Annotated in this window: 50 protein-coding genes and 1 other RNA gene; 31 read left to right on the forward strand and 20 right to left on the reverse strand. The window is 42.3% G+C overall.

What is annotated here, in order from left to right; all coding sequences use genetic code 11:
- Positions 1-121: 121 nt before the first annotated feature.
- Positions 122-1,303, reverse strand: coding sequence for a family 16 glycosylhydrolase (locus L6773_RS16755; protein ID WP_237855609.1), 1,182 nt, complete (start codon positions 1,301-1,303; stop codon positions 122-124).
- An 87-nt stretch (positions 1,304-1,390) separates the two neighbouring features.
- Positions 1,391-2,653 (reverse strand): hypothetical protein, encoded by a 1,263-nt coding sequence (locus tag L6773_RS16760; protein WP_237855610.1) that lies wholly within the window; start codon positions 2,651-2,653, stop codon positions 1,391-1,393.
- A gap of 187 nt (positions 2,654-2,840) precedes the next feature.
- Here L6773_RS16760 and L6773_RS16765 point away from each other — a divergent pair, with 187 nt between their 5' ends.
- The 4 genes from L6773_RS16765 (at position 2,841) to smpB (ending at position 6,457) form a co-directional block, all read left to right on the forward strand.
- Positions 2,841-4,064 (forward strand): arginine deiminase, encoded by a 1,224-nt coding sequence (locus tag L6773_RS16765; protein ID WP_237855611.1) that lies wholly within the window; start codon positions 2,841-2,843, stop codon positions 4,062-4,064.
- 36 nt (positions 4,065-4,100) lie between these two features.
- Positions 4,101-5,309 carry a site-2 protease family protein gene (locus L6773_RS16770; protein ID WP_237855612.1) on the forward strand — a complete coding sequence of 403 codons (1,209 nt, stop codon included), beginning with the start codon at positions 4,101-4,103 and terminating at the stop codon, positions 5,307-5,309.
- A 151-nt stretch (positions 5,310-5,460) separates the two neighbouring features.
- The gene (locus L6773_RS16775; protein ID WP_237855614.1) at positions 5,461-5,895 is read left to right on the forward strand and encodes a hypothetical protein; all 435 of its coding nucleotides are present in this window, start codon (positions 5,461-5,463) and stop codon (positions 5,893-5,895) included.
- Positions 5,896-5,971: 76 nt separating this feature from the next.
- Positions 5,972-6,457, forward strand: coding sequence for an SsrA-binding protein SmpB (gene smpB, locus L6773_RS16780; RefSeq protein WP_237855615.1), 486 nt, complete (start codon positions 5,972-5,974; stop codon positions 6,455-6,457).
- A gap of 79 nt (positions 6,458-6,536) precedes the next feature.
- On the opposite strand, the gene L6773_RS16785 is transcribed toward smpB, so the two are convergent.
- The 6 genes from L6773_RS16785 to L6773_RS16810 all read right to left on the reverse strand — a co-directional run bounded on the left by L6773_RS16785 (position 6,537) and on the right by L6773_RS16810 (position 13,283).
- Positions 6,537-7,043, reverse strand: a complete 507-nt coding sequence (locus L6773_RS16785; RefSeq protein WP_237855616.1) for a DUF4168 domain-containing protein — start codon at positions 7,041-7,043, stop codon at positions 6,537-6,539.
- Between the two features lie 138 nt (positions 7,044-7,181).
- An RNA gene (rnpB, locus tag L6773_RS16790) (RNase P RNA component class A) lies at positions 7,182-7,590 on the reverse strand.
- A 149-nt stretch (positions 7,591-7,739) separates the two neighbouring features.
- Entirely contained in the window at positions 7,740-8,474 is a 735-nt protein-coding gene (locus L6773_RS16795; RefSeq protein WP_237855617.1) for a zinc ribbon domain-containing protein, read from the reverse strand.
- A 19-nt stretch (positions 8,475-8,493) separates the two neighbouring features.
- The gene (locus L6773_RS16800; RefSeq protein ID WP_255727777.1) at positions 8,494-9,546 is read right to left on the reverse strand and encodes a Nif3-like dinuclear metal center hexameric protein; all 1,053 of its coding nucleotides are present in this window, start codon (positions 9,544-9,546) and stop codon (positions 8,494-8,496) included.
- A 237-nt stretch (positions 9,547-9,783) separates the two neighbouring features.
- Positions 9,784-12,138, reverse strand: coding sequence for a TonB-dependent receptor domain-containing protein (locus tag L6773_RS16805; RefSeq protein ID WP_237855619.1), 2,355 nt, complete (start codon positions 12,136-12,138; stop codon positions 9,784-9,786).
- Positions 12,139-12,410: 272 nt separating this feature from the next.
- On the reverse strand, positions 12,411-13,283 hold the full coding sequence (locus tag L6773_RS16810) for a LytR/AlgR family response regulator transcription factor (RefSeq protein ID WP_237855620.1): 873 nt from the start codon (positions 13,281-13,283) through the stop codon (positions 12,411-12,413).
- A 240-nt stretch (positions 13,284-13,523) separates the two neighbouring features.
- On the opposite strand from L6773_RS16810, the gene L6773_RS16815 reads away from it, so the two are divergent.
- The 9 genes from L6773_RS16815 to L6773_RS16855 all read left to right on the forward strand — a co-directional run bounded on the left by L6773_RS16815 (position 13,524) and on the right by L6773_RS16855 (position 19,205).
- Positions 13,524-14,222 carry a YggS family pyridoxal phosphate-dependent enzyme gene (locus tag L6773_RS16815; RefSeq protein WP_237855621.1) on the forward strand — a complete coding sequence of 233 codons (699 nt, stop codon included), beginning with the start codon at positions 13,524-13,526 and terminating at the stop codon, positions 14,220-14,222.
- Positions 14,223-14,384: 162 nt separating this feature from the next.
- Positions 14,385-14,696, forward strand: a complete 312-nt coding sequence (locus L6773_RS16820; protein WP_237855622.1) for a hypothetical protein — start codon at positions 14,385-14,387, stop codon at positions 14,694-14,696.
- Positions 14,697-14,702: 6 nt separating this feature from the next.
- Positions 14,703-15,065 (forward strand): hypothetical protein, encoded by a 363-nt coding sequence (locus tag L6773_RS16825; protein ID WP_237855623.1) that lies wholly within the window; start codon positions 14,703-14,705, stop codon positions 15,063-15,065.
- A gap of 10 nt (positions 15,066-15,075) precedes the next feature.
- Positions 15,076-15,435, forward strand: coding sequence for a hypothetical protein (locus L6773_RS16830; protein WP_237855625.1), 360 nt, complete (start codon positions 15,076-15,078; stop codon positions 15,433-15,435).
- A gap of 12 nt (positions 15,436-15,447) precedes the next feature.
- Positions 15,448-15,810 carry a hypothetical protein gene (locus tag L6773_RS16835; protein WP_237855626.1) on the forward strand — a complete coding sequence of 121 codons (363 nt, stop codon included), beginning with the start codon at positions 15,448-15,450 and terminating at the stop codon, positions 15,808-15,810.
- 97 nt (positions 15,811-15,907) lie between these two features.
- Positions 15,908-16,513, forward strand: a complete 606-nt coding sequence (locus L6773_RS16840; protein ID WP_237855627.1) for a DivIVA domain-containing protein — start codon at positions 15,908-15,910, stop codon at positions 16,511-16,513.
- Positions 16,514-16,534: 21 nt separating this feature from the next.
- The gene (locus tag L6773_RS16845; RefSeq protein WP_237855628.1) at positions 16,535-17,371 is read left to right on the forward strand and encodes a purine-nucleoside phosphorylase; all 837 of its coding nucleotides are present in this window, start codon (positions 16,535-16,537) and stop codon (positions 17,369-17,371) included.
- A gap of 131 nt (positions 17,372-17,502) precedes the next feature.
- Positions 17,503-18,282, forward strand: a complete 780-nt coding sequence (locus tag L6773_RS16850; RefSeq protein WP_237855629.1) for a hypothetical protein — start codon at positions 17,503-17,505, stop codon at positions 18,280-18,282.
- Between the two features lie 200 nt (positions 18,283-18,482).
- On the forward strand, positions 18,483-19,205 hold the full coding sequence (locus L6773_RS16855) for an endonuclease/exonuclease/phosphatase family protein (RefSeq protein ID WP_237855630.1): 723 nt from the start codon (positions 18,483-18,485) through the stop codon (positions 19,203-19,205).
- A 323-nt stretch (positions 19,206-19,528) separates the two neighbouring features.
- Here L6773_RS16855 and L6773_RS16860 read toward each other — a convergent pair whose 3' ends face one another.
- Positions 19,529-21,022 (reverse strand): pyridoxal phosphate-dependent decarboxylase family protein, encoded by a 1,494-nt coding sequence (locus L6773_RS16860; RefSeq protein WP_237855632.1) that lies wholly within the window; start codon positions 21,020-21,022, stop codon positions 19,529-19,531.
- Positions 21,023-21,248: 226 nt separating this feature from the next.
- Here L6773_RS16860 and L6773_RS16865 point away from each other — a divergent pair, with 226 nt between their 5' ends.
- From L6773_RS16865 to L6773_RS16880, 5 genes are all read left to right on the forward strand, one after another.
- Entirely contained in the window at positions 21,249-22,388 is a 1,140-nt protein-coding gene (locus L6773_RS16865) for a glycoside hydrolase family 18 protein (protein ID WP_237855634.1), read from the forward strand.
- 9 nt (positions 22,389-22,397) lie between these two features.
- The gene (locus L6773_RS16870) at positions 22,398-23,531 is read left to right on the forward strand and encodes a mechanosensitive ion channel family protein (protein WP_237855636.1); all 1,134 of its coding nucleotides are present in this window, start codon (positions 22,398-22,400) and stop codon (positions 23,529-23,531) included.
- Between the two features lie 59 nt (positions 23,532-23,590).
- The gene (locus L6773_RS21970) at positions 23,591-23,710 is read left to right on the forward strand and encodes a T9SS type A sorting domain-containing protein (RefSeq protein ID WP_500809308.1); all 120 of its coding nucleotides are present in this window, start codon (positions 23,591-23,593) and stop codon (positions 23,708-23,710) included.
- Between the two features lie 777 nt (positions 23,711-24,487).
- Complete coding sequence (locus tag L6773_RS21795; protein ID WP_237855637.1) at positions 24,488-26,839, forward strand: T9SS type A sorting domain-containing protein; 2,352 nt, start codon at positions 24,488-24,490, stop codon at positions 26,837-26,839.
- A 70-nt stretch (positions 26,840-26,909) separates the two neighbouring features.
- Positions 26,910-27,110, forward strand: a complete 201-nt coding sequence (locus tag L6773_RS16880) for a PID-CTERM protein-sorting domain-containing protein (protein ID WP_237855638.1) — start codon at positions 26,910-26,912, stop codon at positions 27,108-27,110.
- Between the two features lie 54 nt (positions 27,111-27,164).
- On the opposite strand, the gene L6773_RS16885 is transcribed toward L6773_RS16880, so the two are convergent.
- From L6773_RS16885 to L6773_RS16910, 6 genes are all read right to left on the reverse strand, one after another.
- Complete coding sequence (locus L6773_RS16885) at positions 27,165-28,559, reverse strand: glycoside hydrolase (RefSeq protein WP_237855639.1); 1,395 nt, start codon at positions 28,557-28,559, stop codon at positions 27,165-27,167.
- Between the two features lie 198 nt (positions 28,560-28,757).
- On the reverse strand, positions 28,758-29,873 hold the full coding sequence (locus L6773_RS16890) for a hypothetical protein (RefSeq protein ID WP_237855640.1): 1,116 nt from the start codon (positions 29,871-29,873) through the stop codon (positions 28,758-28,760).
- Between the two features lie 626 nt (positions 29,874-30,499).
- Complete coding sequence (locus tag L6773_RS16895) at positions 30,500-32,239, reverse strand: Na/Pi cotransporter family protein (RefSeq protein ID WP_237855641.1); 1,740 nt, start codon at positions 32,237-32,239, stop codon at positions 30,500-30,502.
- A gap of 125 nt (positions 32,240-32,364) precedes the next feature.
- The gene (locus L6773_RS16900) at positions 32,365-33,363 is read right to left on the reverse strand and encodes an isoaspartyl peptidase/L-asparaginase family protein (RefSeq protein WP_237855642.1); all 999 of its coding nucleotides are present in this window, start codon (positions 33,361-33,363) and stop codon (positions 32,365-32,367) included.
- Positions 33,364-33,663: 300 nt separating this feature from the next.
- Complete coding sequence (locus tag L6773_RS16905; RefSeq protein ID WP_237855644.1) at positions 33,664-34,440, reverse strand: slipin family protein; 777 nt, start codon at positions 34,438-34,440, stop codon at positions 33,664-33,666.
- 33 nt (positions 34,441-34,473) lie between these two features.
- A complete protein-coding gene (locus tag L6773_RS16910) occupies positions 34,474-35,826 on the reverse strand; it encodes an NfeD family protein (protein WP_237855645.1) in 1,353 nt (450 codons plus the stop codon).
- 469 nt (positions 35,827-36,295) lie between these two features.
- On the opposite strand from L6773_RS16910, the gene argF reads away from it, so the two are divergent.
- From argF to L6773_RS16935, 5 genes are all read left to right on the forward strand, one after another.
- Entirely contained in the window at positions 36,296-37,282 is a 987-nt protein-coding gene (gene argF, locus L6773_RS16915) for an ornithine carbamoyltransferase (RefSeq protein WP_237855646.1), read from the forward strand.
- A gap of 90 nt (positions 37,283-37,372) precedes the next feature.
- On the forward strand, positions 37,373-38,644 hold the full coding sequence (locus tag L6773_RS16920) for an argininosuccinate synthase (RefSeq protein ID WP_237855647.1): 1,272 nt from the start codon (positions 37,373-37,375) through the stop codon (positions 38,642-38,644).
- 291 nt (positions 38,645-38,935) lie between these two features.
- Entirely contained in the window at positions 38,936-40,240 is a 1,305-nt protein-coding gene (argH, locus tag L6773_RS16925) for an argininosuccinate lyase (RefSeq protein WP_237855648.1), read from the forward strand.
- A gap of 233 nt (positions 40,241-40,473) precedes the next feature.
- Positions 40,474-41,361, forward strand: a complete 888-nt coding sequence (locus L6773_RS16930) for a serine hydrolase (protein WP_237855649.1) — start codon at positions 40,474-40,476, stop codon at positions 41,359-41,361.
- 83 nt (positions 41,362-41,444) lie between these two features.
- Positions 41,445-41,834: a TraR/DksA family transcriptional regulator gene (locus L6773_RS16935; protein ID WP_237855650.1), complete on the forward strand. Its 390-nt coding sequence runs from the start codon at positions 41,445-41,447 to the stop codon at positions 41,832-41,834.
- Between the two features lie 150 nt (positions 41,835-41,984).
- Here the strand turns inward: L6773_RS16935 and L6773_RS16940 are convergent, their stop codons facing one another.
- Complete coding sequence (locus L6773_RS16940) at positions 41,985-42,743, reverse strand: formylglycine-generating enzyme family protein (protein WP_500809309.1); 759 nt, start codon at positions 42,741-42,743, stop codon at positions 41,985-41,987.
- A 191-nt stretch (positions 42,744-42,934) separates the two neighbouring features.
- Here L6773_RS16940 and L6773_RS16945 point away from each other — a divergent pair, with 191 nt between their 5' ends.
- From L6773_RS16945 to L6773_RS16960, 4 genes are all read left to right on the forward strand, one after another.
- The gene (locus tag L6773_RS16945; protein ID WP_237855652.1) at positions 42,935-45,517 is read left to right on the forward strand and encodes a M14 family zinc carboxypeptidase; all 2,583 of its coding nucleotides are present in this window, start codon (positions 42,935-42,937) and stop codon (positions 45,515-45,517) included.
- A gap of 236 nt (positions 45,518-45,753) precedes the next feature.
- Positions 45,754-46,170, forward strand: coding sequence for a VOC family protein (locus L6773_RS16950; RefSeq protein ID WP_237855653.1), 417 nt, complete (start codon positions 45,754-45,756; stop codon positions 46,168-46,170).
- A gap of 572 nt (positions 46,171-46,742) precedes the next feature.
- Positions 46,743-47,150 (forward strand): VOC family protein, encoded by a 408-nt coding sequence (locus L6773_RS16955; protein WP_237855654.1) that lies wholly within the window; start codon positions 46,743-46,745, stop codon positions 47,148-47,150.
- A 107-nt stretch (positions 47,151-47,257) separates the two neighbouring features.
- On the forward strand, positions 47,258-48,031 hold the full coding sequence (locus L6773_RS16960; RefSeq protein WP_237855655.1) for a sulfotransferase: 774 nt from the start codon (positions 47,258-47,260) through the stop codon (positions 48,029-48,031).
- A gap of 52 nt (positions 48,032-48,083) precedes the next feature.
- Here the strand turns inward: L6773_RS16960 and L6773_RS16965 are convergent, their stop codons facing one another.
- Positions 48,084-48,482 (reverse strand): MarR family winged helix-turn-helix transcriptional regulator, encoded by a 399-nt coding sequence (locus L6773_RS16965; RefSeq protein ID WP_237855656.1) that lies wholly within the window; start codon positions 48,480-48,482, stop codon positions 48,084-48,086.
- 290 nt (positions 48,483-48,772) lie between these two features.
- Here L6773_RS16965 and L6773_RS16970 point away from each other — a divergent pair, with 290 nt between their 5' ends.
- Entirely contained in the window at positions 48,773-49,540 is a 768-nt protein-coding gene (locus tag L6773_RS16970; RefSeq protein WP_237855657.1) for a segregation and condensation protein A, read from the forward strand.
- Positions 49,537-51,222: a M20/M25/M40 family metallo-hydrolase gene (locus L6773_RS16975; RefSeq protein ID WP_237855659.1), complete on the forward strand. Its 1,686-nt coding sequence runs from the start codon at positions 49,537-49,539 to the stop codon at positions 51,220-51,222. Before L6773_RS16970 ends, L6773_RS16975 begins: the two co-directional genes overlap by 4 nt.
- A 9-nt stretch (positions 51,223-51,231) precedes the next feature.
- Here the strand turns inward: L6773_RS16975 and L6773_RS16980 are convergent, their stop codons facing one another.
- Positions 51,232-51,963, reverse strand: a complete 732-nt coding sequence (locus L6773_RS16980) for a hypothetical protein (protein ID WP_237855660.1) — start codon at positions 51,961-51,963, stop codon at positions 51,232-51,234.
- A gap of 311 nt (positions 51,964-52,274) precedes the next feature.
- Here L6773_RS16980 and L6773_RS16985 point away from each other — a divergent pair, with 311 nt between their 5' ends.
- Positions 52,275-53,132, forward strand: a complete 858-nt coding sequence (locus L6773_RS16985; protein ID WP_237855661.1) for a P-loop NTPase family protein — start codon at positions 52,275-52,277, stop codon at positions 53,130-53,132.
- On the forward strand, positions 53,129-53,902 hold the full coding sequence (locus L6773_RS16990) for a formyltransferase family protein (protein WP_237855662.1): 774 nt from the start codon (positions 53,129-53,131) through the stop codon (positions 53,900-53,902). The genes L6773_RS16985 and L6773_RS16990 overlap by 4 nt, the downstream gene beginning before the upstream one ends.
- Positions 53,903-54,213: 311 nt before the next feature.
- Here the strand turns inward: L6773_RS16990 and L6773_RS16995 are convergent, their stop codons facing one another.
- On the reverse strand, positions 54,214-55,434 hold the full coding sequence (locus L6773_RS16995) for a TolB family protein (RefSeq protein WP_237855663.1): 1,221 nt from the start codon (positions 55,432-55,434) through the stop codon (positions 54,214-54,216).
- Positions 55,435-55,674: 240 nt separating this feature from the next.
- Positions 55,675-56,115: a hypothetical protein gene (locus L6773_RS17000; RefSeq protein ID WP_237855664.1), complete on the reverse strand. Its 441-nt coding sequence runs from the start codon at positions 56,113-56,115 to the stop codon at positions 55,675-55,677.
- Positions 56,116-57,047 lie beyond the last annotated feature (932 nt).

Below are 57,047 nucleotides of genomic sequence, written 5' to 3' on the forward strand. Positions count from 1 at the left end.
CAGAGCAATTAGAGTCCCAGACTGGTTCAAGTTTGCAACTTGGACCATTTATGACCTGGACAATTCACACTCCAAAAAAATCCAAGCTTCAAAATATTGGTGATGAGCAAACAGAAGTACTCTACTCAAACACGCGAATGTAATCCACCACCATCTCTTGAGGGAATTCTGTGGTTTGATCCGGCGGGCCCGGCCAATTACCTCCCACAGCAACGTTCATGATAAAAAAGAAGGGGGCATTAAAAGGGTAGAAATTTACATCAGAAGTTGAAAAGGTTTTAAACCATTGGTTGTCCACATACCATCGTATTTCATCTTTTTCCCAAACCAATGTGTAGACATGAAACTGATCGGAATAAGTTCCTTCAGAAAGGCCCTTCATACTGCTTGAAGAATCATACCCGTCATCGTCATAATGAACGGTTCCATGAACAATACTTGGTTCATGCCCAACCAATTCCATGATATCTATTTCACCGCTCATAGGCCAGCCAACCTGGTCGATATTCGCCCCGAGCATCCAGATAGCCGGCCAGATTCCCTGACCTTTTGGAAGCTTGGCCCGAACGTCTATTCGGCCATATTGGATTTCCACTTTATTCTCCGTTTTAATTCGGGCCGATGTATAGTCGCCGCCCTCTTTCCTGGCAGTTATAGTGAGCATACCATTCTCCACACTTGAGTTCTCTTCACTATCGGTGTAATCTTCAAGTTCATTGTTTCCCCATCCGCAAATTCCCTGGTCGCAGCCATTACCCAGTTCATATGTCCATTCGCCGGTATTTAACTGATCGCCATTGAATTCATCACTCCATTTCAAACTCATGGATGGATATTCCTCCGGAGTATAAAATCCGTCTTCATCCGAGAGGATCTCTGCCATTTCATCATTATCGTTAATGGTAATCGTGAAGTTTGTCGGCTGACCGTTTGCAGTTAACCGAAGAGTGAATGATTCCGAGATTTCAAAATGCTCATCCCCGACTATCTCTACCGGCACCGAGGCTTCCAAATTATCAGGACTGAAGGTAAGCTCTCCACCCGTTGGGTTAAAATCATCGCCGATCGATGCCGTTCTCTCTTCAAATTCGAAGGGAACGGTAACATCTGATACCAGCGAACCCTCCAGGGTAACACGAATTTCTGCAATGGTATTTGAATCTCCCTCTGAAAAGGTTGCTGACTGAACTGTAAATCGATCAATTTCATTTTCTTTGTTGCTCTCTTCACCACAACCGGCGAAAATGAAGAATAGAAAAAACAGGAATAGGTATGGGTACTCTTTAGTGTTGAAGGGGCTCATAGCGCTCTGATCCGTCTAAATAATTCTTGTTTCAAATATCTGTTATATAATTTAACAAAATATGAACGATTGAATTGTATGCAAGTCTTAAAAAAGCTGAACACCGGCTGTAAATCCAACCCAAAAGTCGAAATTTTTATCCCACCTGTTTCCATCAAAAATGGAATACCAACTGTAATCTCGTTGATCCTCTTCATCTTGAACGAGAAGATTCAAGGTTGGGCCTGCATAAATACCAAAACCATTTGAAATTTCTTTACCCAGCAAATATCGAAAGCTATAAAGATTTGTTTCCCAAATGTCCTCCTCCTCTTCTTGAATACTCTGGATAGATATATCCTTCATTCTGAAATAACCGTCGAATCGGTCGTTATTCCAGGCCTCTTCAAGAGGTGTATGCGCACCGATAGTCCAGCCAAAACTCCAGAGTTCTTCAGTGTTCAGGGCAGAATTATACCCCAAAGAGATCATATTGTAGATATCCATTGTACCCAGTTTTAAGCCAACGTTTGTATACCCGCCATCACTCACCCAGAAATCAAAATTTTTACGCCCGTTTCCATAGAGGCTGATCAATCCCACCGGAACCCCTTCAAATTCATCCGCGATATTTACCAGTCCGACTTGAACGCCCCGGGCTTCATCAGCAATATTGGCAATTCCGGCCAGCTGAACTCCCTGCATGGTTTTGCCAACATTCAGGATACCTGCCATTGAAATTCCCTGTGTCTCCTCAGCCACGTTCAAAATACCCGACATCATGATTCCCTGGTTAAATCCTCCGTTGAAATTACCTATCCCTGCCATCATTATTCCCAGTACTTCTTCACTCGCGGCATTAAATATTCCGGCTGCTTGTATTCCCTGGATATCTTCCCCTGCAAGGTTTCCAATTCCTGCAAACTGAAGGCCCTGCATACCCCCTCCACTGATATTCAGAATTCCAGAAAATTGAAGCCCCTGCATAAATTCGCCAGACATATTTCCTATCCCTGCAAAATGCAATCCCTGCATCTCATCTCCCGCAAAGTTTACAAGGCTCGCCAGGCCTAAACCCATCATATGGCCACCGGTACCGTTCACAACACCGAGTTGTAAGCCTTCAGCATAATATCTGTTGATGTTCAAAATGCCGATTTCATATCCATCCAGGGCTCCGTGGTATCCGGCCAGTATATTCAGTGAATATTTTGCTGAATAGTTTGGAGCTTCAACGCCGTTTGTACTTAAACCGGGAAGCAGAGTCACACGAAAGGTTCTATATTTTAAGTCCGGATGCTGTTGAGCACTTGAAATTTGAATACCCGTAAATAAGGTTAGCAATAGCAGAATTGACAGGGTTTTTTTCATCACGTTGACTAGTCTAGTTGAGTTTATCGTCAACAAATCTATACGAATATTTGCTATTTTTGTTTTAGAAAAGAAAGCGTAAAACGAATTTCTCGGAAGCATTTCCCTGTAGATAAGCGGCCGATTCTTCTTAAAAAAGCTGCATGAAAAAACGTATCTTCATGCACAAATAAGAAGAATTATTTATATGAATATTAACATCTCATCAGAAATTGGAGTTTTAAAAGGGGTGATCGTTCACTCACCCGGGCGAGAGGTCTCTTTAGTGAATCCAAATATAAAAGAGGATCTGCTTTTTGATGATATTATTTTTGAAAATGATGCCCGCTTCGAGCATATCGATATGCTGAAAATATTCAGCGCTGCCATGCCGGATGATGGAGAAATTTTCGAAATCATGGATATGGCAGAAGAGGTTTTTCAATCCGAGGATGTCCGGGCTGAATTTATTGAAGTGATGATTAAAGAGCTTCCCTTCGAAAATATTCACATCATAGAAAAAGAACTGATCCGGCTTGAACCGAAAAAACTTGTTCGATTTGTAGCAGAAGGAACATTGGAGGACCAAATATTCAATCTCCACCCGGCTCCCAACCTGCTTTTTACGAGAGATCTGGCAGCCGTGGCCGGTGATAGTGTAATTTTATCTCGCGCCGCGAAAGAAGCTCGTGCAAGGGAATTTTTATTGATGAGAACCATTGTACATTATCATCCTCTTTTTGATTCTGTAAAGAAGAAAGCCATTACCGTTGGCGGACATCAAACCATCGAGGGCGGGGATGTGCTTGTTGTATCGGATGACATTGTATTGATCGGTATGAGTGAACGAACCTCTTTCAGCGGATTGATGGGCGTAGCCGAACAGCTTTTGAATCACGGAGTTGAGCATGTTGTGGCGGTTGACATTCCTAAACAGCGATCCTCCATGCACCTCGATACCATCTTCACCTTTGCGGATGAAAACGAATGCGTGGCATTTCCTCCCTCTATCGAAGAGAAAGAGAATAATGTAGTGGATCTTTTTAAAAATGGGGAGGGCGTTCAGTGCCGGCAATGCAAATCACTAAAACAAACCCTTGAGGAATTAACCGGGAAAGAATTTACGTTCATCAAATGCGGTGGAGAAAACAGAATCGATCAGTTCAGAGAACAGTGGACGGATGGAGCTAACCTCTTCGCCCTGGCTCCGGGGGTTGTTGTGGGATATGGCCGCAACACCAAAACATTTGAAGCGTTAGTGAGCCATGGTTACAAACATATGAATCAGTACGAGTTTATCGAAGAATTTGAAAATAAAGATCTTGATCCTCAAAAGGACCGAAAAATTGCAATCAGCTTTGAAGGCCACGAACTTTGCCGTGGCCGGGGCGGAGCACGCTGTATGACAATGCCCGTCTCAAGAATTGGATAACACAGCTTAATTGAAAACGACTTAACCTGAAGTAATTTGGCATTTCCAGAAGTAGAAACGCAGACGCAGGATTTCCCCAATATCGAAGAGCAACCCAAGAATCAGCCCGGTGCATGGACCATTATCAAACATTTGGCGTTGTTCATTGTCACATTTGCATCGGTAACATTCGTTGGAATGTTTTTTTGGGTCGGGCAGACAGCCGGAGTTGAATCATACTGGGAAATGTTGCCCGAGGGTTTAATTTTCGCATCGCTTCTGCTTGCATTCCTGGCCACCCATGAATTCGGGCATTATTTCGCCGCCGTTTATCATAACGTAAAAGTTACACTGCCTTACTTTATTCCTATTCCACTTGGCATTGGAACCATGGGAGCGGTTATAAAAATTGAAGAACGTATTCAGGATACCAGAAAGTTGTTCGATATTGGCATTGCAGGTCCCATTGCAGGATTTGTAGTCTCTTTAATCGTACTTCTATATGGATTCTCCACGCTACCGGATCCGTCATTTATTGAAAATTTTGCCGGTCACGAGGAAGTAATCAGTCATGTGCAGGAGACCGGGCAATACCCCGAAACGGCTCCCGAAATTGAGGATGCACCGGAAGGCTCAACCATAATGCTTGGCAATACGCTTTTGTATTCCATCTTGGCAAGTTTCTTTGAAAATGTACCACCCATGTACGAGATGTATCATTATCCATTCCTGTTTGCGGGATGGCTTGGGCTCTTCTTTACGGCGTTGAACCTCACTCCCATCGGTCAGCTGGATGGAGGCCATATTTTATATTCGCTGATTGGATACAAAAATCACCAGACTGTAGCCCGAGTCTGCTTTGGATTTATTGCGACTCTGGGCGGTATTGAGGCGATCCCATTTCTCTTTTTGAATATTGATGGATGGCTGCCCGGATACGGATTCTTATCCGTGATGCTTTGGGCAATGGTATTGCTATTTCTATTCAGAAAAGGATTTCACAGTGATCATACCTGGATGGCCCCGGTTTGGGCGGCATCACTGATTTCTGCCGTGGCGTACCTTTATGTTACATCTGGGTTTACTCAATCAGGTTCGCTGATTTGGGTTTTCTGGAGTTTCTTTCTTGTTTATTTTGTGAAGATAGAGCACCCGCCTGTTATCTTTGAGCGGCCACTGTCACTATGGAGAAAACGGCTCGGCTGGATCAGTATGGCAGTATTTATTCTCTGTATAAGCCCAACACCCATTTATTTTGCGAATTGATTTCTAAAAAAAATCTCCCCTTGAGGGCCCCGAAGCGTCGGGACAGATTTATCTGGTGAGGGGTATCATCCCCCGAGCTCCCACGACATTCGTCGTGCTCACATTCCCCCTTCCAAGGGGGATTTTCCTAAACTACATTAACAATTATTAAATGCGACTTCTATCAATTACTTCTCTTTTAACTCTATTTTTAATTATCTCATGCGGTGAGTCCCAACCGGACGTGGTTGATGAAAACGCACCGCTTCCGGAACAGATCGATCAACTGATCCAGGCCAATGAATATAAAACAGCTCTTTCCATGCTTGAAGAGGAAGATCAAACTGATCCAATTATTCAGCAGCTGTTTGAAAAAACGCACCTGAATTATGGGCTTTACAGTATGAACACATTTGACCAAACTGAGATGAGAACACGCATGAACCGGGCTCTCACTCAATTCACGGAGGTTTTACGTATCAACCCGGAAAACCAGGTTGCACGGACAAACATCAATCAAATTTTGTCGATCTATAAAACTATTCCCGAACGCGATCCTGAGCCTGAAGTTTTGGATGGATTGGAAAAAGTTGGGATTGAGTACTGAGCGTCTCTGTCTTGAGTTCATCAAAAATCTGCTTACCTTCAAAATAAGCTGAAATTATTCATTAGTCATTCAGGCTTTGGCAAAAAAAGATCAACAATCACATACTCCTCCTACTATTAAAAACCGCAAAGCGCGGCATGATTTCCACATCGATGAAACGTACGAGGCAGGGATTGCTCTCAAGGGCACTGAAGTAAAATCGATTCGAGATGGAAAAGCCAGCCTCAATGAAGCGTTTGCCTATTTGCGAAATGGTGAAGTGTGGCTGAAAAACATGTATATCAAGCCCTATAAGTTTGGTTCGTATGCCAATCATGATGAGAGAAGGGACCGAAAGCTATTGCTAAAACGAAGGGAGATTCGTGAAATTGACAAGCATATCAACCAGAAAGGTTACACGCTGGTACCTCTTAAACTCTATTTTAAAGGTGGATATGCCAAAGTGCTGATGGGATTAGCCCGTGGTAAAAAGCAGTATGATAAGAGAGAAGATATTAAAGAAAAAGATATACGTCGTGAACTGGATCGTAAGATTAAAGGGAACTACAGTGTGAATTTGTAACAAATAAAAAAGGCCTGATTCGGCTGAATCAAGCCTTTGTTATTGAAATTCGTATTCAATTCAATTATTGCTGACTGCCTTACTGTTGATTCAGCCCCAATTCTTCTTGCACTCGCGACATCAGTTCCTGGTCTTGTTGAGCACCCATAATAATCTGTTGATATCTCTGCATAGTTAAACCATTTTCCTGAACCGTTTCGCTCATCTGCTGACGTGCTTCCGTTTGAATCTGCATCAGTGTTGGTTGAAGAGCCTGGATTTTTGATTTCTCCTCATCTGTAATATTCACTTGCTGGGCCATTTGTGGGTTTTGCATGGCCATCATCATCTGCTGAAACCGCTGAAAACTTAAATCTTCCTCTTCAACAGCAGTTCTCACTTTCTCCTGTGTTTCCATCTGAATAGGCTCAAGTGCTTCAGCCGCGTCTCCAAGCTTTGTGAGTTCTTCATCGCTGACATCAGAAGAGGTCGGTAAATTCTGTTGCTGTGGTGGCATCTGTGGTTGCTGCTGGGCCTGTGCAAATAAAGAACCGGCAGCCAAGAATGAACATAAAAGTGTAAGTACTAATTTTTTTGAAATATGCATTATATAGAATTGATTCGTATTGATTTAGCAGTTTGCTAACTTCTGTGATATGATTTTATTATGATCTGTTTTAACGGTTCATCACTTTCGATGTTCCGACTATAAAAAAGGCTATTCCAAATAAAGAAATAGCCAAAATTTTATAGGTTTTCGATAAGCCGAATTCTGTATCCCGACCGCTGTCGGGATGGCAACCATTTATCTTGTCTTAATGTTGCCATTAAGATCTGTTGCGTTCTACCCGGTTGTATAGCGACGAGTGGCGCACAACCTGCGCGAACTTGCACCCTGTAAGGTTTGCCCTGCCCCCGAACGTCACCGTTGGGGCGGTGAGCTCTTACCTCACCGTTTCACCTTTACCCTCCGAATCCCGAAAGCGTTCGGTAGAAGAAGGTTTTACCCATCCATCCGAAAGGAAGTCTGTTTTCTGTGGCACTGGCTATCCCGTTTTTATCCGGAATCTTCCCGTTAGGAAGTACAGTACTCGTAGGTGTTCGGACTTTCCTTCCACCCGAGATTTCGGGAAGACGATTGCCTGAAAACCTAAGCTAAGATAATGATTCTAAGTTGATTTAAATAACGGTTGGAGCAGCTATTTAATTTCACAGCTTTGCAAATTGGCTCGCTGAGCCGATTTCGGCTATTGCAGCTTATTCACTACAAGACGGAGATCCGCCTTAAGTCAACTATACTTATTTAAATCTCAAGCTGCTTTTTGGCCTCTTCAAAAAAGGAGGGGTCAATGACAATACGGCCGCTGTTCTCGTCGATAATTACTTTGTTTTTGCGACGAACTTCAACCTGGGTTTGTGGTGGAAGCGCCATTCCCAATGCAGCACCTTTTTCCATTGCTACAACGGCAATTCCATTTGTCAGGCCGTTTCGAAGACGATTGTAGCTACGGACATATCGGTTGTCCAGTTCCTCTTCAAGTTCTTCCCGTTTTTCAAGAAGTTTTTCCTCTTCAGATTTTGTGCTTTCGATCACCTTATCGAGATTCTTTTTCTTCTCGTCATGAAGTTTTTTCGTCTCTTCCAGCTTCTCATTCTTTTCGGCTAACTCTTCGTCAAGCTCTTCCTGGCGTTTTTCAATCTCTTCAATCCTTGAAGTTGAATTTTCCACAAACTGTTTTTGAGCCTCAATCTCTTTAGTCAGGGCATCATATTCTCGGTTATTTCGAACCGAAAGCTGCTGCTCTTCATATTTCTCGGTTTTTTCAAGAGCCGATTCAATTTCAAGCTCCAGTTTTTTCTTTTCACCCGTTAGATCATCTTTTTCTTCTTCGAGCTGACCAATTTTAGCCTCATACCGGTTGATATTCGTTTCAATATCAAGAACTTCTTCTGGTAAATCTCCCCGAAGCTGACGGATCTCATCAATCCTGCTGTCGATATATTGAAGATTTGCGAGTTGTTGGAGTACCTCTTGCATGGTATTGATTTAGGAAATTTTAGATGTTTTTATTTTTAAATTCGGTGACGTAAATCTCCATCGGGTTTGTAACGTTTTCTGTGGCATCTACTTGCAGATGTTCAAACGCTTCAGACAATTCTTTACGGATGGCTTCAACAACCGGAAATTCACTTTCATAATGCCCGGCGTCTACCAGTAAAAAGTTAGATCGTTCAATAAAATAATCATGGTATTTGATATCAGCGGTTACAAATGCATCCGCTCCCGATTTAATTGCTTTATCCTTCAGAAAAACACCTGCACCACCACACACGGCAACTTTTTTAATCCGATCAGCACGACCGGAGTATCGCAAAGAGGGTATGTCCAGAGCACGACACACGAGATGTAAAAACTCTTCCATCGCTATACCTTCATCAGGATAGTAGCCAAGTACCCCCATGCCAAAATTGTTTGTGGGTGTAGACATCTCCATCTCCTGGAAACTCCCTTTCTTCAGCAATCCCTCTTTTTCGAGTGCATTTCGAAGCTGCGAGACATAGTGTTGATCAATAATTGCCTCAAAATTTTTCTGCCCGTTTTTTCTGCCATCTACTTCATAAAAATGTGCTTCCTCGGCAGAATAGTAGTTCAAAAGCTTTAATACAGCCTCTGTGTCCTCATAATCGGTAGTGAGGGAAATTTTTCGGCTGATGTTGTATGCTTTATCAAGAAACTGCAGATTGTCCAGGCCCAAATTATTTGCCAGCACAAATGAAACGCCATCTAATGCGGCATCCAAATTGGTGTGAGCAGACAGGAGAGAGATATTATTTCGAATCATTTTATAGATGATCCGTCCTTGCTCATCAGTAGGATTGATGCTGGAAATTTTTTTGAAAATAAGTGGGTGGTGGGAAACAATGAGCTCACACTTTTTACGAAGCGCTTCATTTACGACCTCTTCAGTAACATCGAGACAAACAAGTATTCTGGAAACAGATGCCTTGGGATCGCCAAGTAAAAGACCAACATTATCATAACTCATTTTTATGCCCGGGGGAGCCCACTGGTGCATAAAGTTTGTTATATGACTTACCTGGGTGTTCAAGTTTGTTCTCCTCCCATCAAAAATTGATATGATCGTTCAGCCTTCCGGGATTCGAACCGTGCGGTTGTCCTATGTCTGGATTGTCGCTGGTGTGTCATTGTTTTTTTCACAGACCATAAAAATACGAATGATTTGCTTCCATTGAAAACTGTTTTTCCCAAATTTTTAAATTCTTAAAAATGAAAACCCGGCCTGGTATTTTTCCGGGCCGGGTTTCGAAGGGGAACATAAAATAACTCAGAATCCTTTTCTGGGAGCTCTGGGTGCTATGGAGTCGTCACGACCGGCCCGGCTCTTACCCGCACCCCTGGAAAATTGATAGTTGATTCTGAACCAGAAAGGTACGGCGGACGTGTTGATGATTCCTTCCGAACGGCTTTGAAAATCCGTCGCATTGATTTTGTGGCCTTCATAAGTAAAGCTTCGTGAAAACGGCAAGCCGGTAACGATGCCTGCCTTCAAGCCATTGCTGAATGATTTCTCAACGGAAATGAAGTAGAGTGCATCGCTGAATACTGACCGCTGTATTTCGGCCTGCGGGCTTGAATATTGAAACTGTGCAGAAGCGGTAAATCCATTCCCAAAACCGGTATACGCTGTAAGTCCGGTCTCATAAGCCAAAGCACGATTTGCGCTGACCCTATTTGTAGCAACAAGCTCGCTGGACGATGTATGAACTTCAAATAATCGAAAGAAGGGCTGAAAACCAACCCTGCTGCCAAGATTAACTGATCCGGACAAACGGACACCTTTTTGTTCAACGTTACCCAGATTGTGCCAGTTTAATTCGTAAACACCGCTTGGTCTGAACTCAGCCAAAGGGTGGATCGCATCGGTTTGATGTGAATAAAATAAACCCGCCGACAGAAAACTGTTTCCGAATAAAAGGGAATATTCCAGGTTCAAATCGTTTCGAAACGATGGGTTCAGCCCGGGATTGCCGCTTCTTAAGCTGTAAGGGTCGTCGATGTTTTGAGAAGGATTCAATTGATAAAGATGCGGATACTGTACTGATCGCCGGTATGAGAACCGAACACTTTGAGAGGTTTCCGGGATTCTATACCGAATCGAAGCATTGGGGAATAAGGCCACATGATGATTTTGATCAGACGATTGCAGCCCGTAGGATGAAGATTCAACCCGCATTCCGCTCTGAAGATCAATCTGTGAGGAATTATACGTGAATGATCCATATCCGGCAACGTTTTCATCCCGGTATTCAAAATCGCTGATGATTTCATCAGTCATGCTCATGATTCTGGCCTGCAGGCCGCCTTCAAGCACCAGCCTGTCAGTCAATGGCTGCCTGTAATCCGCTCTGACGCGGTGAATATGCTGGCTTGGCTTCATCAGGTTCTGAATAATATCACCGTTTTGATGACTAATGTATGTAACTGAATTTGTGGCGTTCAATGTTTGGCGGGCTGCATCAAACGATAGCTTTCTGCCGTTCTCTCCACCGGGCTGATAGTTATAAAACACGGAATAAAATTCGCCGCGGTTCGAATCATCGTCAATCTTATCGGATGACCAGAAGCCGGATTGCCCTCCGCGCATTATCGTTTCTGCGGTACCACTGTTTTCCTGAGAGTAGGGATTGAACCATCCGTAGAAACCTAGTTCATGACTGCTGTTTATGGCGTAATCCAGCCCGTAATGAAATTTGTGTGACCAGTACTGCTGCCTTACATTTTGTACGCTACTCCACTCTGTTTCAAAAGCTGATCTTTCCGATTTTTCCATCACATCGAAGTAACTGAATTCACCATTGTAGGATGTATTTAGGTCCAGTCTGCCTCTGCTGTAATTCACACTATATGCGGGAAAGAGATACTTTTCTGAATGAGTTGTTGGTATATCAACATTCAGATGTCCGCTGAGTGAATATTCCGGCTGTTTGTTTAGAACAATGTTGAGGGCTCCTGTTACAGAGGCATCGAAACTGGCAGGCGGCATATTTAAAATATCCACCCTGTGGATTTGTGAAGAGTGAAGCTGGCTCAAAAAACTTCTGTCCCGTTCCTTACCATCTACGAAAATGATGATATCCCGGCTGCCTTCCAGAGAAATGTTTTGCATGATATCAACATCTATACCGGGTATGAATTTCAGCAGATCCGTGCCCGATGATGAGGCGCTCACCAGGTTTTCATTTACATAGTAAGACGTTCTGTCTGCAGAGGGTCTTGCCGTAACTTCACCCATTACCGTTATCGATTCGTGCATAATAAGCGCAAAAGAGAGTGGAATCTCACCTAAATCAATCGTGCCTTCGGCTCGTGCATCAATCTGCTTGTGGTACGACTCATAACCAACGACACTGATCCGGAGGGTATAGTTTCCGGAATCAGAAAATCTCAAACTGAAAATTCCGTCAATGTCGCTCACAGTACCTGCGATCATGTTGGTTTCGGTTGAATCCAGAAGTGCGACGTGTGCGAATGGCAGAGGTACATTTTCTTCGCTGTCTGTTACAACTCCGGTAATTAACATATCATGCTGTGCATGAAGAAAAGGTGCATGGATAGTCAAAAAGAGTAAAAAAAAGAATGCTGCCGAAAGAGTCTGTTTGATTTTATTTTCTGCTTTCATGGTCGTGCTCCGTCACTTATGTTTTTGTGTTGTTTACTGCTTCTGATGAAAGGTCGGAGAGAACGAAAACGGGAACAACAGAGAGGGACAGAGAGCAAGCATTTGCCGTGAATAGCAATCAGAGAGCGGATGATTTGGGATGAACGGCAGGTTTTTGTGATAATCGGTTACAGTGTAACCATCACAATTGCCACGGAAATGCAAAAATCACGGAGTTTCAATGCTTTTTGGTGGTAAGGCATCATAAACCAATGGAATCATTTTTTCATGATTTACCTGAATTGCTTAAAAAGATCTCGAAATTTTCCGGTATGTCTTCTGGAGACAGGAATTTCTCCGGGAATCTTTGGGATTTTGAGGCGAAAACCGAGAGCATTCCCGTTAGCCTCTTCAACTTTTTTCAGGTTTACGATAAATGCCCGGTGCGTTTTCAGCAGAAAAGGAATATCAGACAGCTGATCTTCCAGACTGCTGATAGAACAGCGAATCACTTCTTCCCGGATTTCGCTTTCCCTGTGCAGGTAAAAATTCACATAATTTCCATCCGACTCGGCATACAGAAACTCTGAAGGGTAGAAACTCATCTCTTCTTTTTTGAGCGGAGTATTGATGGTAATAAGTTCTTCACCGACACCATTTTCAGCTGCAATTTCCTGATCTTTTCGGGGGTGTGTCAGTTTCGTTTGAAAAAGCTGATTGATATTGATAACCGTGAACAGATAAAGTGGTATTCCGGCAATCAAGAGTGTACCGATATATGAATCGGCCAGGGTTTCCAGGTTCCATCGGTCTGCAGGCTTTTCAATCAGAAATGCCATAAAATAAACTGCCGTACCCATCGCAAAAATTACGATAAAAATAGAGATTAGTTCTTTTACGAAGTTCCACTCTTCCGGCTTAGAAAAAAAACGGGACATCTTCATCAAATAAATAACCAAAAAAGCAGCTAGTCCCACCCCTGCACAGTACGCGGCCATCGTCATTTCATAGCTTAAAAAAAATCCGGGATGTGTTTGGGCCGGCCGGTAAATCATCACAAATACAAAATTGAACAGAGCGATAACTACCGCCCCTGCAAGCGGTTTTTTCAGAAGAAAATTCTGAGGAAAGGGTTTAGTGAAACGGGTTTGCAGTTTTTTTAACATAACGGCTGGATTTATAATCTAAAAAAACATCAACAGCTATATAATTACTTAAATTACTGAAATCATCAGATCTATCTAATTGCCTGCCGTTATTTGGTTCAAAATGAACCGGAATGCATTGATTTTTATCGGGAATGCTTATCAGCATCAAATATATTCGAATGATTCCTTTCGAAATTTAAGTTAGTTTATAAATATCATAACAGATACCCCAAATGAAACAGATTTAGTTGATATCGCATGAGTTCAGAGATAAAAGAACGGTATAAAAATACTTTAACCCGGATTGATGCTGCGTGCAAAAATGCCGGCCGTGATCCCTCCGAAATTACCCTGGTTGCTGTTAGCAAAACCAAACCGGACGAAGATGTTCTTGCACTGGTAAAAGAGGGGCAGCTGCATTTTGGAGAAAATCGTGCCAAGGCACTTGAAACACGAATGCAAAATATTGAGGACGAATCTGTTCAGTGGCACTTTATTGGCAATCTCCAAACCAATAAAATCAAATATATGGCCCACAGAGTGAATTGGATTCAATCGGTTCACAAAAAGAAAGCGCTTAAAGAGATCGAGAAACGAGCCTCGCGTGAAGGACGTACTATTAACGCTTTAATACAGGTAAACATTAGTGATGAAGATCAGAAAAGCGGGTGCGATCCCAAGGATTTGGAAAAAATTCTGAAGTATGGGCAGGACCTTAAACATACACGTGTTCGAGGATTGATGGGAATGGCTACATTTACGGACGACCACGATATCGTTCGCCCGGAATTTAAGCTACTCAAACAACTTTCGGATGAACATCAGCATTTAAATGATGGAGCTGTAAACTTAGAACACATTTCCATGGGAATGACCAACGACTTTGAGGTAGCTATTGAAGAGGGCTCTACAATGGTTAGAATTGGTACTGCCATTTTTGGCGAGCGCAACTATTGATAGATCTAAACGTTATAAATGCTGCTCTAACTTGCTATTTACACAATTGATGGGTTACATATAATTGTGGGATTATTGTTAATTTGTTAATTATGGAAAAAAGCGGAGCAGGAACGGGTTTATACTTTTCCGAAATTAGACTTCCAATTTGATCCAAAAATTATGTCCGGAACTTTCATTGCGCTGATTATCCTTGCCGCTATTATTGGCGGATACCTGATTGATTACCAAAAAAATAAACTGAAGTGGCAATCAACCAATACTAAGCAAGATGAAGAGGTAGGTGATCTGCGAAAATTAGTTCAGCAATTAAAAAAGAGAATTGAGAACCTGGAAGCTATTGCAGCAGAAAACCCGGATGAATTTAAAGGAAAAGAGCCGAACCCCCGGGATTTTATTGAGATCGATGAAGAGGAAGCCATCAAAAAAGAAAACCAACAAAAAGTAGCTGAACAAGTTAAAACAAAAGGGTAAAGAAGGATGGAGTTTATACAATTTTTAGAGCCGTGGATGATCCCTATTATTATTATGATTTGCGTAACGCTTATCGTAGCCATCTCCGTTATCGGAAGCATTATTACCACATCGATGAAAAAAAAGCAAGGTCAACCATTGGCTGAAAATAAAGAGTTCATAAATGCTCTGCGTGAATTCAAAGAAGATATAGATATGCGTGTACGCAATCTTGAAGAAATTGCATCTGCAGAAAAACCCTCTATACAAAAACTAAAAGAAAGAGAGCCCAAAAAACAGAGCACAATTTCCTTAGAGTTGGATGATTATAATTCACCCGAAAAGGAATTGAATCAACCGTCCAAGCTGAAAAATATGTTAAACAAATAAGATATTATATATGAGTCCTGATGAGGTTGTAGGTATTGCGATTTTTTTTGGAAGTATTGTCTCCATTGTGTTCATCATTATGGTTGGAAGCATTATTAAAACCTGGATGAAAAGAGGATCTGCTGATAAACTATCTGAGAACCAGGAGTTCCTGGAGGCGCTCCGCGAATTTAAAGAAAATATGGAACGGAGAATGTCGAATTTGGAGGAGATTGTTTTGGATGAGAAATCACCATCAGCTTCAAAAGAGTCGGGTAAGAAAAAGAAACAACCCCAGCGAGCAATCGAACTTGAATTGGAAGAGGATTCCCAAAATGAGACAAATTCTAAAGAAGAGAATTCAAAACTTCGTAATATGTTAAAACAGTAAATTGCTTTTATTATGAATGAAGATATCTTTATTGTAGCCATTGTATTCGGGAGTATCGTATCTATCGTTTTTTTAGGCATTATTGGCAGTATCATTAAAGCATGGGTCAAGAAAGGTTCCTCAAAAAATCTATCAGAAAATAAGGAGTTCCTGTTCGCTCTGCGGGAATTCAAAGAGAAAACTGATCAACGATTATCGAACCTGGAGGCTATTGTTACGGATGATAAACCTTCCTCATCAACGAAAAAGAAGACTGATACAAAAGAACTGCCTGAAAAAAACCAAAAAAGCGCCATCGAGATAGAAATTGAAAATGACGACAAGAAAGAGAGCCAAAAAGAAAGCGGAAAGTTGCGCAATATGTTAAATCAATAACTGTTAATTTTGGGGACAGTTTGTATTTAAAGATTTACTCTATTTTATTAATCCATAAATACTTCGTCTTTTTAAATCTTCACAGAATATTCCCCACATGAAATTAACAGCACTCGAGATCAAACAGCAGCAGTTTGAAAAATCTCTCCGCGGATACGACACAGCCGAAGTTCAATCTTACCTGAATCTTATTGCCAGCGAATGGGAGCACATGGTAGGGAAAATTCGCGAGCTTGAAAACCAGGTCGACAAAATGAACAATAAGCTGCAGCACTACGAACGGGTGGAGGAAGCACTGCATGAAACGCTTCAAACCGCAAAGAGCTCGGCCGAGGAAAAATTAAGCGGAGCTAAAAAAGAGGCGAACATCATACGCGAGAAGGCTGAAATGGAAGCAGAGTCCATTGTTAAGGAGGCAAACCAGCAGCGCAGAGAAATTCGCCAAAGCATGATGCAGCTTATTGACAAGCGTGAAGAGATGATTCGCAGCATGAAATCTTATCTTGAAAATTCACAGGAATCACTCGAACAATTTAATAGAGACGATCGGTCTCTTTTCACACTTCCTGAACAACCCGAACCCAAAGCCGCTCCCGAGACTCAACCAAAAAAATCTGAAGAAGAGGTCAGTCAACCATCGAAAGAGCACGGCACTATTCCCGGGGCTGATAAAATTGACGATATTATAGACGAACTTGATTAAACGAATTACCGACTTAAAAAAATGGCATTAGACTCTATAGAACTCTTTAGGGAAAAACGCGACGAAGCTTTAGAATTTATTCAATCACAAACCAATTTGCGTCCCAACTATATGTTAATTTTGGGAACAGGCCTGGGACAGCTTGCCGATGAGATGGATATCGTTGACCAGGTATCATACGACCAAATTCCGCATTTTCCCGTATCAACCGTGGAAAGCCATGCCGGGAAATTGCTGTTCGGTACGTTGGGAGGCAAAGAAGTTGTAGCGATGCAGGGGCGATTCCATTTCTATGAGGGATACACCATGCAGCAAATTGTGTTCCCAATTCGTGTACTGAAAGAAAACGGAGCCGATACTTTATTTGTAAGTAACGCCTGTGGCGGAATGAATCCTCAGTATAGAAGTGGAGAGATTATGTTGATTTCCGACCACATTAATCTGCTGGGAGACAATCCCCTCATTGGGCCAAATGATGATGAACTTGGTCCGCGATTCCCCGATATGAGTGATCCATATACCGAGCGATTACGGGAAATTGCAAAAAATGTAGCCCTGGAGGAATCGATTCCAATGCACCAGGGTGTTTACGTTGCTGTGAGCGGCCCGATGCTTGAAACCAAAGCTGAATATCGTTTTTTGCGATTGATTGGTGCGGATGTAGTCGGTATGAGTACAATTCCTGAAGTCATCTCTGCTGTACACATGGGGATGGATGTTTTGGGCATCTCTGCCATTACGGACGAATGTTTCCCGGATGCACTTGAACCCGTTAATATTGAAGATATTTTAGAAGCGGCCAGTATGGCTGAACCTAAAATGACAAAAGTGATTATTCGTGTTTTAGAAAAATTGTAAAAACGGGTACGGGTAAATACTTAAATTGCATCCTAAACTGTTATTCTATTTGTAAAGATTGTATTTTCCAGTTGGAATTCAACAATTCTTTTTCTTTTATACTTTAACCTTTAATCATATAGCGTCACTGCATGAGCACAGACGGTTTTGATGACGGTTCCGTTTGGAACGAATTCCAATGGGAGTCTCACCTGAATGAAATAGAACGACGCAGCGAACAGTTGCGGCGATTCATCACCTCTGACCCTAAAGGAAAAACCCCCCGGTGGATTACACTCCTCCAGGAAAGCCTGGACGAGCTGGATGCTGTAGAAGCATTTATAGAAGAGGAACTCCTCCTTGATGAAGCCTATTTCCCGGAAGATGAAGATGAGTGGGAAGATGACGAAGATGAGTTTGATGACGACGACTTTTTCTTTAAGGATTCGACCTTTCCATTTTACAATGATGAGGAGGAGGATGAAGAGGATCTCGACTACGGAGAGGATTGGAAAGAACTAAGTGATGATTTTACCCTCTCCGATTATGGATCTATCGAAAATCTTGAGATCTACCAGGATGCAAGAACATATGCCGTTGATGTTCTGAAATGGGCTGAAATGATTCCCCGGCAGATGCAAAACAAACATGTACATGAATACATCACAAATGTGCTGAAGATAACAGCCAAACTTGCAGGTGGTTATTCGTTTGGATTCGAACAGGACGTATTGGGTGGCAATATCGCCTACACGAAAAAAGCTCTTTACAGTGCCAATGCTGCATTGAGCCATATGCACTATATCAAAAAGCAACCCTTCATTAACTCCAGGGAATATTCCATCTTTCACGAGCGCCTCTTTGAGCTGCGAAATGATATTGGAATTTACGTCCAGGAGCTTCGAGATCGTTTTCAGTTAGGCTTTGAGTAACTAAGAGAACTTCTTCTTAGATATTTTTTTGCTCATCTTATGATCTTTCTATTCATATTATAAAGGTTGCCATTATATCTCACTGATTTAGATTCATGAATCTATCACATCCCTTTGTTTCCACTTTCAAAGTAGTCCTCGGCCTAATACTAACATTGACTCTGTACCAAAACTGTTCAGCGCAGACGGAGTTCAAACTGATGACCTACAATATTTATCACGGGGAGAATCCTTCCAAACCGGGCACCAGTAATCTTGAAGATATCGCTGATTTGATTCAAAAGATTCAGCCAGACTTTGTAGCCCTCCAGGAAGTGGACAGCCTGACCGGAAGATCTGCTTCGCTAAATGATGGAGTCCCTCAAAATTTGGTACGGGAATTGGCCGATATGACCGGCATGTATGGATACTTTGGAAAAGCGATCGACTTTGACGGCGGCGGTTATGGTGAAGGAATTCTCTCTCGCGAGCCTGTTCAGGTTCGAAACGTGATGTTGCCCATTCCAAGAGGCGGAGAAGATCGCGCGATGTTAATTGCCGAATCAAAGCTGCCGAATGGCAATAGATTTCTATTTGCCGGCACACATCTTTGTCATCAATTTGATGAAAACAGGGTAGCCCAGGTTGAAAAAATTAATGAAGTTTTTAGTGATACAGGTCAACCATCTGTTCTTGTGGGTGATCTGAATTTTGTACCCGGTTCGGTGCCCTATCAAACACTCGAAAATGATTGGGTTGATATTGCAAAAAGGACCGGATCTGCCGAACCAACCATCTCCTACGAAAATCCCACCCGCCGGATCGATTACATGTTCGCCCTGCGAAAGTCAATCACACAGGTTGAAATTATAGATATCGAGGTACTGAATGTTGGCTACTCCGATCATATGCCGATTGTAGCAACTATTCGAATTCTGCAGTAACGCGTTTACCGGTAATATCTCTATCCCCCGTCACTCTTGGAGGTCCTGCGGACTCTCAAGGAGGCTCAAATCAAACAACCTTCAATAGTACGAAACGGAGCGAAGTTCCTTTCCCAAAGTTAGCCTTCCGGGAAGAGTTGTGAGAGGGCACCTCGGTTATTCACGTTATTGAGTAGTTAAGGGCTCTTATCCCCGCCACTTGAAGGGTCATCACTGGTAAACGCGTAACAGTAGTTTTTGAGCTTCTCCATATACTCAGAATCACCACCCTGAAAAATCTGAATTTACAGCAGATAGATTTCAACTGTTAAACGTGAAGAGACTCAGGCAGAGCCATCATTCGGTTTGATCACTTTTATTTTTTCCTGAATCGTACTCAACAACTCATCCACCTCACGTTGGTGAGTTCGCACGGAGAGTATCGCTACACGAAAAAAGAATCTTCCATCTACTTCCGTCGTTGAGAGAAAGAACCGCCCCTCTTTGAGTAAGGATTTATGAAGCTCCCTGTTTAATACATTCGATTCCCCGCTTTCCGGATTCCATCGAAACATAAAGATGCTCAATTGCGGCTCAGGACCAACTTCAATATCATCCACCGTCTTCATCTTTTCCCAAAGATACCGGGCTAACAACTGCTTTTCCTCCAGTGCATCCCGAAACCGTTTCACTCCGTGAAGCTTTAAAGGAAGCCACATCCTAAGCCCCCGAAAATGTTTACTCAATTCCGGTGATATCTCAGCAGGAGAATAGATTCCCGACTTTACATCTGCATCTTTCATATAGTTGGCACTAAACCGATGAGCTTCGGCCAGTTTCTTCACATCTTTCACAATCAACGCGCCGGTACCATAAGGCAGGAAAAGGCCTTTATGGGGATCCATCACAACCGAGTCTGATTTTTCGATGCCCTTTAACTTTTCCTTTCCGTCATCTGTCAGTATAAAAAAACCACCATACGCTGCATCCACGTGGTACCATAGACCGTTTTCTCTTGCAATGCCGCCAATCTTATCTAAAGGATCAATTGCACCGGTATCGGTTGATCCGGCAGACGCCACAACCACCCACGGTATCAAACCATCATTTCGGTCTTGTTCAATGCTTCTTACAAGTTCCGACGGAATCATCCGAAACCTATCATCCATCGGAATGTACCTGCGCTTAGATTCTTTCATACCCGCGATATTCAACGCCCGGTCCACACAGTGGTGCGTTTGTTGGGTGAGATAAATCACAGCTTTTGAATAGTCCGCTGCTTTTAATTCAGCGCTGTCTCTTGCTGTGACTAAAGCGGTGAGATTGGCATGACTCCCACCGGATGACAAATACCCGCCTGAACCCTCTCCGTAACCCACCAAATCACTCATCCAGTTGATGAGCCTCGTTTCAACCACTACAGCCCCCGGTGATGAAGCATAAACTCCCGCATACCGATTCGTAACAGCAGCTAAAAAATCACCTATTGCCGAAGATGCCAGTCCTCCACCCGGAATATAACCGAAATGCCGGCCCGATACGGTATTGAGTCCCGGCCGAACCACCCCATTTTCGAGCTCCCGGAGAATCACTTCCACCTCACCGGCTTCCTCGTCGATCGGCTCATTTAACAGGTTTTTAACAGATTCGTTAAACTCCCGGTAGGCTTTTTCTTCGGGCTGAGATTCATAAAAACGGTTGGCATACTCAATAGCTGCTTGTTGCAGGTGAGATCTTTCCGTAAGATTTGAGTTCAACTTTGAAGAACTTTGTTCGAGTTCTCTTAGTTTGTCTTGAATCATTTTTTCTAAGTAGACAAGATTAACACTATAATTCATATTACAGTTTTAAAAACAACCTTTCAGCGTCTCCAGGACCTGACAACGATTATTTCGTGAAGAAAGCGACAGGATGCCAAAACCTTTTGCATGTTTTCAAGTTTATTTTGAGCTAAAACCGTACAACAGGTTCATTTAATTACTCAAATATCGTGAAAATTTTTTCCATTGTAGATGAAGATTCGGAACTTATGCTATCAATCCTCAACGAACGAACAGCCTGTAAATGAACAGATCGATTTTACTATGCATCACGAGCATCATTTTACTGCTCACTACCACTCAACTTTTTGGCCAAAGCAGTAATGATGATTATAAGATTGTCGGGTATGTAGCGGGTTGGCATGATTGGTCCACCGACATGATTGATGCTCAAAAACTGACCCATATCAACTATGCCTTCGCCGATATCCAGGATGGCAAGGTTTCTTCATACCTTGAAAATGATGATTACAACTACCAGATGTTGGATTCGCTGAAGGCCGAAAATCCGGATTTGAAGATCCTTGTTTCGGTAGGAGGTTGGTCTCGTTCCACTTACTTTTCTGATGCTGCCCTCACTGAAGAGTCCAGGGAGTTATTCGCTGAAAGTGCGGTTGAATACATGAAAAAATTTAATCTCGACGGCGTTGACCTGGATTGGGAATATCCCGGTTTGTCGGGCGCGGGAAATGTTTACCGCTCTGTAGACAAACAAAATTTCACGCTCATGTTAAAGGTCTTGCGTGAACATCTCGACAGGCAAACAGAGTTAGACCGCAGAGAAGAAAATCCTTACCTGCTGACCATAGCCACCGGTGCCAGTAAAAATTACCTGGAACACACCGAGATGCACAAAGCGCATCAGTACCTGGATTTCATCAACATTATGACCTATGATTTTCATACCGGTGGATCGCCGATTGCCGGCCACCACTCAAATCTCTATCCATCGCAAAGCATCCATTTTACGGGGCCTTCTGCCGATCAATCTGTTCAGTGGCACATTGATGCAGGAATTCCGTCCGGCAAACTTGTGCTTGGCGTTCCGTTTTATGGACGAGCCTGGTCAGATGTTCGAACCGAAAACAACGGCCTTTATCAATGGACAGGCGGTGATGAACGGGGTTCAGCCGGATTCGACAGATTGAGAGACGAAATGATCAACAAAAATGGATTTACCCGATACTGGGATGATGAAGCCCAGGCTCCCTATCTCTGGAATCCCGAAACGAAAACCATCTATGTGTACGACGACGAACAATCACTCCGAATTAAAACGGATTATATCAAGGCCCGGGGGTTGGGCGGTGCGATGTTCTGGGAGTACAGCAGTAATCTTGGCGAGGAGCTTCTCAACACACTTTACAACGGCTTAAACAATTAAGGAATAATTATGGAAGACCTGATTAATCAATCATCAGAATACGTATTTGTGGGTAACGAACTTTGGAGGATTGGCCTTCTTACGTTTATCATCCTGGTATCTTTTCTATTGGGTAAAACCTTGAAGTATGTACTCTCCAAATCCAGCTCTAAGCTGAATGAATCAGGAAGTAATATTTTGTCTGTCGCTGCAATGGCGGCATCCAAGTCGGTAACATTTCTTCTTTTTGCCCTTGGTTTGAGGGTGGGCATCTTTTTTCTTGAGATCCCCGAAGCATTTTCAGGACTGGTTTTCACCTCTGTCGAGGTTTTAATTGTTCTCGCCATTGGCCTTCTCGTTTATCGCCAGATTGAGGTGTTGGATATCTGGCTCAACAAATTTGTAGATGATGATCCCGACACCATCGATGATATGCTGATGCCTTTGGCCGGAAAATCATTGCGTGTTGTCGTTGTAATTTTGGTACTGCTGCAAATAGCTCAAACATTAAGTGATCAACCGATTACCAGCATACTCACCGGTATTGGTATTGGCGGTTTGGCGTTAGGTTTAGCTGCACAGGATACCATCAAAAACTTTTTTGGATCGATACTCATTTTTGCTGACAAACCCTTCAATGTCGGCGAGCTTATTACCCTTGACGGAAAAACCGGTGTTGTTGAAGAAGTGGGGGTTCGCACAACCAAAGTACGCACACTTGACGGCCATCTGCTAACGGCTCCTAATGGAAATCTTGCCAATTCAACTATTCACAATATCACCCGGCGTCCCTACATTCGCCGTGTGTTCAGTGTAACCATTACCTATGATACTACACCCGAAAAAGTTCAGCGGGCTATCGACATCCTGAAAGAAATTCTGGATAATCACGAGGGAATGGATGAAAATTACCCGCCCCGTGTCATCTTCGATGAGATGGCCTCCCACTCTCTGAACATCAAATGCTTCTACTGGTATCACCCGCCGGATTACTGGAAGTACATGGAATTTACAGAATATGTGAATATGGAGATTCTGAAGCGATTCAACGACGAGGGCATTGAATTTGCATTCCCAACACAAACCATTCACCTTGCCGGTGACGACAATCGGCCGTTGAATGTTGGTATTCGGAATGAGGGTGGTGATCTCTCGACATCTTAATGGCTTAAAGGCTTTTCAAAATTTAGGATTTTGATAAAGCGACCTTTCAGAACCAAACGGTGTTGGAGAGCAATTACACCGTTCCCTTCAATGCCAGCAATCTTTCCAGCGGCGTTTATTTGTACAGTTTGCGATCAGGTTCAACTGTCCTAACCCGGAAGCTGACAGTGATTAAATGAGGGCTTTAGAGGACCAACAATTTGTTATTCCCGATATTTGGGATCGTCCCGCCTCATTGCTCTCTGATGTCCTACTGAGCTTTTCGTCAGGCACAAGACAACGAAGCAGAGCAGCCTGTCCTGAACTCTCCTGTCGTGTGGACACATCTTCAAAATCAATCAAATGTACATGATGAAAGTCTTCTTGCTGTATCCTGTCATTATTGGTTATCAATGAGATCTTTCCGTGTATTCTACGCCCGCCGCATCACATCGTCTCACTGGCGCAAGCTTGGAACTTGTGCCATTTACAATCATTCTCTCGGCGCAGGGATCTGCTGAAAACCGTTGGTGATTCAAATCCAAATAAAGACTATAACGATCACTTGTGTCCACGCAACAGGAACCGTCGGGGAAGTCGATCCAGGGTATTTCAAAGACCTCTAAAAAAAGTGCAAATAAAACATGTATGATATTTTATCCCTAATCGTGTATCTATTTTATAATTTATTAGAACAAATTCCATAACAATTCATTTAAAAAAAATCTAACGTTATAATGCTCTAATATAAACGAAACTTAGCCGCATATCTCGCATATTCATTGCTTTAAAATTTAGCTTTCATTTAGAAGCATTCTTGCAAAAAATGGTTTTTGAATATGAATAATCGGCTGTTTTACAACTTTTTTGAAATTAAATCACTTCTATTTTGCCTTGCTCTTCTATTTTCTCCCATACAAATAATAGTTGCCCAAGTCACAATTAACAGTAATACAAATAGTTTGGAGATATGTTCTGTGACTTATGAAATCGGAGGTGAATTTTATACACAGAACAGTTCTGGAGATGATAGTTATCTGCCTAGCTCACCATTTTCGAATCCCGGCACAGACCCTGTAGATATATATAAAATTACATACGATCCAGACAACGCTGCCTGTGATAATTCGATAGATGTTTTTCCTGAGAGAAATGAAGTTGAAATTATTGACTACAATGATATCATTGATGTTGATTTAACCCCTGATGCCAATCAAGTTCGAGTGATTAATAATGATAATACAATCGAATACAAGAGTGATAACACTTCAGGTGCAACATTTAATACAAATTACACGACAGAATTGACAAATGTTGTCTCCGTGCCAGACTTACGATCTTATTGGACAGTCGACGGCAATGCTTTGGATGGAGATACTGATCCTTTTAAATTCTTTTTTGCCTTTAATTTCATCGACGCTGTAGGAGATCCCATCGCTATTGATCCCGATCAATTAATTTTGGTTACGGAAAGGTGGGGCAACAGTGAAATTGCATCACATGCATTAGACATTAATGGAGATATTGTTGGAGATCAGGTTCAAATAACCGGCATCTCAAAACCAGATCTTTATTCTTGGAATACAACTATTACAAGCTCTGAAGATGCAAATGATACTCAAGAACAATGGCTGATTTTGTATGAATCCTCTTTGCATAATACAGGATCAACAGAAATTTTTGGATTTGATGTGGATCTAAAATCCACATACGCAGATGGTTCAATTTTAGGTTTTCGCAATCCAGGCACCCTCTTACTAAACGGCGATTGCTGGCGCATGCTCTCCTCTTCACCATTCCAGGGAACCACCTATTCCGATATTCTCGAACCAATTTGGACGCAGGGTTTAGCTAATTCTGATGCTCCCACTTTAAGTGCAAGTGAATCTAATGTTTTTCTATGGGATAACAGCGAAACAGGGAATTCAACATCCGGTTGGACAACAGATTTCTTTGATGGAAATGAACTTGATTTAAATACCACAGCCCCCCCCGGAACTGGATTTTTAGTAAGTGTATTTGATGATGATAATTTTGATGCACCCGGCGGGACAGGTTTTCCAAAAGAACTTACCGTAGAAGGGATTGAAAATACCGGTCCAATTACAATTACAGATAGTGAATCTAATCCTGAAAATACTGGTGAGCTGAACTCAAATGATGAAGGATGGACATTATTGGGAAACCCTTTTGGAGCTCCACTTATATTCAGCGAATTTACTGGTAATACAGGTACAGATGGCATTCAAAATGTGGCCTATGTTTATGATCGAAATTGGGCAACAAGTGAACCTTCAACCGGTAGTGATTCACCCGGACCTACAAATGGCAATATTGGTGGTTGGAGAACCACTGATGGTACGTATGGAGATATTGAAGATGGAAGAATAGCTCCTTTTCAGGGATTTTTTGTTCAAAACGATGCAACCACTACTAACAGACAAGTTACTTTTGAAGAAGATGATCGTGGTAGTTTAACGTTCGATCCCGATGATGGCACTGAGGATGAATGGTTTTTTTATGGTAAGAATAACAATGTTCAGCAAGAAGATTATATTCGTTTATACGTTGAAGGAGAACAAACATATAACAGTGCCTGGATAACGCTCTCAGATCACGGCAGTACGCAACGCACAAATAGAGATGCTTACGAACTGGAACCGTTTTCCGAGAATTTTTCCATGCTCTCTACCCGAAAAAGTGATGAACTTTTTGATATCGGTCATTTCCCAAATGACGAGCAAACAATCATCCCACTAAATCTTGAAACTACGCTTCCGGGTACATATAAACTTAAAATTACAGAGTCTAACCTGATTGGCAGCGAACTTGTTTTCACGGACACCCAGGAGAATGTAACACTTCCGCTGAATGAAGAGTTTGAATATGAGTTTGAGGTCCGGCAGGCGGCCAAGGTTAACCCCGATCCGTTGCGATGTGGTGCAACCGGGCAGGAACTGGCGGCCAAGTTTAAGCCTAAAAAGGCAAAAGTAACCTCAACAGAAGACCGCTTTATCATTCAGCATGCAAGTGCTGTACAAAATCCGGGGGATGGTGAAACGCCTTCGCAAGTTCAGCTCAACCAAAATTATCCAAACCCGTTCAATCCAACCACACAGATCAGCTATTCTATTCCGCAGCAAAGTGATGTTCTGTTAGAGGTGTACGACCTGACGGGCAAGCTGATCACCACACTGGTGAATGAAACGGTATCCTCAGGTACCCATAGCGTGACCTTTGATGCTGAAAATCTCTCTAGCGGTGTTTATATGTACCGGCTTCAAACAGCGAACCGGGTTCTCTCAAGAAAATTAACTGTAATCAAATAGTACCAATACTTAAACCGATTGACTTCATTTTTTAGCTCTATTAATTAATTCAATCCCTAATTCCAACATTATGAATAACGCTTTTTTGTGGGTCATTTTTATTTCACTAATTATTATCTCTCTCATTATATCAGTAGATGTGGTGTATTCTCAAACTCCACCGCCGCCTCCGTCAAAACCGGCTCAAAATCCTATCGATGGAGGCTTGATATTATTGGCAGGTGCAGGAGGTGCATACGCAATTCATAAGCTTCGTGATAAAAAAGACTGAGTATCGTACACTTTTTAAAACTCTTCCATTTGCCGAGGTGGTTTCGAGCAAAAATCAATTAAGACTTAAAACGGTTGTGGTAATTGACGACCCTTCAATCGTAAAAACCGCTACTCCTTTTTTATCAATCGAATAAAAAGGCTCATTTTCTAAACTTTGGTAGGAGCTGCTCTGGGTAATAGATTTGCCCTCAACCCGGAATCTCACTTCCATTGCACTGTTTGATGGATTTACGGTAATCACGGTTAGTTCACTTCCATCTTCGTTCATGAAGGCTATTTGATCCAGCGAAGTTTCATCTGATGATACTTCAACCCGTATATAACCCTCGTCCACAAATTTTGAATAATGTTTCATCAAATGATAATACTTGGTTAATTCATAATTGCCCTCTTCGTCAACCTGTATCATTGCGTGCTCGTTATTTTCATCCCACATGAGTGCCCAGTATAAATATGCTGATGTATTCGCCTCCCTTAACGTACTGTTGATGAACTGAGCGGACTTCATCCATTCCAACCCATCATACTCAGTCATAAATCGGGGTTTGTCGCTGAAATTTTCACCCAGCTCCCTCAGTGTAGCCCGGATCTCTGTTAATGGGCTGTCATCTCGAAAGTTATAGGGATGATATCCATAGACCCCTAACTTGGGATTGTCCTGCAGTTCTATTGCAAAAGCATCAAATCCTTCAAAACTTAGATTGGCCGATTCAGGGCCTACCATAACCGGTGGATTGGCAAAGGAGCTAAGCTTTTCAGCGACTTTATCAAAAGCGATCTCATAGCTTGGAAAATCTTCTGTTTCGGCGGGCCTCCATTCGCAGGTTTCCCAATCAGCCACCCAGGTGGGTTCATTTTGAATACTCAAATAGTCCGGTACAAATGAGATATGGTTCAGAATATCTTCCCAATAAGTGGCGAACTCGTCGTACATAAATTCACCATCCTGCTTTTTTAATGTACCGCGGAACAAAAAGTCATTACTTTTTAATGTGTTATGCGGACCCCATGAACTGAATAGTATCTTAATATCCGGGTTTCTGCTGGTTATCAAATCATATAACTCGTTTGTGGCATCAAAAAGAGGTTTATGCCATCCGATCACCATCTGGTCAGGTTCTTTATTATCTGGGTAACCGACCGGGTAATACCAGTTTTTTAACCGTATCATATCCACCCCCAGGTCATCCACAATAATATCTATGATCTCATCTCTTTTACTGCTGTTTGTAATTCTAACAGAGTTCCATGTCAATGCTCCACCAAAACCAACCATGGTTTGACCTGTTTGATTGGTATCCACCGAAACGGTAGCGTCTACCTCTACGGGTTCCTCATTGGGCTCTTCAGATTCATCAGACGATGTGGGACTATTCTCGCTGCATGCTGAAAAAATGATTAGAAATACCAGGGTTTTATACAACCATCGGAAATGCATGAACTTCATAATATCTTAGCTTTGAATTCCAATTATCATGACTACTCATTAGTGAGGTGCGTGAATCTTTCCTCTTAATATTTGATACATGCACTATTTGGAATGAAAAGAGCTCACAACAACAGAAGAGAGATTTTCATCCATTTCTTTTTTATCAGAAGATAGATATATCCCTTAACCGATTTAAAAAGAAACATTGAGGAAAAACTACATCCCAATCATTTGCATGATCTCGGCATTGATATCCGGGTTGATGGCAACGGCCAGGATGATCGAAACAATCAGGCCGATCGCTGCATAAAGAATATCTCTTCGCACGAGCTTAAATGTTCTCTTATAAGATTTGCCAAATCCGTCCTGGTCCATCATGCTCATAGCAATTTCGCGTCCTGCCAGGAGGCCAATAAACACCCAGGTGGTACTCATTGGAATGTTGCTGAGTTCTTTAAAAAAGAAGAGAAGTATTGCATAAATAAAGTCGATGATGGTTGCTGAACGGACGTCTGTAGTGTGTGATTTTTCTGTCACAATCTCCTGGATCTTATCACCCCGCAGGTAAAATAAGACACCAAGTCCTGCAAATATAAAGGATACAAACCCCAGGAATTGATAGGTATTTAAACTTCTTGGAAGATAAACGGCTACGTTAGCAATATCCTGCATTACCCAAACCGACCATAAAGTTCCCGAAGTGATCCATTGTATGACGCCCCAATAAGGTTTTGGTTCACCCACAAAATGGGAACTGATCCAGCGGGAAACGAATACCCAAACGATTATACCCACCGTAAAGGCGGTTATATAGCCCAACATACTTTTACCGAGCATATCAATGATACCGGAAAGATCGGCAGAGAAGCAGCTAAGAATCAAAAAGGTGGTAGATACAGGCATTCTCAGCCGCGTGATAATCAACAGGAAAATGGGGGCTGCAATCTGTAAAAAAGTAAAACTGGTTGGTGCCTCGGCGAGAGCATCAGTTGCGAGCCTCTGGTGACTTACATCTCCGCTGTATGTAAACCAGCTATAGGATACGGTTGCCAGGAAAATGCCACCAATGTAGAGCCAAAGTGTATACCATTTTTTATCGGAATTTGAGGAAAGAAAGGTACCGATGGTTTGAATACTGTCATTCGCAATAGCAGAATAAGCTGCAAACATGAACCCTAGCCACATGGCTATTTTTGCATATTCATAAGCGAAACCGGCTGCAAAAAAACTAATTCCAATTACAATCAGGAAAAGACGTTCCTGCTTAATGAGCTCTATGAACTGGTAGTAAGTGGTGAGAAGTGATTTCTTGACTTGCAATTTTGACGGCATATGAATACCCCTTATCTGCAAAAATGAACTACACATTAACGTTATGAAATTGCCGTTACGCTAAGATTAAGGGAATATTAATTTGTTTCATTTCAGCAGCCGAACTATCGTCTCTCAAATACTTTATGGGGCTGCTGAACCAATTGATTTCATATCTGTCCAAACCGTTTTTGAAATCAGAAGACGTAGAGTCTGTCTCAGGCTTTCAGCCTGCTTGCAGGATTCCGCATGTAGACTTGGGGCGTTGCCCCAAGCTACGTTATAACAGGCTTTCAGCCTGAAACATCACAGCCCAGGGCCTCGCCCTGGGTGGAAGAACCAATTCCTGCCGGCAGGCTGAAAGCCTGAGACAGTTCCAGGTTTATTCAAGCAGGGGTTGAATTTAGAAAAAACCGCCAAATCTGATCATACATTCGAAAAACAAAGATTCTTTCCAACTTAAGAAACGTTTTGGACAGCTATGAATTGATTTACTGAGTCATCCGATGAGTGAATTGGCATAACCTTGATTCTACAGAATATACTCATCGAATGACTCTTTTTTATTCAGGGAAATTACAAGAGAAACGGAAAGACAGATCTGCTCAGAAAAAATCTAAATCATCTGAGTAATCTATTCTACAAAACTAACGGCCCACTAACATTTCAGAGTGGGTTTTGAGTTTTTTACCGGCAAGTGCTTCCTGGATGTTAAAGATATGATCTCCGATTTTTTCAAGCCTTGTAATGTAATCGAGGAAAATGACACCCGCCTGTGATGTGTAAATGCCTTGCTCAAGGCGCCGGTAGTGCGCATCTTTCATTTCGTCGCGGGTTTCATTGATCTTATTCTCCAGCTCAATAGCAGCTTCAAGATCTACATTTAACTCGCCGTTTACATTTTCCATGTTTTTGCGCATCAACTTGATCGCTTTCAGAACCGTATCCAGGTAATCACTGACCTCCATAACCGCTTCTTTGGGGAGTGCAACTTCAAGCTCCATCATATCCTCAAATGTTTTTGACATCTGGAAATAGAGATCGCCAATCCGCTCAAGATCGTTAATCATGCTGTGCATCGATCGAATACGGATTGTTGCCTCATCAGAAAGCGTATCGCTGGATATTTTGGTAAGATAATCAGACACCTCGAGCTCAATATTGTCTGTTATCTGTTCGCGTTTCTCGATCTTCTTCAGAAATTTCTCCTGTTTTTTCTGTTTCCTGAAGAACAGACCCGAAAAGCTGTAATGGATTTTTTCAATCAGCTTACCGAACAGTTCAATCTCTTTGTGAGCTTGTGCAATAGAAAGTTCGGGAGACGACATCATTCCGGAAGATATATACTGCAGGCGAAAGGCCATGTCGCTCTTGTCGGCTTTCTGCATTCGCTCAACAAAACTCACTATCTGAGGTACAAACCCAATCAAAAGTATAACATTTACAACATTAAAAACGGTATGAAACAGTGAGAGTCCAAGAGTAGCAGATGCCCGTGCCGCTTGTGAATCACCAAAAATAGATCCTGCAGTTGGATCAAAATATTGCATGGTAAAATCTATTCCATTCAAAAACGGATGAATCAGGAATAGCATCCACACCACCCCGAACGCATTGAAGATGAAGTGGAACCTCGCAGCCCGTTTTGCATGTACATTTCCAACAATAGCAGCGAGATTTGCTGTAACCGTTGTACCGATATTTTCACCTAAAATCATAGCTGCCGCAATCGGGAAGTTGATCCACCCCTCAAAAAGCATTACAAGCGTAATAGCCATCGCCGCGGAAGATGATTGCGTAACAAGCGTTAGTGCAGTACCAATAATGACAAAGAGTACAATGGAGAGAAATCCGAACTCAGTGAACGAATCGAGCATAGCAAACATCTCGGGATTCTCCTGGATGTTCGGCACACCGGACTTTATAAATTCAAGCCCAATAAACAAAATACCGAAGCCTATCATCGCTTCGGCGAGGTTTTGCAGCTTCTTTTTCCCGAAAAACATGAATGGGAAGAATAAACCAATCATGCTTATAGCGACCGGGGTGATACTCATCTTAAAACCAAATATGGATACCATCCAGGCCGTAACTGTAGTCCCGATGTTGGCCCCCATAATCACTCCGGTGGATTCCAACAGGGTAATCAATCCTGCATTTACAAAACTTACCACCATCACTGTGGTTGTAGATGAAGACTGGGTAATAGATGTGACCCCAAAACCGGTTAATAATCCCCTGAAACGACTGGTTGTCATTCCTTTGAGAATGGATCGCAGGCGAGAACCTGCAACTTTTTGCAATCCATCACTAAAGATTTTCATTCCAAAAATGAAAATCCCGAGAGCTCCAATAAGTTGTAGAAAATCAAAAAAGGAATACGTCATCTATCGACTATAACTACGTATATGATAAACAGTTTAGTAAAATGCAGATAATTTTCTGCACTGTAAATTAAATTACTGTTAACAAATTGAGCGCAGATTGCTACTCAGGGGGACTATTGCCACATTCATTCATTTTCCCAGATCATCACTGTGCGGTTTCCGTGCGAATCTATGGATCCACGGAACATCCCAACAGTATTCATCTGCATAGAAATATTCCCTTCATGATCCACACCAATAAACCCTGCATCCCCCGGATTGAGCCTCTCGGTCAACACAAAATCCATCGCTTCTTCGAGTGTTGAGCCGTTGAACTCCATATAGTTAGCAATCGTATTGGCTGATACATTTTTCATGATCTGCTCTCCCCACCCCGTTGCCGAAATTGCGGCAACGTGATTCGCAAATGTCCCCGATCCAATGATCGGTACATCTCCGACGCGGCCGAATCGTTTATTGGTCATGCCACCTGTGGATGTTGCCGCTGCCAATTTACCGTCCTTATCCAGTGCAACCGCCCCGACTGTTCCATATTTATATTCATCGGGAATAACATTTTCTTTTCCAAGGTTTGATTGCTGCTGAGCCCGCTTCCATTGTTCGTATCGACGTTTCGTGTCGTAATAAGAGTTGTCAACCCTTTCGACCCCGGTTTGATCCGCAAACGTCTCAGCGCCGGCTCCTGAAAATAAGACATGACGGGAATCGGTCATTACATTTCGGGCCAGTGATATTGGGTTCTTTACCGTTGTTACACCGGTAATAGCCCCCGCTGCCAGTGTACTTCCATCCATGATGGCTGCATCCAGTTCGTGTGTACCCTCGTTTGTATAGACGGCACCACGTCCGGCATTAAACAGCGGATTATCTTCAAGAGATCTGACTGTCATCTCAACAGCCTCAAGTGCTGAGCCCCCTTCGCTCAATATCTCTTCACCAACAGAAAGTGCCTCTTCTAACCCCTCGTAATAAAGTTGCTTCATTGAATCGGGCAGATCTTTTGAAATTACACCCGCCCCGCCATGCAGCGCCAAAGACCATTTTGACTGTTGAGCATGGACGGTTGAGTTGAGCTCACTTAAAAAAAGAGCTAATGCCGATGTTACAAATAGGATTAATCTCATTTTCTTGATCCGGTTTAAAGAGAAATTTATATCAGAAAATAGGTGTAGTGACCAAAAAAAGAAAAACCCATTTCAAATCTGAAATGGGTTCTATTCCAATTAGCTAAAAAGTAATTTTCACAATGGCGCAAGCGTCACGCTTGAGCCCCCGCGTTACTGCATGTTGAATTATGATAGGCTCAACTACGCTAAAGCTTCGTCGACCAAAGACGTTTGCGCTATCTTAGAGTAAGATCTAAAACCGAGTGGAACCCAACGCAGGCAGGACCTCTCGGTCGCTGCCAGGTTAGTAAAATTTATTTATTCCTTTTTCTTCGGTCGAAAAGACTCAAGAAAGTCCATTGGCAGCGGCAAGAATGCAAAAGTGGCATTTTCTTCGCTGATTTCATTCATTGTTTGAAGGAATCGAAGCTGAAGGGCTGTCGGTGTTTTCTCGATCATTTGACCAGCTTCAACCAGTTTCGTGGCGGCTTCAAATTCACCCTGCGCGTTAATTACTTTCGCACGTCTGTCACGTTCAGACTCGGCCTGTCGTGCCATTGCACGTTTCATGCTTTCGGGCAAAATCACATCACGTACCTCTACAGACACCACTTTAACTCCCCAGGGGTCTGTTTGCTTGTCAATGATATCCTGAATCTTCTTATTGATTTTTTCCCGTTCAGCAAGTATCTCATCCAGTTCAAACTGACCAATTACACTCCTCAATGTTGTTTGTGCCAGCATAGATGTAGCTGCAATATATCGCTCTACCTGGATCACCGCTTTTTCGGCATCGACCACACGGAAGAATGTAATGGCATCTACGTTTACGGTAACATTATCTTTGGTAATCGCTTCCTGTTTGTCCACATTTATGGTAAGAACCCGCAGGTCCACTCTCTCTATTTTATCTATAAATGGAATCAGGATAATGAAACCCGGACCTTTTGTACTTTGATATTTACCGAGCCGAAAGATTACCCCGCGTTCATACTCCCTTAAAATTTTAAACATTTGGGGGAGGAACACCGAGAGGAAAATCACGATGGTTATCACCCAAACTAACATGCTTGTTAGAGATCCTGGATCATTCATAAATTGCTCCTTTGTTTATTTGATTATGTCTGATTAAACTTTTTCTGTTTCGTCAATATTCTGTTGCTCAGTCGGTTTTACAAAAACTCGCAATCCCTGGAATTCTATAATTTCGCAGGTTTCACCTTCTTCCAATTCATGTTCACTTTTGGCTGTCCAATATTCGCCATCAAAAAATACTCTCCCATCCTGATCGGGTTGAATCGTATCCACTACTTCTGCGGTTTTACCAATTGTCGATTCCAATCCCGAGCGTGGTGGGTTGAAAAGTGATTTTACTCCATATGTTACAATCCATGCAAAAAAAGCAACAGTTAAAAGAGTAGCAGGAACCAGCCAGTAAAGCGATATTTGCATCTCATCCGGCAAATCCTGGAAAAGCATCAGTGCTCCCAGGAAGAACGAAACCGCTCCCCCTGTCAACAAAATACCGAATGCAGGTGTAAACGCTTCTGCTACAAACAATATGATTGCCAATCCAATAAGCAGGAAACCGGCCAGGTTTATCGGCATGGCAGCAACGCCATAAAGAAGGAGAATCAGTGCTATCACGCCGGATACTCCCGGGACAATTGCACCGGGATTTGTCACCTCACCAATAATCCCGTAGATGGCAACCAGTGTTAGAATCAGCATCACTTCCGGCCTCAACAAAAAACTAAAGAACTGTTCAGCTAATGTTTCCTCTATCTGGCTGATGGTAGCGTTTTGCGTGTTAAGTACCCGTTCTCCTACCTCCATACCATCCAGTTGAACTAATAAATCATCGATGTCTTCAGCCAGGATATCAATCACATTCAGTTCAAGAGCTTCATCTGATGAAATGGAAGCACCGTCTCGAACGGCCGATCGAGCCCACTCTGCATTTCGGTCCCGTTCATCAGCAATCGACTCGATAAAACTCTCGGAGTAGTTAAAGATCTTCTTCTGAGCAACGGTATCCATCTCTCCACCACCCATTGAAATCGGCGAAGCCGCACCAATGTTGGTAGCCGGTGCCATCGCTGCTACATGAGCGGCTAACGTGATAAAGGTTCCCGCGCTTCCAGCGTTTGCACCGCTTGGCGTTACATAAACCACGGTTGGATGATCCGTCCCGAGCATCTGCTGAACAATATCCTGTGTTGAGTCGAGAAGGCCGCCGGGTGTATCGAGTTCAATGATGAGTGCTTCATCCCCATTTTCAATGGACTGCCGAATACTTCGGGTAATATACTGCGTGACGGTTGGGCCAATGGTTCCCTCTACCCGGATAACACTGACTGATGGTTGTTCACTTAATTCATCAACTGTCAAGGAATCACTCTGCATAGTTGAATCCTGCAAAGCTAAAAGCGTGCCCGACAGGAAAAGAATAGATGCCAATAAGAATTTTTTTGATCTCATATCAGAATAAGTGAAATCTCACTTCCTTGGTTCCATGGTTTAGACAATTCTTTTAACTTCAATATTTATAATATACAATCTTTTCAGCCATATGCGTGATTTCAGGAATGAAAACCCGCGAAGTTTCTTATAATCATTTGCGATACCATTATAACTGGAAATAATAGTGAGTATAAACTTCGCGGGTTTACCTGCCCAATACTTTAAAAAAACATTTGCTTTTTATTTTTCATACGCCGACTTTTCAGCTATGAAATTAAATACACACAAAACTTTTGCAACTCTTCGCCGTCGCCGCCCAATGGGCGTGTGATAACTGTGTGTAGTTCCGACTACTAAAGAACTTATCGCAAGCCCGCTCAAAATGACTGAGCGGGTTTTTTTATGTGCATACGAAAAAATTTTTACTCGGTGCCTCCTCCCTAAGTTCTTCAACCCAAACCATTTACAACCATAACGAACCATAATCATGAAACATTTATTAACCATCGGCGAATTAGATCCTTCTCAAGTACAAGGCATTCTTGATTTGAGTGTCCAGTTGCAGGAGCAATCGCCACAAATACTCCAGGGAAAAAACGTAGCTTTTGTATTTGAAAAGCCATCACTCAGAACCAAGGTTGGGGCCGAGGTAGCCATCAATCATCTCGGCGGAAACATTGTGGATATAGACGGTGACCTGATGTTCTCCAGCAGCAAAGCTGTACCCTTTAGTTTTCGGGAATCTTTATTCGATGCCATGAAGAACGTCTCACAATGGTGCGATGCCATTTTCGCGCGGGTTTTTTCTCACAGCACTCTCGAAAAAATGAAAGAGTACGGAGATATCCCGGTCGTAAATGCACTTTGCGATCTCCACCATCCCATGCAGGCACTGGCCGATATTCTAACCATTCAGCAAAAGTTTGAGAAAGGTCAAAAAGTCTCACTAACATTTGTAGGAGATGCAAACAATGTTGCACATTCACTTACAGAAGTAATGCTCTATTTTGGGCATCACGTAACCTTTTCAGGGCCGGAACAGTACGGCTGGGATGAGGAAAAGATCGAATACTTTTCACAATTATCGACCAAATACGGTGGATCCTTTACGATAAATAATGATCCGAAGGAAGCAGTTGCGAAAGCAGATGTACTCTACACGGATACATTCATTTCGATGGGACAAGAGCATATGTATGAAGATAAAATCAAACACTTTGAAGATTACCAGGTAAATGCAGATCTGTTTTCACTCACGAAAGAGAACGCCGGGTTCATGCACTGTCTTCCTGCTCACAGGGGCATTGAGGTAACTGATGACGTGATTGACCACGAAAACTCCTGGGTCTATCAACAGGCAAAAAATCGAATGATTGTATCGAAGGGGGCTTTTACGGCTCTTCTCTACCCAACACTTCTTACAGGCGAAGATACACTCAACTCGCTTGAAACGAAATTTCAAATGATCACTTAACAAGCAACTTCATTGACTAACGCCCCGAATGCTCGGGGTTTGACAAGGGTTCAAAAATCAAAATTTTTTAAAACTGAATAGAAACAACTCATGGAAAAAGTAACAACCTATAAAAAAGTAGCCTCCCACGAAGCCGAAAAAGGAACCTTTAACACCTGCCTGCTGCTCTACTCGGGTGGATTGGATACAAGCGTAATGCTGAAGTGGATTCAGCAGGAATACGACTGTGATGTAATTGCACTCACCATCAACATCGGACAAACAGCCGATAACCTCGATGCCATCAAAGAAAAAGCCCTGAAACTGGGTGCGAAGGATGTAATTGTTTATGATGCAAAAGAGGAGTTTGCCGAACTCTGCACCGAAGCCGTTAAAGCCAACGCCGATTACCAGGGCGGTTATGCTCTCGGGTGTCCGCTGGGGCGGGTGATGATTTCACAGCTTGCCGTTCAATTTGCGTCTGAATTTGGATGCGAAGTGATCGCTCACGGGTGTACCGGCAAAGGGAATGACCAGGTGCGGTTTGAAAGTTATATCACAACGCTTAACCCTGAACTAAAAATTATTGCACCGGTTCGGGAATGGGGCATGGGACGGGAAGAAGAGATTGCCTATGCAAAAGAGAATGGAATTCCGGTCGATCAGTCCAAAAAATCGCCTTACTCCTACGATGAAAACATGTGGGCCAATACCGGCGAAGGTGGTGAGATTGAAAATCCTGAGTTAATACCGCCTCTCGAAAATATTTTAAAATGGGCCAACACTCCTAAAAATGCTCCCGATGAGGAGGAACTCGTTGAAATTGAATTTAAAAACGGCGAGCCAATCAGTTTAAACGGGATTCAACATGAGACGAAAGACCTTATCCAAACGCTGAATGAGATTGGTGGTAAACATGCCGTTGGTGTTTTTCATTTGATTGAAGATCGAGTGGTTGGCCTGAAGGTTCGGGGCGTCTATGAAAACCCGGCTGCACATATTCTGATCCAGGCTCATAAAAACCTTGAGCAGCTCGTGTCTACCCGGGAAGAAAATGAGCTGAAAACCATGATGGACCAGAAATGGGCCTACCTGGTGTACGGGGCGAAATATTTTGAACCGGTTGTGGATAATATCCGGGCGTATATCAACGAGCAGAACAAAAAAGTAACCGGCAAAGTGACCGTCCGGTTGTACAAAGGAAATTGCGATGTGGTTGCACTTTCATCACCATATTCCTTGTTTGATGAAAACCTGGCGACCTTCAACAAGTCGGCTGCATTTAATCAAAATGCATCTTCCGGGTTTATTGAACTTTGGAATCTGCCGCAAAAAACGGCATATCAATTGAAGAAAACTGTTAAGGATGAGGTTGTTGAATAGGTGAAAAGGCAAATGTGAAAAGTGAAAAGAGTTGTCATTGCGAGGGAATGAAATGACCGCGGCAATCCCAGGCATAGAGTTAGGAGATTGCCGCGTAGTCACTCCGTTCCTCCTCGCAATGACCGACTCAAGATGGCGCAAGCGTCCTCGCTTGTGCCCTGTGCCCTTTTGAGCACGAGCGAGACGCTCGCGCTATTATGCATCAGAATCGGATAATTTCATTTATCTTGAAATTAACTTTGGTAACGAAAAAACAACGAACAACAAACCACGAACTACGAACAAAAGCCAATGCCCAAACTCTGGCAGAAGAGTAACACCGAGACCGAAACCAGCACATCCAAAAAAGCAGAAGCATTTACTGTCGGGAATGACTATATCCTTGACCAGGAACTTGTTCCTTATGATATACAGGGATCCACGGCTCATGCCAAAGCACTTAACAAAATTGGTATTCTGACGGATAAAGAACTCGAAAAACTAACTTCAGCTCTCCACGAGATTCTCGAGGATTGGAAGAATAACGAGTTCGAGATCCGAATAGAGGATGAGGATATGCATACCGCCATTGAACTGTCACTTGTTAAAAAACTTGGAGACCTCGGGAAGAAAATTCATACGGCTCGATCCCGAAATGACCAGGTTTTAACCGCCGTTCGGCTCTATGAAAAAAAGCAGCTCAAAGAGATCAAAAGCTTAACCCGGAAAGTGGCCGGTTCTATTTTAGATTTCGCTGAAGCTCACCAGGGTATCCCGATGCCGGGTTTTACTCATACCCGAAAAGCAATGTTAAGCAGTGTGGGATTGTGGGCCGGTGCCTTTGCAGAGATACTGATTTTACAAGCTGAATCTTCCGGGGGAATAGAAGCATTGGTTGATAAGTCACCACTTGGTTCAGCCGCAGGGTTTGGTACATCGTTTGATATCGACCGGGAACAAGAGGCCGAGGATCTTGGATTTTCTGAACCTCTGATCTGCTCAACAACTGCACAACTTTCCCGTGGGTGGACCGAATTGCAGTTTGTACAATATCTCTCCGGTGTGACATCTGTCTTAAACCGATTTGCTTCCGATGTGATCCAATTCAGTAGTTCAGCCTATCCCTATTTTGATTTAGATACTTCTGTTTGTACGGGTTCGTCCATCATGCCTCAAAAGAAAAATCCCGATGTAGCTGAACTTCTTCGGGGTGGTCATTCGGAATTGGTTGGGTTTGCTTCATCCCTTCAAATACTCACCACAAATCTCGGCAGCGGATATCATAGGGACCTGCAACTCAGTAAAGAACCGGTTCTTAAAGCCGTGAATAAAACCAAACAGCTTCTGGAAGCAGCCGGGTTGCTCATCACAAATATGGAACCGATCAAAGAGAACCTGGCCGAAGCATGCAGTTCTGAAATCTTTGCCGCTGAAGCCGCCTACGATCTCGTTAAAGAGAAAGGCATGACATTCCGCGAAGCTTACCGACATATCGGTGATCACCCTGAAGAAGTTGAGAATATTTCCGCCGAAGAGATTTTGAAGAAGTACACGCATCTGGGCTCACCCGGAAATGCTGGCTTGGAAAAATTGAGGGAGAGGTTGGAAAGGCTGTAGGCAAACAACCTGAGAGTTTGAGCGCTCCGAGTAGTCGGAGCTGTCAGAGTTGTGGTGAGCTTAGCTTCAAACCATAGGTAACTTTAACTAACGCTTGGCAACTCTTGCAGTCCCGACAGTTCGGGCGAAAAGCACGATCCTTCTGCCAGGTTGCACCTAACTTATAATCATATCTGAATCTGTTATATTGTTTCTTTGCAACGAACCACAGTCAAACAACCACCAACAAATCAATGCATTCCTTCTTCCTCCTAATTCTTCTCTTCATCTCAGGCTTCCATGAAACCGATCCGGATATCGTAACTCTAAAATCCGAGATTGAAGAGTACCTCTCTGAACAGGAAGGCACATTCTCGGTTTGGTTTCAGCATCTGCAGGAAGACGAACAACATTTTGCCATAAACGAGGACACGCTTTTTCATGCAGCCAGTACGATGAAAACACCGGTGATGATCGAGATTTTCAAACGAGTTGAACAAGGAGAACTCAGCCTGGATGATTCGATCAAAGTGGAAAACAAGTTTTACAGCATTGTGGATGGTTCTGAATTCCGGATGACACTAAGCCCCGACAGTAATGATCCCATTGAAAAGATGGTTGGGGAGATGGCAACCATTCGGGATCTCAATCATGCGATGATTACATACAGCAGTAACCTGGCAACCAATATTCTAATCAAACTCGTCGGGGCTGAAGAAACAACTCAAACCATGCGCGAACTTGGAGCTGAACGCATCAAAGTATTACGCGGTGTGGAAGACCTGAAAGCGTTTGAAAAGGGTCTTAGCAATCGAACAACAGCCAGGGATCTTGGAATCATCCTGGAGCATCTGGCAAGAGGATCGGCTGTGAACCCGGAGATGGATCAGCAGATGATTGAGGTTTTAAAAGATCAATATTACCGGGATATCGTCCCTGCTAAGTTACCCGATGAAGTGGTTATTGCCAATAAAACCGGGTCTATTACAGGTGTCGAGCACGATTCGGCCATCGTATATCTTCCGGACGGCTCTTCTTATGTTCTGATTTTTCTATCCAAAAATGTACCTGAGAATGTTGAAGGACGAGAGATCGGGTCAAAAGTTTCTAAAATGATTTATGATTATCTGACTTCGGGCTGATCTGTTTCCTAAGAAATCCATTTTGAAACGTCTTTTAACTCAAATCCATTATAATTAATGAATGTGAACAAAAAGATGTACTTATGGCTACAAAAGAAACACCCGTTGAAAATTCACCTTTTAGCGAAGAGGAGTTGGAACACTTCAAGAAAAAACTTTTAGAGGAGAAAGAAGAAGCTGAAAAAAATATCAAGGAAGCAAAAGAGAGTTTAGAAGATATTAACAGCGACTTTGATGATGAAAAGTCTGCCCAGGACCACCACCATGGGGATTTGGCCACTCAAGAAGACACAAAATTGACTTACCTCACGGCGATCGACAAGAACCAGGAAAAACTGGACAAAATTACTGTAGCGCTCGATCGTATCGGGACGGGCAATTATGGAATCTGTGTAGAAACGGGTCAGCCCATACAAAAAGAACGTCTCGAAGCGATGCCCTATGCCATTCGAAGTGTTGGTGTAAAGGAGTAAGAAATCTATTAATTTTTAACCGCTGGGAGCGCAGTGCTTTTTTTTATCGACCTGGATTCATCTATCTGCTACCAACAGCCCCGGCGGTTCAATAAATGAAGCAAAATTTTAAAGCACCTTTTCTTTCACACTGTTACGAACAAGCTGATTTTAGTCATTATCAGAAACTACACAGCGAAAACCGATCGTGTGGTCTTCCAGTTCAGCTAATACACCTACACGCCAATATGTTCGAAGAGTAGCATCTTCGCTGTTGAAACTGCCGCCGCGAATTACGCGCATGGCGCGCTCATCCAACGGATAGTATTCGATTGAATCGGGATTCGTTTCGTAAAACGGGTAATAATCCCCAATATACTCCGATACATTTCCGCTCATGTCATATAATCCCAGATCATTAGGCTTTTTCGTGCCAACAAAGTAGGCGTATGGCCCGCTGTTGTCCAGGTGCCGTGCATATCTGTTGAGGCTGTCTGGGTTGGACGTACCGGCATAAAGCTGATTTAGTCCGCCGGAACGGGCTGCATATTCCCACTCCTGTTCAGTCGGCAGTCGATATCCATAAGCGTTACAAAAAGCTTGTGCATCATACCAATTGACATTCATCACAGCCCTGTTTCCACGGCCTCGGTCATCATCTTCGGGCAGTGGACGTTTAGTAGCTTTGGCAAATGCATCATACTGCTCATAGGTCACTTCGTACGTACCGATGTAAAAATCATCCAGTGTTACTTCGTGCAGTGGTTTTGAGTCATCATTTTCGCGTTCAAACAGGTCTCCCATCAAAAAAGTACCGCCCTCTACTTTGGTCATCTCCACCGGTTTTAGTTGCTCCCGGAGAGGGGTTTGAAGCAGAGTGCAACCCCCCATAATGACGATCAATGAGATCAAGCAAAATCTTCTAAACATACTAAGTTACTAATACTAAAAATATAGTATAATATATGCATGTCTGGTCTTGGTTCAAAGTGAAATGTTTTATCTTTTAAAGTATGTTTAGCTCAAATTATTTAAATCAATTCCGTATTCGGTTTGAAAGATTTGAATCGAATTGGTTACTATAACTGTGTTTAATTAAAGCCTAGAAGAATTCTTTACCCATGAAAAACAGATTCATATCCCTGCTCCTTTTGCTCATTATTCCATTCACCGGTTATTCACAGGCAGACCTGGATTACTACCTTCCTGATGATGTAGAGCTTGACCCGACGATCCCGACCCCGGAGGAAGTGATTGGTCACCAGGTCGGTGAGTGGCATGTAACCCACGATAAACTTGTAAGTTATATGTATGCCATTGCAGAGGCGTCTGATCGTGTGACAATTGAAGAGTATGCAAAGTCATATGAAGACCGGCCTCTTTTGATATTAACAATCACTTCGCCCGGAAATCATGCTCAAATTGACGAGATTAAGGAGAATCAACTGGCATTAACCGAGCCGGATCAATCCGGCGATGTGGACATTGAAAACCAGCCGGTGGTTGTAAATATCGGGAACAGCATTCACGGCAATGAGCCAAGCGGATCGAATTCGTCATTGCTTACTGCATACTATTTTGCCGCCGCCCAGGGGGAAAGAGTTGAAGAGATTCTAGACGATGCGGTACTTTTGCTTGATCCATCATTCAACCCAGACGGCCTGAACAGATTTGCAACATGGGTAAACATGCACAAGAGCATTACAACTACAACCGATCCCGCCGACCGCGAATACAACGAGCGATGGCCAAGCGGTCGAACTAATCACTACTGGTTTGATTTGAACCGTGACTGGATGCCTGTTCAGCACCCTGAAAGCCGCGGGCGAATTGCCAAGTTCCACGAATGGAGGCCCAATATTTTAACGGACCATCACGAAATGGGATCGAACTCCACGTTTTTTTTCCAGCCCGGCATTCCATCACGAACACATCCTCTTACGCCGCAAATCAACCAGGACTTGACCGGGCAGATCGCTGAATTTCATGCTGAAGCGCTGGACGAGATCCAGAGCCTCTACTACTCCGAAGAATCCTTTGATGATTTTTACTATGGAAAAGGATCCACTTACCCCGACCTGTTTGGGACCATCGGGATTTTGTTTGAGCAGGCCAGTTCCCGGGGCCATGCACAGGAAACGAACCACGGAGTTCTGGAATTTCCGTTCACCATCCGCAATCAATTCACCACGGCACTTTCTACAGTGGATGCAGCCGTTGCCCTCCGAACAGACCTGCATGAATATCGAAGAGATTATTACCGTGATGTTCGAGAAGAAGCATCCAGTGCCGATGCCAAAGCATTTGTAATTGGTGATCCGTATGACCGGGGGAGAAACTATCACTTTGCGGATTTGTTGTCGAAACATAACGTAGATATGTACGAACTATCTGAAGATATTGAAGTGAATGGGCAAGAGTTCAGACAGGGTAGTGCCTGGGTGATTCCAACCGATCAGGCCGAATATAAATTCATTGAAGCGATGTTTGAAACCCGCACCGAATTTACAGACAGCCTTTTTTATGATGTATCCACGTGGACACTTCCTTTCGCCTTCAACCTGCCGTACGCCGAGTTGGATGACGGTGATTTTGATAACGACCTGTTAGGAAATCGGGTTGAAAATCCTGAGCTGCCCTCCGGTGAGATTATCGGCGGGGAGAGTAACTATGCTTATATATTCTCCTGGGATGAATACTACGCTCCCCGAACATTGTATCGGCTTCAAGACAAGGGAGTTCGAACAAAAGTGATTCAAAAACCGACCACAGTTGAAACACCGGACGGACCAATGGAGTTTGATTACGGATCTATTGTCGTTGCACTTGGAACACAAGATGTAGATGCCGGTGAGATTTACAGCACACTGCAAACCGCATCCGAGGAAGATGGCGTAACCATCTATAACGTTACCAGCGGCTTGAGTGTAAACGGTGTGGATCTCGGAAGTCCCAGTATTGAAACACTTGAAAAACCTGAGATTGCGATTCTCGTTGGAAGTGGAATAAGCAGTTATGATGTCGGTGAAGCCTGGCATCAATTTGATCAGCGCTACAAAATACCGATCACCATGATTGAGAAAGATGAATTCGGTTCAGCTGATCTTGACCGGTACAATACCATCATTATGTCAGACGGCGGTTATGGAGACCTCTCTGAAAACTCAATTTCCGAATTGAAGGAGTGGATTCGTAACGATGGTGTGCTGATCCTCCAGGAAGGCGCAATCGAATGGGGCATCAACCAGGATCTGGTTAATCTTACTGCAAAACAGGACAGCGGCCGCTTTGAATTCAGTGAAGATTTAAGTTATGCAGATCTGCCAAGTGCCCGTGGTGCACAGTACATTGGTGGAACAATTTTTAACGCTGCACTGGATACAACACATCCATTAGGATATGGATATAATGATGAGGAGATCTATGTTTTCCGAAGCGGAACACAATTTTATGAGCAGCCTGAAAACCATTTTTCCGTCCCCGTTTCCCTGACTGAAGATCCACTCGCCAGTGGATATATTTCTGATTTCAACCTTGAATTGATCAGAAATACGCCATCAATTGTGGTTGACAGCCACGGTGGAGGTCGCATCATCAGCTTTGTAGATAATCCAAACTTCAGGGCGTTCTGGTTTGGACAGAATAAATTGTTTGCAAATGCCATTTTCTTCGGCCGAACGATTTACTGGGCATCAACAAATTAATGTGATTTAAACGGCGGATTATTAAGATTGAAAATTGTGTAGATCTATGAAGACAATTTCCAATCTTTTCTATTGCCATTTGCTTCAGCTGAGGGTAATGAATTGAAATACTGTCAAGATTATATTGATAAAACCAAATCTGTAAAATGTATTCATACTCTTGATGTTGTTAAAAAATCCGATTTAATCTCGCTTTTGAAAGGAGACTTTCAATCTTAACCCATAACCCCACTACAATGGCAAAAGTCACCGGAATTGGAGGAATCTTCTTCAAAAGCAAAAACCCCGAAAAAATCAGAGACTGGTATTCTGAGAAACTTGGTTTAAATACCGACAAGTACGGCACCAACTTTGAGTGGAGAAAATCACAAAATCCTGATCAAAAAGGATTTACGGTTTGGGGGCCTTTCTCTGATACCACTGAATATTTCAAGCCGTCTGAAAAGGAGTATATGATTAACCTTCGGGTTGATAATCTGCGTGAACTGCTTGACCAACTGAAAGATCAGGATGTTGAAATTGTGGGTGAAATTGATGAGTATGAGTACGGTTTATTCGCTCATATCATCGACCCCGAAGGAACCAAAATTGAACTTTGGGAACCATTTGACGAGGAGTACGATAAGATTGTGGAGGCACGGGTAAAGTCTTGATTATAAATGATTTGATTCAGTATGCTTCTTACCCATCTTTAATGACGAGTATTTTTTCGCTGAAAAAGATACTCTTTCCATTTACACTTGGACCCGGATCTATTACCGTTGGCTTCAGCCAACGGTGAGTCCAAGATTATAAATTGGGCTTTAGCCCTCATTTCTCGTGAACCGGATTTACGCTCATTACCCTCATTCATACAATGTGGCTAAAGCCACAACTTTGTTGTTTATTTAGTAGCCGTCAGCTGAAGCAGACGGTAATAAATATACTCACTCATCTTTTCTCCGACTCTGTTGGAAAATCTTTTGCTAAAATATTTATTAAAGTGATTTACAGTTCCACAAATCGCTAAACACGTACAAAACTAATGGTATTAGATACGATTATGATGTCCAGAGACTTTGGATGCCAGCTCGCATCTCACTATAATTATTTCAACAATCGTGTCCAAAAATTGAGAATTATACTCCTATCTTTTAGATCATATTATGATTTCTGCAAGAGCAAAACATTCTCAAAATTCTTTTGAATCGTTGGGAGATTTCGTAAAGATCAAAATATTTGAACCATGAAAATATCAGGAATTCTTGAAACCTGTTTATATGCTGAAGATTTAGAGAAAGCTAAATCGTTTTACTCAGCACTACCGGGTATTGAATTTCTATCGGAAGAGCCGGGCCGACATATTTTTTTCCGTTGTGCCGGAAGTATGCTTTTGATATTCAATCCGAATCACACATCAAAAGAACAAACAGAGGTCGAAGATCAACCTATTCCTCTTCACGGCAGTCACGGGGATGGGCATATCGCATTTTCTATTGATGAAAGTAACCTGGATAAATGGAAACAGTTCCTGATTGACAATCAGATCCCAATCGAATCGGAAGTTACCTGGCCGAATGGCTCAGTTTCGATTTATTTTCGTGATCCTTCCGGGAATAGTTTGGAGTTAGTAAGTCCTAACATTTGGGGTTAAAATATTTGACAGACTGATAGATAAATATTTGGGACTTAACAATTATCAAATTACGAAGTCACTGCTTTATTCTTGAACCTTTATTGAAATAGAACCCAAAACAGACGATGCTTTTCTCAAGTAATTTATATAAAGCCGCAAAAAGTAAAATTCCTCTCTCTGTAAAAGAATATCTGAAAGGGACTTACTATAGATTTAAAATTTTTAATGAAAAGCGAATATTTTGTATCTCTTTTCAAAAAACGGGTACCACTTCGGTCGGAAATTTCTTTGAACATTTTGGATACCCGACGGGTCGATGGCATCATGCGTTAAAGAATCAATGGGAAATAAGTTGGTATGAAGGAGACTTTGAAACTATTTTTTCATCAAAAGACTTCAAAAGAAATCAGATTTTTGAAGATTCACCGTGGTATTATCCTGAATTTTATAAATTTTTGTACCATCGGTTCCCGGGTTCAAAATTTATTCTATTCTATCGAGATGAAGATGACTGGTTTAGGTCAATGGTCGCTCATGGAAAAGGCATGTCTACAAATAGAATTACGAAAATGCATGCAAAAGTATACAGGCGTGAAAATGAATTTTACAAGCGAGCTGATAAAGATCCTGAATTTAACACATTTGAAGTTGATCCGGAACGAATGATGATTATAAAAGATATGGAGGACCATTATAAATCGATATATGTTAGAAGAAATAGGGAGGTCATTGAATTTTTTGAACGTAATGATCGGAACGCTCTTTTTGTCTGCAATTTATATGATGACAGGAAATGGCAAAATCTTGGAGAGTTTATTGGAATTGATGTCCCCGAAGATTTTGATTTACATGTCAATAAAACGCAGAGAACCAAAAATGAGATTCAAGCAGATAATTAAATTAGCCTAACCGAATTTGCGTATTGATAAGAAGATGTTCAAATTTATCGCTCTACTTTTGTTTTAAAAGGGCCGTTCCGTGAATCAAAAGCCCTTTTGTTGTATGTACAAATTTATTGCCGAGAATTGCTTCCAAGTCACTTACTGCATTATCAAAAGCTCTTTTGAGAGTTGGTAACTCATCCTCGCCTTTTTTGCTGAGCGTGATCACTGCCGTTCTTCCAACCTTTTTCTTTTGAATGAGTCCCTTTTTTACGAGCTTATTCACAAATCTGGTAATGGTAGAAGGAGCGAGCTTCATCTCTTCAGCCAGGTCATTTTGCGAAAGCTCATCCTGATCGTATAAAATTAAGAGCAGCTCCACGTACGATGTTGCCAGATCGTACTCTTCAAAATATGAATCGAAATGGCGAGTAATTTCCCGGCTGAATAAATTGGCTGCTGAGTGCATAATGTTCTCCTTTTATTGTATATACAAATTAATTTGTACAAATATTCTTTATGATCAAAACAGAAATCACTTAATGCATTCAAAAAATCACGGAATAAATATCTATGCAGGTTAATATTAATTTTTTTAATACTACCATGGGTAATTAGGATGGACCGGATCGGGTTTTGTTGCAAAAAAATTTCTCTAAAGGTTCAGTTGCAGATTTCATTCAACTGCATTTCATTGAATGAGTTGTCATTTCGTTTTGAGTGTGTGAATTACGATCTTCAGTCTAATCATTTATTATCATGTACAGAGTTCAGTTAAAAAATTTCGAAGGCCCTCTAGATCTGCTCCTCTTTTTTATTAAAAGGGATGAGCTGAATATTTACGATATCCCCATCTCTCACATCACGCATGAATTTCTCGTGTATATTCGGCTAATGGAAGAGCTTGACCTCGATGTTGCCAGTGAATTCATCTACATGGCAAGTATGCTGATGTCGATCAAAGCGCGAATGATGCTTCCGTTTGAAGGCGATGAAGAAGAGGAAATTGATGAAGATGACCCTCGTTACGAACTGGTTCAAAAACTCCTGGAGTATAAGCGCTACAAAGAGATGGCGGAGAAGATGACCATCATCGATGAAGAGACCCAAAAGAAGTATTATCGCGGCTATCCTGAAGCGGATGAGGTTGAAAAACAGGCCACAGGCGAAGCGCTGAAAGACGTCACACTGTTTGACCTGATGGGGGCCTTCCGAAAAGTTCTGGCAGACATTAAAAGACAGAACACCTATCACAAAGTTGAAAGAGTCAGTTATACCGTTGAAGAACAGACTGAATATATTTTGCAAACACTACAGGAAAAGGGACGGCGTTCTTTTCTTGATATCTGTAAAGAACTGAGAAACAAATCTGTTGTTGTGGTAACATTCCTGGCAGTTCTCGAGATGTTAAAAGAACAACAAATAAACTTATTTATAGAAAACGAGGATCCTATCCAGTTTTATATCGACCTGAAACCGGTTGATGAAATTATTGGAACGGGCAGTAATGTTGAACAATCATCATGAAGTATCTATTCCTATCGCTATCCATTCTCATAGCAATCCCAACAATTATAAACGCTCAGAGCTACTCAACAGATTCAGATGAGCTCTATCGGTATTCTGAAACAATCACGGTTGATTTTTTGAAAAAACACCTGAGCTTTTTGGCAAGCGACAGTCTTGGTGGACGCGATACCGGCACACCGGGCCTGAAGAAAGCAGCCGACTATCTTGTGGATTTTTATGAATCAACAGGTCTGCAGCCAAAAGGGGTAGACGGTACGTACTTTCAGCCATTCGGACTAAATGCCACTGTTACAGACAGCCTCGTTTATAAAACGTATCGAACAGAGGGTGCCGATACATTATTGGTAAACCACAGTACGAAATCGACAGGCGGCAATACTGAATTTGTACGGGGCACCGGCGGAGCGGGCCCCATTGCAGGTGATATTGTATTTGGAGGATTCGGAGTGGATGATTCATTAAACAGTGTTAGAAACCTGGAAGGAGATTCGATTGCAGGGAAATGGGTGTTAATCTTTGAGGAGATTCCTCATGTTGTTGATGATGATACTCTTGTGAACCCTAATTACGATTCCAGAGATCGTCTGATCACACTCATTCGGAATTATGGTGCCAGCGGTATTTTGTTGATTCCAGGTCAATCCCAAACCAAATTTCAGGATAGGGCAGAGATGAGTTCGCAAACCATCAGCGTACCCGGTAATCTTTCCCTCGCCTATCGGAGTAATGGCCGGTCCCCTTACACTCCGCCTTATGCCTATACATATATCAGCCCTGATTTTGCGGCCGAAATATTAGATGTCGACGGAGAGCAAGGGTTGGAAGAACTACGCCAAAATACCATTGAAAATTTACAGTATTTTCGATCTCAAAAAACCTCTTACTACCTGGACTACAATCCCTACGAAGGGCAAAAAATAGTTGAAACCAACAATGTGGTGGCTTATTTCGAGGGAGCTGATCCAATTCTGAAGGATGAGGTGGTTGTGATTATGGGGCATTACGATCACGTAGGAATGGGCTCACCCGACGAAACAGGTGATTACATTTATAACGGTGCCGACGACAACGGCAGCGGAACCGCAGGATTGATGGCGATTGCCAATGCATTTCAAAACGCTGCGGAAGATGGATTCAAACCGAAGCGGAGTATCCTCTTTTTGCATGTTTCGGCTGAGGAATCCGGGTTACTGGGGTCGCGATACTATTCCGATCATCCGACAATTCCGATTGAGCAGACGGTTGCCGCACTCAATACAGATATGATCAGCCGAAGTGATCCAGATCATATTGAAGATGGAAATACTGATTACGTATACCTGATTGGAGGTGATCTGATTTCCTCTCAACTGGATAGCCTTGTGATGGATGCAAACAGCAACAGTGTGAACATGACATTAGACCGGGGATATAACGACCTGAATGATCCGACTCAAATATACCGGCGTAGTGATCACTGGAACTTTGGCCGATTACGAGTCCCATTCGTCTTTTTCTTTACAGGTATTCACGAAGATTATCATCAGCCCGGCGATGAAATTCACGATGTTGATTTCGAAAAATACCCAAGGGTGGTTCGATTGATCTACAACTCAGCTGTAAACATTGCCAATTTCGAGGGCCGTCCCCAGGTGGATAACGAAGAGTTTATTGAAATTACGAGCGAACAAGCAAGATAACTCTTTTACTTAGTCAACCGGAACCCAAGCCAGGCCTCCATTTGCGGTTCCGAGCCCCGTATTACCGATTTTTGTAGCACTCCCAGTTTCAGGATTAATACTGAATACTGCGTCTGGGTCACCAATCCGGCCCACCGCAAAAAGCACTCCCAGTTCTGGTACAAATGCTAAACCGGCATCTGCCCACAATCCATCGGTATCCCCAATCTCGCTCCACTCCCATTCATTTTTTGGTAGTTTAGTATCGAGCCGGTAGAGACCTCTTCTGAATTCAGTCTGTTGTTCACTCCCGCGAGCCAAACCATACAACATTTGTGATTCAGGATCATAAGCCAAACCTTCAATATCCGGCTGGTTTGGAGGGCTCAGTATTGTCTCGATCGTTTCACCTGATTCGGGCGATCGAATGCGCAAAAAGCCATTCGAACTGGCATAAAATATTTTTTCTTCAGGATTGTAGGTAAGTCCTTCAGTATAAGCCTGGCCAGATGGATCTCCAATTAATGTAGCTCCGCTCCCGTCTCTCTGAACCTCATACAATGCATATTCACTTGCACCATACAGTGGCTCATTGGCACCTTTTGCCGCCAAGCCGCCGCTATTTCCAACTGGAGTTTCGCCCGCCCCAACTCTGACTGCTTTGCCGGCAGATGGATCCAGTAAATAGAGTCCGTTGGCATCATTACCCAAGCTTAAAAACAATCCATTTGTCTGATCTGTTGTCTCTTCCTGCTCTTCCATTTCTGATGCCGTACTGTTTCCATCTCAACAAGCAGAAAAAAGAAGAAACATCGAACAAAACAAACTAACGGTTCCTGTTATTTTCTTTAACAATTGTCTGAAATTCTTCGGATGAGCTGAATTATTCTGTTGTTTTAGGTTGATCAATTTCATTCGATAGTCCTGTCTATATTGGGAAGAGTTTATTTGAAGTTGGGTGAAAGCCATTAATTTTGCTTTCATTCTGTTATGCAACAGAATTCATTCGAAAAGATCATCCCATCTTGCTAAATTCTTTCCATTTATGAATAAAATTTTAAAGCAACAGTTCATTGTGTAATCAATCTGATAAAGCAATCCCGTTTCCGCTTGATGATGTAAAAATCAACCAGGTTGATCAGATCCCGGAAATTGAAGATCCTCTCTATTCCAACAACTGGATGAGCATCAGTCCAGTTGAATTTTCGATGACGGTGGAAAATGTCGGAAGTTTTTATGCCGGTGGTGGCAATCGAATTGAATATTCTCCAGACAAAAAAGCTGATGAAGCCTCTCTTGAGCTTTATATGAATGGATCAATCTACGGGGCAATACTTCATCAGCGGCAGATTCTACCACTGCATGGCAGTTCCTTTATTTTTAATCACTCCGGGGTGATGTTTTGTGGAGATTCCGGGGCGGGTAAATCATCCCTGACCACCTCTTTTTGTTTAAACGGCGCCGGTTTTTTAACGGATGACGTTACTCCAATTCTGTTCAAAGAAGAGAAACCGCATATCTGGCCGAAGTCGGGAAAAATTAAATTGTGGGACGACAGCCTTCAGCAGCTTAGCAGAGAAAAACAGGATTTGACGAAAATTCGTCCCGAGGATGAAAAATATTACCTGGAGATCGAATCAAACCGAGAAGAAGCATATCCTCTTCATACAATTCTTATTCTGCAGGTTACCGAAGATGATGAGGTTTCTTTTGAGAAGGTTCAAAAAGTGGAAGCTTTCTCCTACCTGCACCAGGAAATTTACCGGAGGGAGTACCTTTTTGCCATGCCGGATGCCGAATCAGACTATCTAAAGAAAATTAGTGCTATCTGTAATGAAATTTCAATTTTCCGGGTTAACAGGCCTATCTCGATTCAGATTGATGAAATGCGAAAAATTGTAAGTAAAAAAGTCATTACTGGTAATTTATGAGCCGCTCGAATAAAAACTTAAAAGTCGTTGTTTTTACCGGCTCAAGTTCGCATTCCCACATGGTCGTCAATTATCTTAATGAAGTAGTTGACCTATTCGATATTCGAATAAAGAATGATTATCAAAACATGAACGAAAACCGTTACAAGAGGTATGGCTTTGTAAAAGCGGTGGGACAAAAACTGTTCATAAAATTTAAAAAATACTTAAAACGTCGTACTCAAGGCCGGATTGATGAAATTATCAACGAATTTAATCTAAATGTTTCGACTACGACTCCGGACTTGTGGATCTCGAATATTCACGATAAAAATCTTCCAAAAATCATCAATTTACAACAGCCCGATATAGTTGTTTTAAATTGTGTAAGTATTATACCACAATATCTGATGGATGCAGTAGATGCTCCTTTCATAAATATGCATGGAGGCATTACGCCATTATATCGAGGTGTTTTCGGTGGCTATTGGGCTTTGCGTGATGGAAACAAGCACCTTATTGGTTCAACCATTCATAAAGTTGATGCAGGTATTGACACAGGGGCTATTTTAAAACATATCTATTTTTCAGTAACTCCAGCTGATAATTTCTGTTCCTATAATGCGTTACATTTGGCTTACGCATTAAAAGGGTTGCAGGAAGTATTTGATTACTACACCGAACATCAACAATTACCGGATCCTATTGAGACAGATATGCCCTCTAAACTCAGAAGCCATCCAACGATTTATGGGTATTTATTTTACAGGGTATTTAAAGGAATTAAGTGAGATAGGACGATAATGGACTCCTATATTTTTGGTGAGAATCCTGATTTTATATATTTTAATCGATAGTCATTAAAATAAAGATCTCTCAAAATGAAAAATCAAGAAAAAAATAAGCCCGTCTGGAAAAAACCAACAATTACTACTTTATCTATCAAAAGCGGTACGGAGCAGATTAAACTGTTCAAAAGTCACGTATCGAAAAGCTAAAGTCTTTTCATTGATATATACTGAGTTACAGTCAGAAAAATGTTCTGATGCTGGATACATATGATCAATCCGTAAAGCCTAACCCAGCAAAATTAAAATAGGATTTACTCCTCCAATTGAGACCAATCCGGGAAATAGGATGAACTTTCGTTGTCAGCCGTAATATTTCTCAAACCGGATCCATCTGCATTGATTACGAACACGTCATAAAAATTCAGATCTTCATCCCTGTTTGAATCAAATACAAGCCGACTGCCATCGGGAGACCAAGCCGGGAAGCGGTGTGTAACCTGGTTATCTTTTAAGTCAGTAAGACAATTCGGGTTTGAACCATCTGCATCAGCCACACAAATCTCCCAGGATATTTCGGATTCAAGGTTACTGCGAAATGCAATTTTACTGCCATCCGGCGACCACGATGGATTCATAAAAGAAACTTCATCATCCTGAAGCAACACCGACCGTCCTGTTCCATCTATACCTATCGTACTGATATATCCTGGAATTCCGGTCTCAAAAACATGAAATGCTATTGTATTGCCATTCGGCGACCAATCCGGCCACCACTCACCTGTTGGAGTATTGGTGACATTGGTTTTTCCGCTTCCGTCCGCATTCATGATAAAAATATCTCCCTCACCCCCTTGAACATATGAATGATAGGCAATTTGAGATCCATCGGGTGACCAACTGGGAAACTCATGAAACCGCTGGGCATCGTTTGTTAAATTCTCGAGGTTTTCTCCGTCTGCATTTACCACCCAAATTTGTGATGTTGTAAACCCACCTCCTTCGGAAACAAACAGAATTTTTGTGCCATCCGGGGAGATCGCAATTTTCCAGTAATCGCCTACCCCAAAATCTGTTATCTGGGTTATGTTCTCTCCATCCGGATCCGATTTATAAAGGTTTGCTGCTCCGTTCTCAAACCTGGTGAATACGATTTTATTCCTGAGAATACCAATGCAGTTAAGTTCAAAAGTAACACTCAGCGTTTCACTTCCGGTAATTTCAACAGATTGCGGATTCTCGCTGCTCATTGTACAGTGATCTGCGATATCTGAAAGCTCAACACTATACATTCCCGGCTCCAGATTATTGAACGTTCCCGTGTCATTGGCGTCCACATTTTTTGCACCGTTGCCCTGCACAGTCACCCTAAATGCAGGTGGATTGTCGTCTCCCCCGGTGGTTACAATTTGTACTTCCACCGAGCCCAAATCCGGGTCAGCATTCGTTGAACTATCACCGCATGAAATCATTAACCCGGCCGGAATCAATATCAATAACGATATTGTAAAATAGTGTTGGATTCTTAGTCTCACACTTGTGCGGAACTTCATTCGATTCATCATAAAGAGTGTATTTGTTTGATATCCTGGTAAGAATTTTTGAGTGTCTCTGTTAATAGATGCAACAACAGATCAGCAATCGGCTCATCTTTCTTAAATTAATTCAGACTTGAAACGGGTTGGTCAAACATAGTCTCAACGAACCTTTGTTACTCATAGGGGTAATCAGAAACTTCACAATACTTCCTGAGGCGAGTTTGCCTTAATGACCGTTTATTGATTTACTTTTACTTCCAGGCTGGTATAATTATTTTTCGATTCTTCCAGTTGATTCATGAAAAAATCGACGGCTTCATTTTTCTCTGATTCATTGACACCGAGATAGTATCGGATAGAGCCGATGCGCACTTGATATTTAAGTTGCCCATCTTCCTTGGCAAGCTCGTCTGGCGTTCTCACTACAGTGTTTCCCCTTGTTCCATCTTCACGAATAACGGTTAATTCATAAGAAGAAGCATCGGATTGTGGACTGAAATATGCCCTGAAGCCTCCATTGGTTACATTATACGTTCCGTCTGCATTCTCAACAACCGGTACGAACTTTTCAAAGCCGACTTCAAACAGTTTATTGTCTCCTGAACCGGAATCACTGGGGCACCCGGGTAAGAAGATCAATAAAAAAATGGAGAGGAATAACTTGGATACTACTTTCATAAGAATCTGATACTTTTTATTAGACGTTGATGATTTTTTCCCGGCTGTGCTGCCAGTCTCTTATTCCATCATGCAACATCTGTCTTCAGAAAAGCTCAGCTCTTTTTAAAAATATTTATCTCTCTCTTGATGTAAGTAGGTGATTCTCTTGTTTCTTTTTTAGAATTACCGCCTGCATTCGGTGGATTCAGCGGTTCACCATTTTGCTTCGTCTATCGGCTTAGGGTACAAACGAGACGCTTGCACCCTCCAAATTGAAGGAAGGAAACGCAGGATGCTTCTTATCCCCATTCAAATACTTTATACATGGCTGAATTTAACTCAGCTCTATTAAGATATATCTGCTGCCTCAGGTACCTCTTGCTCTGTACCACTCTTGATTGAAAGAGTTGAAATTTTGGGTGTTATCCAAGGTTTGATTGATTGATTTTTCTCTTCCATAGTCAATTGATTCTTAAAAAGACGTTTTTGTTGTAGTTTTTTAATTGTGATTTAATCACAAACTATTAGTTATTATATGCATAAGAATAAAAACCTTCTGTTAGAATTTTCTGAAAGTTTTCAACTCATGGAAAATGAGATTTATGTTTCTTAAATGGTCAAAAAACTGTGGTATTTCATGAGGCCTGCTTGTCAAAATTCGGCGGATCTTTCGGGCCGGTTTGGTTTGTGTCCCGGCTGATGGACAGGGTTTTATAGACATTGTATTTTTTGGTGACATCGCGGAATTTTTTTCTTCACGGACAAATCAACCATCTCTGTACTGATTAGCGGTGAGAAAAATACAATGTCTTGCGAGACCAAGAAATGACCTGACAGCCTAACAAAGGATGTTGGTTCCTGTCAGCGTCTTCATGAAAGTCCACGCTGTCAGGACCTGCGGACGCTGACAGGTGGCCTTAGAAAGAAGTTCATTGCCGGCACGAAAAATA

This window comes from Rhodohalobacter sulfatireducens (assembly GCF_022012475.1).
In the GTDB taxonomy this organism is placed as follows: Bacteria; Bacteroidota; Rhodothermia; order Balneolales; family Balneolaceae; genus Rhodohalobacter; species Rhodohalobacter sulfatireducens.

Excerpts from the sequence above, each read along its gene's own strand:
- L6773_RS16755 (WP_237855609.1), bottom strand. The coding sequence starts at position 1,303 with ATGAGCCCCTTCAACACTAAAGAGTACCCATACCTATTCCTGTTTTTT.
- L6773_RS16900 (WP_237855642.1), bottom strand. The coding sequence starts at position 33,363 with ATGAGATTAATCCTATTTGTAACATCGGCATTAGCTCTTTTTTTAAGT.
- argF (WP_237855646.1), top strand. The coding sequence starts at position 36,296 with ATGAAACATTTATTAACCATCGGCGAATTAGATCCTTCTCAAGTACAA.
- L6773_RS16870 (WP_237855636.1), top strand. The coding sequence starts at position 22,398 with ATGGAAGACCTGATTAATCAATCATCAGAATACGTATTTGTGGGTAAC.
- L6773_RS16860 (WP_237855632.1), bottom strand. The coding sequence starts at position 21,022 with ATGAATTATAGTGTTAATCTTGTCTACTTAGAAAAAATGATTCAAGAC.
- L6773_RS16830 (WP_237855625.1), top strand. The coding sequence starts at position 15,076 with ATGAGTCCTGATGAGGTTGTAGGTATTGCGATTTTTTTTGGAAGTATT.
- L6773_RS16935 (WP_237855650.1), top strand. The coding sequence starts at position 41,445 with ATGGCTACAAAAGAAACACCCGTTGAAAATTCACCTTTTAGCGAAGAG.
- argH (WP_237855648.1), top strand. The coding sequence starts at position 38,936 with ATGCCCAAACTCTGGCAGAAGAGTAACACCGAGACCGAAACCAGCACA.
- L6773_RS16805 (WP_237855619.1), bottom strand. The coding sequence starts at position 12,138 with ATGAAAGCAGAAAATAAAATCAAACAGACTCTTTCGGCAGCATTCTTT.
- L6773_RS16855 (WP_237855630.1), top strand. The coding sequence starts at position 18,483 with ATGACCTACAATATTTATCACGGGGAGAATCCTTCCAAACCGGGCACC.
- L6773_RS16950 (WP_237855653.1), top strand. The coding sequence starts at position 45,754 with ATGGCAAAAGTCACCGGAATTGGAGGAATCTTCTTCAAAAGCAAAAAC.
- L6773_RS16865 (WP_237855634.1), top strand. The coding sequence starts at position 21,249 with ATGAACAGATCGATTTTACTATGCATCACGAGCATCATTTTACTGCTC.
- L6773_RS16930 (WP_237855649.1), top strand. The coding sequence starts at position 40,474 with ATGCATTCCTTCTTCCTCCTAATTCTTCTCTTCATCTCAGGCTTCCAT.
- L6773_RS16895 (WP_237855641.1), bottom strand. The coding sequence starts at position 32,239 with ATGACGTATTCCTTTTTTGATTTTCTACAACTTATTGGAGCTCTCGGG.
- L6773_RS16940 (WP_500809309.1), bottom strand. The coding sequence starts at position 42,743 with ATGTTTAGAAGATTTTGCTTGATCTCATTGATCGTCATTATGGGGGGT.
- L6773_RS16795 (WP_237855617.1), bottom strand. The coding sequence starts at position 8,474 with ATGCAAGAGGTACTCCAACAACTCGCAAATCTTCAATATATCGACAGC.
- L6773_RS16885 (WP_237855639.1), bottom strand. The coding sequence starts at position 28,559 with ATGAAGTTCATGCATTTCCGATGGTTGTATAAAACCCTGGTATTTCTA.
- L6773_RS16810 (WP_237855620.1), bottom strand. The coding sequence starts at position 13,283 with ATGTTAAAAAAACTGCAAACCCGTTTCACTAAACCCTTTCCTCAGAAT.
- L6773_RS16845 (WP_237855628.1), top strand. The coding sequence starts at position 16,535 with ATGGCATTAGACTCTATAGAACTCTTTAGGGAAAAACGCGACGAAGCT.
- L6773_RS16910 (WP_237855645.1), bottom strand. The coding sequence starts at position 35,826 with ATGAGATCAAAAAAATTCTTATTGGCATCTATTCTTTTCCTGTCGGGC.
- L6773_RS16835 (WP_237855626.1), top strand. The coding sequence starts at position 15,448 with ATGAATGAAGATATCTTTATTGTAGCCATTGTATTCGGGAGTATCGTA.
- L6773_RS16990 (WP_237855662.1), top strand. The coding sequence starts at position 53,129 with ATGAGCCGCTCGAATAAAAACTTAAAAGTCGTTGTTTTTACCGGCTCA.
- L6773_RS16920 (WP_237855647.1), top strand. The coding sequence starts at position 37,373 with ATGGAAAAAGTAACAACCTATAAAAAAGTAGCCTCCCACGAAGCCGAA.
- L6773_RS16775 (WP_237855614.1), top strand. The coding sequence starts at position 5,461 with ATGCGACTTCTATCAATTACTTCTCTTTTAACTCTATTTTTAATTATC.
- L6773_RS16825 (WP_237855623.1), top strand. The coding sequence starts at position 14,703 with ATGGAGTTTATACAATTTTTAGAGCCGTGGATGATCCCTATTATTATT.
- L6773_RS16965 (WP_237855656.1), bottom strand. The coding sequence starts at position 48,482 with ATGCACTCAGCAGCCAATTTATTCAGCCGGGAAATTACTCGCCATTTC.
- L6773_RS16955 (WP_237855654.1), top strand. The coding sequence starts at position 46,743 with ATGAAAATATCAGGAATTCTTGAAACCTGTTTATATGCTGAAGATTTA.
- L6773_RS16820 (WP_237855622.1), top strand. The coding sequence starts at position 14,385 with ATGTCCGGAACTTTCATTGCGCTGATTATCCTTGCCGCTATTATTGGC.
- L6773_RS16945 (WP_237855652.1), top strand. The coding sequence starts at position 42,935 with ATGAAAAACAGATTCATATCCCTGCTCCTTTTGCTCATTATTCCATTC.
- L6773_RS16840 (WP_237855627.1), top strand. The coding sequence starts at position 15,908 with ATGAAATTAACAGCACTCGAGATCAAACAGCAGCAGTTTGAAAAATCT.
- L6773_RS16975 (WP_237855659.1), top strand. The coding sequence starts at position 49,537 with ATGAAGTATCTATTCCTATCGCTATCCATTCTCATAGCAATCCCAACA.
- L6773_RS16960 (WP_237855655.1), top strand. The coding sequence starts at position 47,258 with ATGCTTTTCTCAAGTAATTTATATAAAGCCGCAAAAAGTAAAATTCCT.
- L6773_RS16970 (WP_237855657.1), top strand. The coding sequence starts at position 48,773 with ATGTACAGAGTTCAGTTAAAAAATTTCGAAGGCCCTCTAGATCTGCTC.
- L6773_RS17000 (WP_237855664.1), bottom strand. The coding sequence starts at position 56,115 with ATGAAAGTAGTATCCAAGTTATTCCTCTCCATTTTTTTATTGATCTTC.
- L6773_RS16765 (WP_237855611.1), top strand. The coding sequence starts at position 2,841 with ATGAATATTAACATCTCATCAGAAATTGGAGTTTTAAAAGGGGTGATC.
- L6773_RS16785 (WP_237855616.1), bottom strand. The coding sequence starts at position 7,043 with ATGCATATTTCAAAAAAATTAGTACTTACACTTTTATGTTCATTCTTG.
- L6773_RS16850 (WP_237855629.1), top strand. The coding sequence starts at position 17,503 with ATGAGCACAGACGGTTTTGATGACGGTTCCGTTTGGAACGAATTCCAA.
- L6773_RS16905 (WP_237855644.1), bottom strand. The coding sequence starts at position 34,440 with ATGAATGATCCAGGATCTCTAACAAGCATGTTAGTTTGGGTGATAACC.
- L6773_RS16760 (WP_237855610.1), bottom strand. The coding sequence starts at position 2,653 with ATGAAAAAAACCCTGTCAATTCTGCTATTGCTAACCTTATTTACGGGT.
- L6773_RS16880 (WP_237855638.1), top strand. The coding sequence starts at position 26,910 with ATGAATAACGCTTTTTTGTGGGTCATTTTTATTTCACTAATTATTATC.
- L6773_RS16980 (WP_237855660.1), bottom strand. The coding sequence starts at position 51,963 with ATGGAAGAGCAGGAAGAGACAACAGATCAGACAAATGGATTGTTTTTA.
- L6773_RS16890 (WP_237855640.1), bottom strand. The coding sequence starts at position 29,873 with ATGCCGTCAAAATTGCAAGTCAAGAAATCACTTCTCACCACTTACTAC.
- L6773_RS16815 (WP_237855621.1), top strand. The coding sequence starts at position 13,524 with ATGAGTTCAGAGATAAAAGAACGGTATAAAAATACTTTAACCCGGATT.